Annotated in this window: 55 protein-coding genes, 3 tRNA genes and 2 pseudogenes; 35 read left to right on the forward strand and 25 right to left on the reverse strand. The window is 45.4% G+C overall.

Annotated features, from left to right (window positions below; translation table 11 throughout):
* The 3 genes and pseudogenes from B7L70_RS13180 to B7L70_RS13690 form a co-directional block, all read left to right on the forward strand.
* Window positions 1–530, forward strand: a pseudogene (locus tag B7L70_RS13180) (hypothetical protein); the annotation flags it as partial.
* A gap of 381 nt (window positions 531–911) precedes the next feature.
* A tRNA-Met gene (locus B7L70_RS02310) sits at window positions 912–1,010 on the forward strand.
* Between the two features lie 44 nt (window positions 1,011–1,054).
* Window positions 1,055–1,525 (forward strand): hypothetical protein, encoded by a 471-nt coding sequence (locus tag B7L70_RS13690; protein ID WP_081226290.1) that lies wholly within the window; start codon window positions 1,055–1,057, stop codon window positions 1,523–1,525.
* 319 nt (window positions 1,526–1,844) lie between these two features.
* Here B7L70_RS13690 and B7L70_RS02320 read toward each other — a convergent pair whose 3' ends face one another.
* Complete coding sequence (locus B7L70_RS02320) at window positions 1,845–2,600, reverse strand: hypothetical protein (RefSeq protein ID WP_143701503.1); 756 nt, start codon at window positions 2,598–2,600, stop codon at window positions 1,845–1,847.
* A 200-nt stretch (window positions 2,601–2,800) separates the two neighbouring features.
* Here B7L70_RS02320 and B7L70_RS02325 point away from each other — a divergent pair, with 200 nt between their 5' ends.
* Entirely contained in the window at window positions 2,801–3,283 is a 483-nt protein-coding gene (locus B7L70_RS02325; RefSeq protein WP_081226292.1) for a hypothetical protein, read from the forward strand.
* 65 nt (window positions 3,284–3,348) lie between these two features.
* Here B7L70_RS02325 and B7L70_RS02330 read toward each other — a convergent pair whose 3' ends face one another.
* A complete protein-coding gene (locus B7L70_RS02330) occupies window positions 3,349–4,431 on the reverse strand; it encodes a phosphatidylserine/phosphatidylglycerophosphate/cardiolipin synthase family protein (RefSeq protein ID WP_081226338.1) in 1,083 nt (360 codons plus the stop codon).
* A 104-nt stretch (window positions 4,432–4,535) separates the two neighbouring features.
* On the opposite strand from B7L70_RS02330, the gene B7L70_RS02335 reads away from it, so the two are divergent.
* Window positions 4,536–4,612: transfer RNA gene (locus B7L70_RS02335), tRNA-Lys, on the forward strand.
* Between the two features lie 172 nt (window positions 4,613–4,784).
* Here B7L70_RS02335 and B7L70_RS02340 read toward each other — a convergent pair.
* Entirely contained in the window at window positions 4,785–5,378 is a 594-nt protein-coding gene (locus B7L70_RS02340) for a hypothetical protein (protein ID WP_081226293.1), read from the reverse strand.
* Between the two features lie 576 nt (window positions 5,379–5,954).
* Here B7L70_RS02340 and B7L70_RS02345 point away from each other — a divergent pair.
* Window positions 5,955–6,638 carry a dolichol kinase gene (locus tag B7L70_RS02345; protein ID WP_081226294.1) on the forward strand — a complete coding sequence of 228 codons (684 nt, stop codon included), beginning with the start codon at window positions 5,955–5,957 and terminating at the stop codon, window positions 6,636–6,638.
* Between the two features lie 129 nt (window positions 6,639–6,767).
* Here the strand turns inward: B7L70_RS02345 and B7L70_RS02350 are convergent, their stop codons facing one another.
* From B7L70_RS02350 to B7L70_RS02365, 4 genes are all read right to left on the reverse strand, one after another.
* Window positions 6,768–8,936, reverse strand: coding sequence for a thermopsin family protease (locus B7L70_RS02350; protein ID WP_143701504.1), 2,169 nt, complete (start codon window positions 8,934–8,936; stop codon window positions 6,768–6,770).
* Between the two features lie 367 nt (window positions 8,937–9,303).
* Window positions 9,304–9,465, reverse strand: a complete 162-nt coding sequence (locus B7L70_RS02355) for a recombinase family protein (RefSeq protein ID WP_081226296.1) — start codon at window positions 9,463–9,465, stop codon at window positions 9,304–9,306.
* Window positions 9,466–9,978: 513 nt separating this feature from the next.
* A complete protein-coding gene (locus B7L70_RS02360; RefSeq protein WP_162009075.1) occupies window positions 9,979–10,458 on the reverse strand; it encodes a PH domain-containing protein in 480 nt (159 codons plus the stop codon).
* Between the two features lie 53 nt (window positions 10,459–10,511).
* Entirely contained in the window at window positions 10,512–11,189 is a 678-nt protein-coding gene (locus B7L70_RS02365) for a hypothetical protein (protein WP_081226298.1), read from the reverse strand.
* A 277-nt stretch (window positions 11,190–11,466) separates the two neighbouring features.
* On the opposite strand from B7L70_RS02365, the gene B7L70_RS02370 reads away from it, so the two are divergent.
* The 4 genes from B7L70_RS02370 (at window position 11,467) to B7L70_RS02385 (ending at window position 16,434) form a co-directional block, all read left to right on the forward strand.
* Window positions 11,467–11,979, forward strand: coding sequence for a PaREP1 family protein (locus B7L70_RS02370; RefSeq protein WP_238376050.1), 513 nt, complete (start codon window positions 11,467–11,469; stop codon window positions 11,977–11,979).
* Window positions 11,980–12,087: 108 nt separating this feature from the next.
* On the forward strand, window positions 12,088–13,920 hold the full coding sequence (locus B7L70_RS02375; RefSeq protein WP_081226299.1) for an aldehyde ferredoxin oxidoreductase family protein: 1,833 nt from the start codon (window positions 12,088–12,090) through the stop codon (window positions 13,918–13,920).
* Between the two features lie 24 nt (window positions 13,921–13,944).
* Window positions 13,945–14,538: a LysE family translocator gene (locus B7L70_RS02380; RefSeq protein WP_081226300.1), complete on the forward strand. Its 594-nt coding sequence runs from the start codon at window positions 13,945–13,947 to the stop codon at window positions 14,536–14,538.
* 36 nt (window positions 14,539–14,574) lie between these two features.
* Window positions 14,575–16,434 (forward strand): type II secretion system F family protein, encoded by a 1,860-nt coding sequence (locus tag B7L70_RS02385; RefSeq protein WP_081226301.1) that lies wholly within the window; start codon window positions 14,575–14,577, stop codon window positions 16,432–16,434.
* On the opposite strand, the gene B7L70_RS02390 is transcribed toward B7L70_RS02385, so the two are convergent.
* From B7L70_RS02390 to B7L70_RS02405, 5 genes are all read right to left on the reverse strand, one after another.
* On the reverse strand, window positions 16,431–17,231 hold the full coding sequence (locus B7L70_RS02390) for an AAA family ATPase (RefSeq protein ID WP_081226302.1): 801 nt from the start codon (window positions 17,229–17,231) through the stop codon (window positions 16,431–16,433). The genes B7L70_RS02385 and B7L70_RS02390 overlap by 4 nt on opposite strands.
* A 67-nt stretch (window positions 17,232–17,298) precedes the next feature.
* Window positions 17,299–17,550: a hypothetical protein gene (locus B7L70_RS02395; RefSeq protein WP_081226303.1), complete on the reverse strand. Its 252-nt coding sequence runs from the start codon at window positions 17,548–17,550 to the stop codon at window positions 17,299–17,301.
* A 103-nt stretch (window positions 17,551–17,653) separates the two neighbouring features.
* A complete protein-coding gene (gene rnhB, locus B7L70_RS02400; protein WP_081226304.1) occupies window positions 17,654–18,304 on the reverse strand; it encodes a ribonuclease HII in 651 nt (216 codons plus the stop codon).
* Window positions 18,276–18,467 (reverse strand): hypothetical protein, encoded by a 192-nt coding sequence (locus B7L70_RS12955; protein WP_081226305.1) that lies wholly within the window; start codon window positions 18,465–18,467, stop codon window positions 18,276–18,278. Before B7L70_RS12955 ends, rnhB begins: the two co-directional genes overlap by 29 nt.
* Before the next feature lie 38 nt (window positions 18,468–18,505).
* Window positions 18,506–19,312 (reverse strand): hypothetical protein, encoded by an 807-nt coding sequence (locus B7L70_RS02405; RefSeq protein ID WP_081226306.1) that lies wholly within the window; start codon window positions 19,310–19,312, stop codon window positions 18,506–18,508.
* A gap of 15 nt (window positions 19,313–19,327) precedes the next feature.
* Here B7L70_RS02405 and B7L70_RS02410 point away from each other — a divergent pair, with 15 nt between their 5' ends.
* Genes B7L70_RS02410 through B7L70_RS02435 form a run of 6 tightly spaced genes read left to right on the forward strand, consistent with a single transcriptional unit; the run spans window position 19,328 to window position 25,678 of the window.
* Window positions 19,328–20,581 (forward strand): transglutaminase domain-containing protein, encoded by a 1,254-nt coding sequence (locus tag B7L70_RS02410; RefSeq protein ID WP_081226307.1) that lies wholly within the window; start codon window positions 19,328–19,330, stop codon window positions 20,579–20,581.
* 42 nt (window positions 20,582–20,623) lie between these two features.
* A complete protein-coding gene (locus B7L70_RS02415) occupies window positions 20,624–21,568 on the forward strand; it encodes a MoxR family ATPase (protein WP_081226308.1) in 945 nt (314 codons plus the stop codon).
* Window positions 21,565–22,791: a DUF58 domain-containing protein gene (locus B7L70_RS02420; protein ID WP_238376051.1), complete on the forward strand. Its 1,227-nt coding sequence runs from the start codon at window positions 21,565–21,567 to the stop codon at window positions 22,789–22,791. Before B7L70_RS02415 ends, B7L70_RS02420 begins: the two co-directional genes overlap by 4 nt.
* Window positions 22,778–23,299, forward strand: coding sequence for a hypothetical protein (locus B7L70_RS02425; protein ID WP_143701505.1), 522 nt, complete (start codon window positions 22,778–22,780; stop codon window positions 23,297–23,299). Before B7L70_RS02420 ends, B7L70_RS02425 begins: the two co-directional genes overlap by 14 nt.
* 58 nt (window positions 23,300–23,357) lie before the next feature.
* Window positions 23,358–24,521, forward strand: coding sequence for an acyl-CoA dehydrogenase family protein (locus B7L70_RS02430; protein WP_081226311.1), 1,164 nt, complete (start codon window positions 23,358–23,360; stop codon window positions 24,519–24,521).
* Window positions 24,518–25,678 (forward strand): acyl-CoA dehydrogenase family protein, encoded by a 1,161-nt coding sequence (locus B7L70_RS02435; protein WP_081226312.1) that lies wholly within the window; start codon window positions 24,518–24,520, stop codon window positions 25,676–25,678. Before B7L70_RS02430 ends, B7L70_RS02435 begins: the two co-directional genes overlap by 4 nt.
* Here B7L70_RS02435 and B7L70_RS02440 read toward each other — a convergent pair.
* Window positions 25,675–26,331, reverse strand: a complete 657-nt coding sequence (locus B7L70_RS02440; protein ID WP_081226340.1) for a uracil-DNA glycosylase — start codon at window positions 26,329–26,331, stop codon at window positions 25,675–25,677. The two genes, B7L70_RS02435 and B7L70_RS02440, sit on opposite strands and share 4 nt — an antisense overlap.
* A gap of 63 nt (window positions 26,332–26,394) precedes the next feature.
* On the opposite strand from B7L70_RS02440, the gene B7L70_RS02445 reads away from it, so the two are divergent.
* From B7L70_RS02445 to B7L70_RS02455, 3 genes are read left to right on the forward strand one after another with little or no spacing between them, the layout of a single operon-like run.
* Entirely contained in the window at window positions 26,395–26,841 is a 447-nt protein-coding gene (locus B7L70_RS02445) for a PUA domain-containing protein (protein WP_081226313.1), read from the forward strand.
* Window positions 26,842–26,884: 43 nt separating this feature from the next.
* Entirely contained in the window at window positions 26,885–28,009 is a 1,125-nt protein-coding gene (locus B7L70_RS02450) for a tryptophan--tRNA ligase (RefSeq protein ID WP_081226314.1), read from the forward strand.
* Window positions 28,010–28,041: 32 nt separating this feature from the next.
* Window positions 28,042–29,061: a dipeptidase gene (locus B7L70_RS02455; RefSeq protein ID WP_081226315.1), complete on the forward strand. Its 1,020-nt coding sequence runs from the start codon at window positions 28,042–28,044 to the stop codon at window positions 29,059–29,061.
* Window positions 29,062–29,086: 25 nt separating this feature from the next.
* Here the strand turns inward: B7L70_RS02455 and fbp are convergent, their stop codons facing one another.
* Genes fbp through B7L70_RS02470 form a run of 3 tightly spaced genes read right to left on the reverse strand, consistent with a single transcriptional unit; the run spans window position 29,087 to window position 31,619 of the window.
* Window positions 29,087–30,298 carry a fructose-1,6-bisphosphate aldolase/phosphatase gene (fbp, locus tag B7L70_RS02460; protein WP_081226316.1) on the reverse strand — a complete coding sequence of 404 codons (1,212 nt, stop codon included), beginning with the start codon at window positions 30,296–30,298 and terminating at the stop codon, window positions 29,087–29,089.
* A gap of 53 nt (window positions 30,299–30,351) precedes the next feature.
* Complete coding sequence (locus B7L70_RS02465; RefSeq protein WP_081226317.1) at window positions 30,352–31,314, reverse strand: DNA cytosine methyltransferase; 963 nt, start codon at window positions 31,312–31,314, stop codon at window positions 30,352–30,354.
* 26 nt (window positions 31,315–31,340) lie between these two features.
* The gene (locus B7L70_RS02470) at window positions 31,341–31,619 is read right to left on the reverse strand and encodes a DNA-directed RNA polymerase subunit M (RefSeq protein ID WP_081226318.1); all 279 of its coding nucleotides are present in this window, start codon (window positions 31,617–31,619) and stop codon (window positions 31,341–31,343) included.
* A gap of 121 nt (window positions 31,620–31,740) precedes the next feature.
* Here B7L70_RS02470 and B7L70_RS02475 point away from each other — a divergent pair, with 121 nt between their 5' ends.
* The 3 genes from B7L70_RS02475 to B7L70_RS02485 all read left to right on the forward strand — a co-directional run bounded on the left by B7L70_RS02475 (window position 31,741) and on the right by B7L70_RS02485 (window position 33,728).
* Window positions 31,741–32,325 carry an alpha/beta fold hydrolase gene (locus B7L70_RS02475; RefSeq protein ID WP_238376052.1) on the forward strand — a complete coding sequence of 195 codons (585 nt, stop codon included), beginning with the start codon at window positions 31,741–31,743 and terminating at the stop codon, window positions 32,323–32,325.
* Between the two features lie 82 nt (window positions 32,326–32,407).
* Entirely contained in the window at window positions 32,408–32,926 is a 519-nt protein-coding gene (locus B7L70_RS02480; RefSeq protein ID WP_081226319.1) for a hypothetical protein, read from the forward strand.
* On the forward strand, window positions 32,904–33,728 hold the full coding sequence (locus B7L70_RS02485; protein WP_081226320.1) for an AAA family ATPase: 825 nt from the start codon (window positions 32,904–32,906) through the stop codon (window positions 33,726–33,728). The genes B7L70_RS02480 and B7L70_RS02485 overlap by 23 nt, the downstream gene beginning before the upstream one ends.
* A gap of 279 nt (window positions 33,729–34,007) precedes the next feature.
* Here B7L70_RS02485 and B7L70_RS02490 read toward each other — a convergent pair.
* From B7L70_RS02490 to B7L70_RS02500, 3 genes are all read right to left on the reverse strand, one after another.
* Window positions 34,008–34,106, reverse strand: a tRNA-Thr gene (locus B7L70_RS02490).
* A 385-nt stretch (window positions 34,107–34,491) separates the two neighbouring features.
* Window positions 34,492–35,016 carry a hypothetical protein gene (locus B7L70_RS02495; RefSeq protein ID WP_081226321.1) on the reverse strand — a complete coding sequence of 175 codons (525 nt, stop codon included), beginning with the start codon at window positions 35,014–35,016 and terminating at the stop codon, window positions 34,492–34,494.
* A 238-nt stretch (window positions 35,017–35,254) separates the two neighbouring features.
* The gene (locus B7L70_RS02500) at window positions 35,255–36,685 is read right to left on the reverse strand and encodes an MFS transporter (RefSeq protein ID WP_081226322.1); all 1,431 of its coding nucleotides are present in this window, start codon (window positions 36,683–36,685) and stop codon (window positions 35,255–35,257) included.
* An 87-nt stretch (window positions 36,686–36,772) separates the two neighbouring features.
* On the opposite strand from B7L70_RS02500, the gene B7L70_RS02505 reads away from it, so the two are divergent.
* The 5 genes from B7L70_RS02505 (at window position 36,773) to B7L70_RS02525 (ending at window position 40,926) form a co-directional block, all read left to right on the forward strand.
* Window positions 36,773–37,975, forward strand: a complete 1,203-nt coding sequence (locus B7L70_RS02505; RefSeq protein WP_081226323.1) for a mandelate racemase/muconate lactonizing enzyme family protein — start codon at window positions 36,773–36,775, stop codon at window positions 37,973–37,975.
* A 42-nt stretch (window positions 37,976–38,017) separates the two neighbouring features.
* Window positions 38,018–38,839 carry a hypothetical protein gene (locus B7L70_RS02510; RefSeq protein ID WP_081226324.1) on the forward strand — a complete coding sequence of 274 codons (822 nt, stop codon included), beginning with the start codon at window positions 38,018–38,020 and terminating at the stop codon, window positions 38,837–38,839.
* A 65-nt stretch (window positions 38,840–38,904) separates the two neighbouring features.
* Window positions 38,905–39,477, forward strand: a complete 573-nt coding sequence (locus B7L70_RS02515; RefSeq protein ID WP_081226325.1) for a hypothetical protein — start codon at window positions 38,905–38,907, stop codon at window positions 39,475–39,477.
* A complete protein-coding gene (locus B7L70_RS02520) occupies window positions 39,468–40,436 on the forward strand; it encodes a hypothetical protein (RefSeq protein ID WP_081226326.1) in 969 nt (322 codons plus the stop codon). The genes B7L70_RS02515 and B7L70_RS02520 overlap by 10 nt, the downstream gene beginning before the upstream one ends.
* A gap of 61 nt (window positions 40,437–40,497) precedes the next feature.
* The gene (locus B7L70_RS02525) at window positions 40,498–40,926 is read left to right on the forward strand and encodes a hypothetical protein (protein ID WP_081226342.1); all 429 of its coding nucleotides are present in this window, start codon (window positions 40,498–40,500) and stop codon (window positions 40,924–40,926) included.
* On the opposite strand, the gene B7L70_RS02530 is transcribed toward B7L70_RS02525, so the two are convergent.
* A complete protein-coding gene (locus B7L70_RS02530) occupies window positions 40,883–41,704 on the reverse strand; it encodes an ABC transporter substrate-binding protein (RefSeq protein ID WP_081226327.1) in 822 nt (273 codons plus the stop codon). The genes B7L70_RS02525 and B7L70_RS02530 overlap by 44 nt on opposite strands.
* Before the next feature lie 225 nt (window positions 41,705–41,929).
* On the opposite strand from B7L70_RS02530, the gene B7L70_RS02535 reads away from it, so the two are divergent.
* The 6 genes from B7L70_RS02535 to B7L70_RS02560 all read left to right on the forward strand — a co-directional run bounded on the left by B7L70_RS02535 (window position 41,930) and on the right by B7L70_RS02560 (window position 47,306).
* Window positions 41,930–42,856, forward strand: a complete 927-nt coding sequence (locus B7L70_RS02535) for a hypothetical protein (RefSeq protein ID WP_081226328.1) — start codon at window positions 41,930–41,932, stop codon at window positions 42,854–42,856.
* Window positions 42,857–42,896: 40 nt separating this feature from the next.
* Entirely contained in the window at window positions 42,897–43,235 is a 339-nt protein-coding gene (locus B7L70_RS02540; RefSeq protein ID WP_081226329.1) for a hypothetical protein, read from the forward strand.
* 126 nt (window positions 43,236–43,361) lie between these two features.
* Window positions 43,362–44,903, forward strand: a complete 1,542-nt coding sequence (locus B7L70_RS02545) for an aldehyde dehydrogenase (RefSeq protein WP_081226330.1) — start codon at window positions 43,362–43,364, stop codon at window positions 44,901–44,903.
* Window positions 44,904–45,035: 132 nt separating this feature from the next.
* Window positions 45,036–45,419 (forward strand): DUF779 domain-containing protein, encoded by a 384-nt coding sequence (locus B7L70_RS02550; protein WP_081226331.1) that lies wholly within the window; start codon window positions 45,036–45,038, stop codon window positions 45,417–45,419.
* Window positions 45,420–45,459: 40 nt separating this feature from the next.
* Window positions 45,460–46,107 (forward strand): protein-L-isoaspartate(D-aspartate) O-methyltransferase, encoded by a 648-nt coding sequence (locus B7L70_RS02555; protein ID WP_081226332.1) that lies wholly within the window; start codon window positions 45,460–45,462, stop codon window positions 46,105–46,107.
* Between the two features lie 35 nt (window positions 46,108–46,142).
* A complete protein-coding gene (locus B7L70_RS02560) occupies window positions 46,143–47,306 on the forward strand; it encodes an MFS transporter (protein ID WP_081226343.1) in 1,164 nt (387 codons plus the stop codon).
* Window positions 47,307–47,369: 63 nt separating this feature from the next.
* On the opposite strand, the gene B7L70_RS02570 is transcribed toward B7L70_RS02560, so the two are convergent.
* The 3 genes from B7L70_RS02570 to B7L70_RS13190 are packed head-to-tail and all read right to left on the reverse strand — an operon-like array spanning window position 47,370 to window position 48,943.
* A complete protein-coding gene (locus tag B7L70_RS02570; protein ID WP_081226333.1) occupies window positions 47,370–48,317 on the reverse strand; it encodes a hypothetical protein in 948 nt (315 codons plus the stop codon).
* A 16-nt stretch (window positions 48,318–48,333) separates the two neighbouring features.
* On the reverse strand, window positions 48,334–48,801 hold the full coding sequence (locus tag B7L70_RS02575) for a hypothetical protein (protein ID WP_143701506.1): 468 nt from the start codon (window positions 48,799–48,801) through the stop codon (window positions 48,334–48,336).
* On the reverse strand, window positions 48,788–48,943 hold the full coding sequence (locus tag B7L70_RS13190) for a hypothetical protein (RefSeq protein WP_162009076.1): 156 nt from the start codon (window positions 48,941–48,943) through the stop codon (window positions 48,788–48,790). The genes B7L70_RS02575 and B7L70_RS13190 overlap by 14 nt, the downstream gene beginning before the upstream one ends.
* A 604-nt stretch (window positions 48,944–49,547) precedes the next feature.
* Here B7L70_RS13190 and B7L70_RS02580 point away from each other — a divergent pair.
* Window positions 49,548–49,787, forward strand: coding sequence for a hypothetical protein (locus B7L70_RS02580; RefSeq protein ID WP_238376053.1), 240 nt, complete (start codon window positions 49,548–49,550; stop codon window positions 49,785–49,787).
* Between the two features lie 51 nt (window positions 49,788–49,838).
* On the opposite strand, the gene B7L70_RS02585 is transcribed toward B7L70_RS02580, so the two are convergent.
* Together B7L70_RS02585 and udp are read right to left on the reverse strand one after the other, a co-directional pair.
* Complete coding sequence (locus tag B7L70_RS02585) at window positions 49,839–51,278, reverse strand: cytosine permease (protein WP_081226336.1); 1,440 nt, start codon at window positions 51,276–51,278, stop codon at window positions 49,839–49,841.
* Between the two features lie 48 nt (window positions 51,279–51,326).
* Window positions 51,327–52,160, reverse strand: a complete 834-nt coding sequence (gene udp, locus B7L70_RS02590) for a uridine phosphorylase (protein WP_081226337.1) — start codon at window positions 52,158–52,160, stop codon at window positions 51,327–51,329.
* Between the two features lie 66 nt (window positions 52,161–52,226).
* Between udp and B7L70_RS02595 the strand changes: the two are divergent.
* Window positions 52,227–52,716, forward strand: a pseudogene (locus B7L70_RS02595) (phosphoglucomutase/phosphomannomutase family protein); the annotation flags it as partial.

Here is a 52,716-nt window from a genome sequence, read left to right on the forward strand (position 1 = left end):
TGGAGGCAGGCAAGGAACCGCGCATAGAATTCCTCAACCCAGATGGTAGTAAGGCAGCTGCGGTAAGGCTGGATGAGAAACTCGTGAACGAACTCAATAGGCTAATAAACACAGCCTTCTCCCTATTTATAATCGACTGGTTCATCGAGGACAACATCAAAAGCATCTCCAACATAATAAATGTACTCATTCCAGAGGACTACACGGAACTAAGGAACATAAGCGACTTCGTAGAGACAATCCACACAAAACTCAACGAACTAGGCATAATGAAGGAACTCGAGGACGGAGTCAGGAAGATAGAGCTAGAATGCCACGCGAACAAGCACGAAGGCAGGGACATAGTGGAAGTCATACCAGTGGGCAGATACTACCTATGCCCAGAATGCCTAAGGAGAGCCGAGAAATACGTCGACGAAACACTAAACAAATGGAACAACGTGAAAACAAAGGTACCAAACGAAACATGGCAAGCACTACAAAAAAGCATAGACTACATAAGAGAAATGATAAGCAACACACAAACATAAAGATCATAAAAGACACCACCATACCCACAGAGGTAACCCAGCCAGGTAAAGCAGTGTGCACCAGGGCTTATTCATACTCAAAACCGATGGCTAGGGTTCCATGTGGGACTTATGTGCGGTCAATATGGCAGGATTAATTGATCCACCAGCGCGTAGTGGCGATGATACGCCCTACGAAAGTTCAGCCACACACCCAAATCCCATAGCGCATAACATTACAATACAATAATTATAAAAGCCCAATATACTCTTTAGTTGACCCCGTGGAACCGGTTGGTAAGCATAAGTGGTGATTTCAAAAGAATATTGAAGGAGATCCATGATGTAGGCAAACCACACCCACAAAGAAAAACTTATAACCAATCACCAAACAAAACAAACGCCGCCGTAGCTCAGCCCAGGTAGAGCGCCCTGGGGCAAAAGCCCCGCGTAAGGCTCATAACCGGGAGGTCCCGGGTTCGAATCCCGGCGGCGGCACCAGGGTTTTGTTTTTGTTGTATCGATGCGTTTGTTTGTGGTATTCCATGAGCATGGTTATTGTGAGTGCGAGACCTACCATGTGCGGTATTGTTGGTGGTAGGATTCTTACTGCTAGGAATGTTACTAGGGCTAGTAATATCAGCAATGCCATTACTAGAGCTAGGTATAGGTACGTCAGCAATGCCGTGTATGTGGGTGCCATTGTGGTTCTCATGCGTGAATTCCCTGTTTTCTTTAATCTCTTTATTGATGCGTGTGTTGTGAGTATTGTTGCATATGCTGTTGATGCCAATGTATACTCTGTATATATTGATATGGCGATGCTTGGTTTTCCGTATATAAGCCATATGATCAGCGATGTTGTGTATGATGCGACGAAGGCTAAGGCGGAGGAGTGTAGCAAGAATGCGTCGCTTACGACCTTCCCATGGGTCACGCCCTCGTCCTCTGTGAATTTCACAATCACCGTGATTGCTGTCAACAGTACTGTTGGTGCGAGGACGCCGGTCATGTAGAGTTGTAGGGGGTTTGTACGTATGATTTTTGCTTCGTATGCGTTGAATGGTGAGGTTAGGTAGGTAATGAGCATTGGTGTGTTGATTATGGGTTTAAGCATGGTGGGTTTCGCGTTTGCCCAATAGGCAATAAATGGGCTTGTGACTATGGGTGATGCCAGGTATAGGGCTAGGTAGGTTAGGAGTACGGCAAATGGGGTTGCGATGATACCTTTTGAGTGCATTATTTATCATGGTGTCACAATTAATATAAAGTCTTTTGGTTAAGGCATGTAGTATTGGCAATCCCATGTTTGCTTAGGTTGGGTGGTGTTGGTGTTTACGTGTTGTGATTTTTGGGGGTTTGCGTTTTTAGGTGGTTAATTATTGTGGTTGTGAGCGTTACATAAATTGCGGTGTCTATTGTGATTGCCATGATTAGTGTCAGTAAGACGGTGGTAATAAAGGCAGGTGGTTCCATAATCGTCAATAGGGATAGCACGAGTATTGCCGTGAACCACGTTAGTACGAATGTTCTTGCCTCATTTACGATGTGGGTAGTGTTGGGGTCTGGTTGTGTGATTATTGCGATTATTAGTAATGCTGTGGTGATTATCACGTTGAGGATGATTAGTGCTGTGGTGAGTGCTGTGGTGTCCCCTGGTGTGTATATGCCTGAACTTCTGATTAGGGCGGAGATCAGGTCGAAGGTGATGAGTAACGCGAAGACCATTAAAACAAGGAACCAGAGCAGGTATGAGAAAACCTTGCCAAGCACTTTGCCAGCATCGCCGCCGAAGTGCCTTTCCACGCACTGTGGTGGCTTTGTACCTTGCGTAATTGCCCGTACTTTTGTCTCGCTTATGATCATCGGTAACCACCTCACCAGTTCGCTTAAGCCGAGGATCGGAAGGAGTAATAAAGCGAATACGCAAATAAATACGGCGATCCATACGACGATCCATGGGAGTACTGCAAATAATGGTGGGATTAATGATTCTCTAATGAAGAACGCACCTACCAATAAAACAATAAATAAAGCTATCGATAATGCAACGATCGCTAAAAACATCACCCTATACCGACCAATCCTCACCCACCCAGCACGCGCCAGGGAACCCCATAGGCACCTTAGAGCGCCGACCTGTTTTGTATCTTCTGATGGCATAAATTGTGCATTAATAATAGCAGTATATTTTAAATGTTGTTGACCCTCGGTATGGAGGTATTGATTAACCATGTTTCGTGCCTATCCTTTATAGTTGGGTTAAAATTTACGCATCCCAGTTTTGTTGTGTGGGGTCCTCATTAGTTAGGGATAAGTTGGCTAGTGTTGATGCTAGGGTTTATGCGATTGTTAATTGCATTGATTGTGATATTATTGATGAGTTGGGCAGGCTGGTGCGTAATAATGTTGATGTTAGGTTAGTCATCAGTAGGTCATGTAATTGTGTGAGAGGAGGTGTTGGTTGGCGTTCGGTTATTTATGTATTAGTTCCTGTGCTCATTATTGCATTGGTCCTTACCTTTTATTCGCCGTATGTAGGTGTCTTGACCGGACTTTTTGGGGTCTTAATGATATTCAGCGTTATTGGTAGGCGGACCATTAGGTCGATTAGTGGTTGGGTTAGGATTGTACCTGAGGATTCAGGTTTTTTGAAGGAGGAATTACTAATTGTAGATGATGAGGCATTTGTGGTATCAAGTACTGGTTCTGTGACCCAGGTGCCTGTTGATGATGCCATTAGATACTTCAACGACATCTGGAAAATTCTTTAATTCGAAATATCGCGTCCCTACTTAAGTTGAAATAACGATGAAATCATAACTGATCATTAAAAACATTAACTTAATACACGCCTCCTCCTTCGTCTCCTTGGTCTCATCAGCCGTCTTGCCGTGTAAAATAGTATCAATAGAGTGATAAGTAGTAGGAGGGTTGTTGTCGGTAATTGTAGGCCTCGGCTTACTTGCTCTCCCTGTTGCGTTGTCCCGCTTGCATACTCGCTATACCACTGCAGTATCACATCACGTACTTCCTCCGCAACAACCGGGTTCTCAATGATTATGCCCAACTCCCTATTGTTGTGTAAAGATTCGTAGTCCAGGTTGACGCTACCCACGTACACGTAATTCCCAACCAAAATAGCCTTAGCCGTCAAGTCAGGCACCATGACCGCGCCTAATTCACTGACGGCGTAATCATTCTCCGAGTGCTCACCAACTAGGACGACCCTGTCCGTGTGTCCCTCGATGTAGCTGTACATGTTTGAGGATGGGTATAACTCCTCAATAGCCATGTACAGGGGGTCTGGTTGGTTCAGGAGGTCGCCTAAGTACTCGGCGGAGTTTATTGGTGAGACCACGATACCTGGGTAACCTATTTGCGGTGGCGTCTCGTTGTAGTAGTCGCTGAGTATTATCTCGGCGAAGACCTTTGCTATTGTTGCGTTGTTGATGACTAGGTCGATGCCTAGGTCATGTTCGAAGCCGTAGTAGGTGGGGTTTATTGAGCCTAGTATGACTGTTTCGTTGTCGATGACAAAGACCTTGCTGTGCACGAAGTCGTACATGTAATTAAACGAAACATGAGCCCCCGCACTAACTAGCTCACCCACTGCGGAGTACTCATCCTCGGGTATGCCGCCGTACACATTGCCAGATAGGACTATGTAGACGCTGACGCCGCGTTCAGCCAAGCTGGCTAACTCATTGACTAGGGGTTGGTAGGTTAGCTCATACGCTTCGACATACACGCAGTGCTTTGCCGTACCCACCACATTGAGTATGTAGGTGGAGTTAACGGAACCAATAACCACACCAACCTGACTCGAGTTCAAAACCACAAACCAAGCCTGTGCAGTAACCGGCACCGCAAACACTGCCGAAATCACGACCAAAAACACGAGAAAGTTCGCAAACCTCATCAACAAGAAACCACGGGAGTGCACTTAACCCTAACGCATAAACAACCAATAATACCAACAACCACGAGGGAAAGCTTTTAAATTCAACAAAAACCCAAGAAAACGGGCCCGTAGCTCAGCCAGGTAGAGCGGCGGGCTCTTAACCCGTAGGTCGTGGGTTCGAATCCCACCGGGCCCGCCAACTTTGCGTTCAGTTACTCCTTATCATGCATACCTTCATGTGCACCCATGCATACCAAACCTGCTAATCAGGTTGTTCATAAATCCTATGTAGCAATATGTTTGGTCTCTTATGAATTATGAGTTTAATGCTTTCTACAATGAGTTTCCTACAATAATTAATTACTCCCAACTTACATGGGGTTGTGTGGTGGGTCGTTAACAATGGTTGAGTCACGATACTGCAACGCCCTTTTCCTACCTGCCCTGTATGCTGCGTAGGTTATGACGAGCCCGATTGTAAGGGCAATCGCTAGTAGTGCTATGAGCATCACTATTAAGTTATCCTCATCCCTAGTTAGGTTGCTAACCATGTTCGCTATTGCATCTCCCACATTCGATAGGTAGTCCCAGGTGTCGTAAAACAATGCACCAATGTTATATGCACTAACGAGACCAGCCCTCCAGTCCCTCGCGCCCACCGCCACGATGATCGACGTGGATGATGCAATAACACCCCACACGATGATTGCCGCGCCAAAAACCACGAAGTCGAAGTTTAGCAGTAAATCAACGGCCGTGTAAGAAACAACTTTAAACATTACCAACAGGGTAGACAGTACGATTGACGTCACATATGTCATAGGTACAAGCCCGCCTAAAACATAAAATAGTATACCGAGTCTCCTGCTAGCCTTGGAGGTGATGCCAGCCGCGTAACTGTTCCAGATGGATATTACCGTATCGATTATTAGTATCGCTATTGTTATTACCCATGTCCAAGGCATTCAAGAAATTTCTTAGGATTGGCTTAAAAACCCTTGGTATGGGGTGTGTCTTCTTTTTCGTGTTTTGAGCCAATTACACGGCATCGGCTGGTTATTATCGTATCGAGGCGTTAAACTCCAATAAATGCATTGCTTAGTAATGGAGTGTGTACAGAACATCTATAGCCTACCGTTAAGGAATGGGCAACTCACCTACTATTCTCCTCGCCCTTTATTACTGGAATGAGGCTGGTTGGGTGCCCGCCCCGGTGAAATACTTCCGCCGGCGTTTATCTTTATAGCTGAGTCCGTGAACCATGCATACATCTACACGAACGGTTTGTGTAGCGGTGCTGCCTCTTGTCTAAGTTCCGTTAGAAATACTCAGTGCCTGGGTTTAAACTATGATGTGGAGTATACTTAAGCCTTGGTAGTGCATCAACTGGTGCCTTAACTAATTCACCAATCACGACATATAGAGCGACCACACTTCATGGATAGGGGTCGTTAATACTCGTTGATTTATGAGGATTGATTATTGGCCATTATCATTAAGGAGTAATACTTAAAATTGAGGTATTTGATTACGTATAATTTATGAGGTTGGTGCCGGCGTTGATACATGACGCACCCTTTGCAGTGCTACTACTGGCTTGGGTTTCCTTCGTCACCTTTTACCTAGCTAAGAAGGTTTATGAGGCTGCGATTAGGGCTGGTTACCCTGAGGCCTCCGGCACATACTTTGGGCGTAAGGTTATTCACATACTTGGTGGTGGGGTTGTGGCCCTCCTACTTCCATTCATATTTAGGGAGCCAATATTACCATTGGCCATGGCTCTTTTACTAACTGTGGCCGTCTACATACCCCACCGCACAGGTAAACTGTATGTGTGGTTTCAAACCCCGGACAACATGTATGAGGTCCACTTCACCCTAGCCTGGGGGTTAATCGCCTTCATCCTATGGTTCCTGGATCCCACGTACTGGTTGGCAGCGGTGCCACTACTTTATATGTCCTTCGGTGATGGGGTTACCGGCATTGTTAGGAACATCAGGTACAGGAGGAGGGTTAAGGGGTGGGAAGGCACATTAGGCATGCTAGCCGTATGCATACCAATAGGTGCAGTACTAGGCTACGTGGGCGTATTATCGGCCGTATTAGCCACGTTAGCGGAGAAGCAACCCTTCATAGACGACAACGTGGCAGTCCCCCTAGTGGCCTCGGCAGTGTTAATTTTAGGGCACTTTTTCACCCCAGCATTAATGACTAGCCTTTATTAACCATAGCAAGCCCTATTAGGAGTTGGGTTACAGCCTAGTTAATGTGGTAAGGGATTCAGGCCGACTATCGATTAGCATCAACCAAGCAGACAATTTACTAACTAACTAAGAAATTCTTAAGGTGATGCGTTAATGCTGGGTTGTTTGTGGGGTTTTGTGTCTTCTTATTAGTAATGATGCCGCGGCTATGATGGTGATTGCGGTTATGGTTAGTATAATCACTCTCGTGTAGTTTGGTGTGTATGTTATTGTTAGTTTTGTGGGTTTGTTTATGGTTAGGGTTGCTGAGGTGATGTTCGGCTGGTACAGTACTAAACCGCCGTAGGCACTGTAGGTCGGTGCCCGTATGGTCAGTGTGATGCCTGGGCTTAGCCACGCCGTGTAATTACTGACCAACCGCCCATTTACGTAAATGGGTCTTGTGGATGTTATGGTTACCAAGTACCTCGGGCTCCAGGTTATTGCCAACGTGGTTGGGGCATTGACGGTCAATGTCTCGTTACCCACACCTGGTATGAACATTGTCCCGTTTGGGAACACGTAAACGTGGGTTGTCAATGCTATGGGGAAGCCTGGGCTTAGCCAGGCGGTGTAGTTTGTGGTTAATTCACCATTAACACCTATCGGTAGGGCGGAACTAATGGTTACCAAGTACTCTGGGTACCAATTAACGACTAGGCTTACTGGGTTGGTGACAATAATCGTCTCATTACCTACGGATGGCACAAACATTGTGCCGTTATTAAACACATAGTCATGATCAGTCAAGTCCAGTATAGACCCAGTATTAACCCAGCCTGTATAGTTTGAGGTCTCTTCATTGTTTATGTAAACCGGCAGTGGCGACGATATGGACACCAGGTACTGCTGTTGGTACACTGGCTCTACCTCGTACTCCGCAAACCACGCCTCGCTCGGTGTTATGGTTATTGAGGAGTTAGTGCTGAGTTTATTATTGACGTAGTACCCCTGGAACACGTACCTCTCGTTACTGCTCACATACACAGTACTTGGGAAGTTAATGGTCATTGGCTGGGTAATATAGCCACTAAAGGACTGGTCAGTAACTGGGTTGTAATAGCTCACGTAGGTCATGGGAAGGGCAGGAGTCGTCGGTTCACTAATCACCAAGCCAGGGGTGAATGAGCCGAGGGCTACGTTAGCGAGACCATTACTGCTCATAGAAACGGAGATGCTCGGTACCGCTCCCTCGGCGGTGTCTATCCCGAAGTTAAACAACCTGGGTAAGGGAACCCAATCACTGCCGCCCCAGTAAAGTATAGCTAGGTTGGCGCTTAGTTGGTTGAACATGGTCCACTCGCTATTGCCATAGCCCGCAAAGACCAACTCAGCATCCATTGGTAAATAGGAAGGAGCTAACTCCGTACTCACCTCGAAGTAGGCATTAACCGCTGGCGCGGACGGTATAATGCTCACATTATCGAACCACACAACACTGGGTGGCTCATAGTTGCCGTTCTGGACGATCACGTAGCCGAAGTCCACATAAGCCTCGCCGTTACTAACGTACGTCTTCATGATGAGGTAACCAGCAAGTGATAGGGAGTAACTGCTGAGTGATGTAACGTAGACATAGGCACACTCGCCACTTGATGAATGAACCGCACCATTACCCATTATTGTTTGGTTGGAGAGGATGCTCGAAGAAGCGGTATCGTTCCACACATTATCAGTCACATAGAGCTCGCTCTCATTTGTTACGAATTGTAAGACATCCTGTGCCCAGTAGTACTGCACCTGCCCATTCGCCAACTCAACAATAAGGACGACATTAAATTGGAGGGACGACCCGCTGTTCGGCACGTCGTATTGTGATCCACCGTTTGGGTTGTAGGCGCCTATTGCCGTTATGTTGAAGAAGCCCATCAACCCGCTGGTGGTTATTGGGGCTAGTGGGTAAGAGACGGCACCAATGGGCAGGTGTTTCCTCCCAAATATTGCAATGCTTGGGCATGTGGGTGAGTTGACGGGGTAATAAACAACAACGTAATCCCCGGCACTGACTGGTACCGCAAGGACCGTTCCGTATGAGACCGAGCCGTAGTAAATCGCCGAGGCAGATTGACCACTACTCCAGGTCTTGTACCCCTGCTGTGTAAACACCGCCAGGTTATACGTGCCTTGGGAAGCATCGATAACCACCACATAGCCCGTACCATTCAAGGTCGCATTCACATAACAATAGCCTGAGCTCGTTGGCGGCACCACGGCCTGTGCATGCACCACTAAGGCTAGAGACATTATTACACCCAAGCCTATTACTAACGCCCACCTCATGTTTACCACCGTTTCAATTACTTACCTCTAAATTAAAAATTACGTTTTCAATCAGTGTTGTATGCCACTACCCTGCCTAAGGTATAATTTCATAAAGCTAATATGAACAGATCTGTTAAGCCTAGCGGCGGTTACTATAGCTCAAAAGTGCAAAACGTATTACGACCCTACGTAACCACACAAGAGACTACTGGTGAGTACGTCAACGTGCAGAAGCTAATAGCTCAATAAGTAATGCAAAAAGCCACTCCCTTGCTACTCAACTCATGACCTCTGCATAATTTTAAGTACCGAGCCTATTAGCGCAAGAATAAATATGCCAATCACCACAGAGATTAACTTGCTTGTTGCTTGCTCATTTTCGGCGTTAATTCCCCAGCTTCAATTTGAATCTTTCGGCATCATTGAACATGTCCACCAGGATTAGGTTGTTGATCTTGGCGTAGTCCTCAATCGCATGCACCTGGTTCTCAACGTCCTCATCCTCCCTACTCACCCTGGCGTAACCAACGGCTAACTGCGGTTGCATAGCGAATCAAATCCAGGTGGGCCCCGTAAATAAAACAAACCCAAGGCAGCGAGTTAATGGAACTGGGTTCCTGATACAACCGAGGCACGGCTTGGGAAACGCCCCGTTCCACGTACCGTGGTTTAGAGTCTTCAGAGATTTAGGGCTTTAGAAATCAATAGTTAAAAGGGCATGTGAAAGCGGCAACCAGCATTACTGCGAATAATATGGTAAACACTATGGCTAGGATTTTCCAAGGGCTAGTGCCTCGAATTACTGCTGGCCGTAGGTGCTTCACTAGATCGAGTGTCTCGAATTACCAAAGCTTACTAAGAAGCTTACTAATGTGTATATGTTACCAACAAAGGAAGTTGGTGTTTTTGTGGTTGTTTTTGAGGTTTGTGTTATTGTCTAGTCCCATATTTTTTCTAGTTCTTCTTGGTATTTGTTCTTTAGTTCTGTGTATCGTGATTGGTCTATCCTACCGAACTCGAACTCCTCCTCAAGCCTCCTCAACTTATTCCTAACGTCCTCCTACCTCCTATACTTCTGGAGGACATTCTTAAGCAGGTCCTTTAGGGTTATTGGATTGCTCACACATTTCATCTCCACATAACCCTTATAATGACCGGGGGTACCGATTACTAAATCGCCACGATTCAACAACCTATCCATAAAGCCCTGCCTAATTGTGTAGTTGCTAATCCACTCATGCCTAACCTCATAAATCTCCCTCCTAATTATGCCATACCTAACAAAGACCCTGTAATTCGATATGAAGTACTCGGTTGATGAGACCCTAACCAAGGCCCTTATCAGGATTATGAGGTCTATGATTATGAGGAATAGGGCTATGGCAGGTCCTATGGTCAGTATAACACCGAGCAATACTGCTAGTAGGAGTATTATGAAGAAGGCAAACAAAGAACCAAGCACACACTTAGCACTCAACCTACCATACCAAATCGGCCTCTCACCCTGGACAGGCTCAAGAAAGCGCGGAAACCTAACCACAAACAATAACACATAGGGTTTAATAAGAAATTGCCAATCTAGCCACTGCCGTATCAACTGGTTGGTGTGAGCGTTGTGGTTATGTTTACGTAAACGTTTGCGCCGAATTCATTGGTAGGACCACACATTGCCACAATGATATATGACCCAGGCGATAATGTGATTAATTTACTAATAGTATAGCCCGTATAGTACGTTACACCTGGTGCTAGCGCCCATGATGTTATTAACCCCTCCTCATACTCATTGAATACATCAAGTGGGGCTACAGCAACAACAAGGCTGTCACTACTTGATACGTCAATGCTTACGGTTGCATTGTAACCCTTAGGAACAACAATCTCAAACATAGTGACATTCCCTGGATTTAGGTAATAAACCCCTGAGTATGACTCCGCACTAGCAAATGCGGTGATTAAGTTATTATAGTTTGCTTCCAGCGCTTGGTATTGGCCCTGTAGGGTTGTGTAGTTGGTTTGGAGGCTTGAGTACTGGCTTTGTAATGAGTTGTATTGCGTTTGTAGTGCTTGGTATTGGCTCTGTAGGTTGTTGTAGTTTGTCTTCAGGGTTGTGTAGTTAGACTCAAGCGTGTTGTACTGGCTCTGTAGGTTCGCATACTTAGTTTCAAGGCTTGTGTAGTTTGTGTAAGCCATAAACCAGAGTATCGCGAACACCACAGCCACAACAACCAAAACAACCAAACCAACCAGGTACGCCTTAACCGACGCCATGCAAAATAGCACTGTTTATGAGACTTTTAAGTATTACTACCCACGTTGTAGGTTCTACGCATTTTGCTGAGAGCTAATTGTTGCGCTTATGGTTAGTATTATCCTCAGTTCCATGTGCTGTGGCTCTCTAGGTGCGTAATCAACAGTAGACCCTTGGTGCGCTGCCCCAGTGAGCAGTAGTGCTCGACCAGTACTCTGAACTCGCTGGGTCGTTGTATCGAGGCATGGTGTCTAGGGACTATTAATTAGGTTTATAAGGTAGGTCATTCTTTATCCTGTGTCTAGTTCTGTGGTGACTATTGTTCTGCCTAGGAGGCTTGTTGAGGTAGTTGAGTCGATGGGTTTGGATTTGGTTGATGTCATTGTGAATGCGCTTAGTGGTAGTGTCGATCCATTGCTCACTTCGGAGGCTAGGGTTGTGCTTGCTGAGAGGTACCTTGAGGAGGCTAGGGAATACATAGCCAAGGGAGATGCTATTCAGGCGTCAGAGAAGATGTATAAGGTTGTTGAGGAGTGCATAAAGGCACTCGCCGAAACCCTAAACACACCCGAAACCCAGGAGGCAAGGAAAAACGGTAGGTGGTTCACGTGGTTGCTCGGTGAGGCTGCTAAGTCGGTTGCTGATAGGCTTGGTGAGCCTGTGGTATTGGAGGCTTGGGCTGTGGCTTATGATATTCATGTATGGGGGTTTCATGAGGCGAAGTACGGTATTGGGAGGGTTATGGTGGGTTTGAAGTACGTGGAACAGTTGCTGAACCTCACGAGGCGGGTTCTTGGTCGTGTGAAGTAATTTAACCTGCTTGCCGGGTAAATGCGCGATGTGGTGATTTGTTGTTGGTATTATTTTCTACGATTCCTAGCATAGCGTTTATAAGTGGGTTTGTCATTGTGGTTCGCGATGTTCGGTTACGTTGGGCGTATTGCCAGGGTGGATTTAACGAATGGATTTGTTAGGGTTGAGGAGGTGCCTGGTTGGTTAATTGAGTTGTTCATTGGTGGTAAGGGCTTTGTCTATGGATTATTGAGTAGGGAATTAACCCCGGGCGTTGACGCCTTTTCGCCCGGTAATAAGATTGTTATTGCCGCTGGTGCCCTGGCTGGTTTGGCTCCTGCGGCTGCTAAGACTATTGTTGGTGCTGTTAGTCCGTTGAGTGGTTTGATTCATGATACTAGTGTTGGTGAGTGGTTTTCCTACTTTCTCCGTGGTGCTGGTTTTGATGCGTTAATCATTGAGGGTGCTTCGAGGGATCCCGTTTATCTTTGGGTTCATGATGGTGTTGTTGAAGTTAGGGATGCAACCAAGGTGTGGGGTAGGTCGACGAGAGACGCTGTCAAGTTAATTAGGGAGGAGACTAATAGGGCGGCTTCGGTAATGGTCATTGGGCCCGCCGGTGAGAATAGGGTTGGTGTTGCCAACATCATGGTTGACGGTGAGAGGTCTGGTGGTAGGGGTGGTCTTGGCGCTGTCTTTGGTGCCAAGGGTCTTAAGGCTGTTGCGGTCTATGGCATACCTAGGGTTGAGGTTGCTGACAGGGATAGGTTGAGGAGCTTGTTCCTGGAGGTTTACGAGAGGTTTAGGACTGGTTATGAGGCTGCTGAGCATAGGGAGTACGGCACGAACAATGGGCTCCTGATCAGCGGTGCCATGGGTGTTTCGCCGGCGTACAATTACGGCAGACCCAAGCTTGGTGAGGATGAGGCCCAGAAACTTAGTGGCATCGCGATTAAGGATATTGAGGTTGGTTTTCCAGGTAAGCCCATAAAGATTGTTGGGTCCCTATGCCCCGTCAAGTGCTCAAGATGGGTTGGGATACCCGGTGAGGATGATTTTGTTAAGCCTGAGTATGAGAAGTGGGGCTTGTTGGGCGCTGCCGTCGGTGTCTTTGACAAGGCCCTTGTCCTTAAGGCCATGAGACTTGCTGATGATCTGGGTCTCGATGCGATTGGGGCTGGTAATGCCATTGCCTGGGCTATGGATCTCTATGAACATGGTTTGTTGAGCAGGGGTGAGGTTGGTTTTGAGCTTAGGTTTGGCAATGGTGATGCCGTGCTCAGGCTCCTTGAGGATATGGCCCATAGGCGTGGTTTTGGTGCAGTCCTCGCTGACGGTGTTGCTAATGCCGTGAAGAGGTTGGGTAAGGGTTCCGAGTTTGCTGTCCATATCAAGAATATAGCCTTACCTGCCTGGTATCCCAATGGACCTCTCAGGGGTTTAGTCATCTCCTACTTAACGGCTGATGTTGGCGCCTCTCACCTACGTGGTTGGCCTGAGATGCATTCTGAGGATACGCCGTTGAGGGATACTGTATCGTCGATGATTAACGATAGGGATCATAAGGCTGTCATGGACTCAATGGGACTCTGCGTGTTCAATCCATACAAGTGGGAGGACTTGGTTAACTTCTACGAGGCAGCCACGGGTAGGCACGTTAGTAGGGATGACTTGGCTAGGGTTAGTGTTAGGATTGACACAATAGCCAGGGTTTGGCATGTGCTCACTGGTTATGTTGATCCCTGGAGTGAGTTGCCGTACAAGATGATTCACGACCCAAATGGACCGAGGCTTGGGAGGGAGGAGGTTGTGGAGGCGCTCAGGGAATTCTATAGGTTGAGGGGTTGGGATCTGGAGACTGGGCTTCCGTCTGTTGAGTATCTGAGGGGTTTGGGGCTTGATTGGTTGGTGCCGTTGAGGAATAAGGCCGCTGAGTATCTCGGGCAGGGTAAGGCTTAATTTTGTGTTTTGTACCCTGGGCATATGCTAAGTCCTCTCTATGATTTATTGCTTGGGATGGCCTTTGGTTTCCTCCTTGCCGTTCCCCCTGGTCCCATGAATGCCCTCATTGCTGCCGAGTCTACGCGTTCTCCGTTACATGGTACTAGTACGGGTCTTGGTGCAATGTCTGCCGATGCCATCTTCATGGTTCTTACGTACTATTTCTCGAGGATTCTCGGTTACTATGCTCATTACCTTTACATAGTGGGTTTCTTCGTGATGGCTTATCTTGCGGTGTCAATATTGAGATCCACGTTTTCGCCCAGGAGAGTTGTTGGTGATAGGTCTCCCTTGCTTAGTTATTTTATGGGTATTTCCATGGGCTTATCTAATCCGTACCAGGTGTTTTGGTGGTTGACGGCTGGTTTGTCGTTTATGAATATATTTGGTATACTTAGTGTTGTTGGTTTGTTTCTGGCGATCCTAATATGGGTTGTGGTGTTTCCGCTTGCTGTGCACTTTGGTAAGGTTTATGGTGGTTCCAGGGTTGATTTCGTCATTAAGCTCATCTCCGCTCTCGGTATTCTTGCCTTTGCTGTGTATATACTGACTAGGGCCTTGACGTTTTTCATGTAGAGGTAAGTTTATAAAGTTGAATTTGTGAAATAGAATGTGGATCTAGACGAGATTGCACTATCGGTGATGGGACCATTAATACTTAGGCTGAGGGGAACCAAGATTTACGAGAAGCTCATGAAGAATCTCCAGGCTTCGTTGTCGTTCACAAGCCCTGAACGTTATTTGGCCAGGACCCTATTCATATCAGTTATAATGTTAGCTGTGGCGGCGCCGCTGGGTGTTGTGTTAATTATGCTTAATCTAAACAATACCCTGATTCTATTAAAAATGAGGCTTCTATTCACGACCCAGTATGGGATTAGGGATCTGGTGCTTATGGGTATTGGTGCTATTCTCATTTTCCTGCCGTTCATTGTCTATGAAATGATGATCAGTCTACCGAGGATAACGTCAAGCGACTTGGCGTTTAAGGTTGATACGGAGTTGCCGTTCTTCGTGGCCTACGTATCAGCCATAACAAACTCTGGTTTATCCGTCTTTAGGGCTGTGGAGAGGATTGCTGAGGCCAAGATCCTGGAGGTTATGGGTAGGGTTGCTAGGTGGGCTTATATTAGGTTTAGGGTTTTTGGTGAGGATCCGTTGACGGCTTTATCCAATGTTTCGTCAGCCCTCGAGAGCAGGATGCTTAGGGAGTTCATTAGTGGCTACATAACCACGGTTAGGACGGGTGGTGATGTGGTTCATTACATAAATACTAGGCTTCATGACATTGTTAGTAACGCCATCGAGCGTATGAATAGGGCTGCTGAGTTCCTGGGAATGCTCATGGAGAGTTACATAGGTTCCGCCGCAATATTATTGATTGGGCTTGACGTGCTTTACCTAGCCCAGGCAGTGACTCCCTTTGGTAATAGGTATGCGGCGTTTATGCAGGCTATCAATTCGAACTACCTATTTGGTTTATTTATCGTCCCAGCAATATCCATCGCCTTCATATACCTCGGTGAGGTTTCAACCTTTAGGTCGCCATACACTGATTATAGGCCGTATAAATGGGCTGGTGTGTCCCTTGGTGCTACTGCCGTTCTTGGTTTTCTTGAGTATGACCTGTTGTTTCATAGGGATTTGAGTAATAGGATCTATATTCACGGTATACCGATACCCCTCGATTACACCATCGTCTTTGGGTTAACCCTAGCCCTCTCCTTCGTACCCACGGCTATCTACTCCATGAAGATTGTTAGGGAGAGGTGGGAGATTGATAGGGAGTATGCCGAGTTCCTGAGGGACGTGACTGAGTTGAGGAAGAGTGGGTTCACGCCTGAGAAGACTTTCGAGACACTTAGGTATACGAGGAGGTATGGTGCCTTTGATCAATTGCTTGATAGGATGGTTAAGCAGATTAGGTATGGTGTACCAATTAGGGAGGTGCTCTCTTCAATAATGCCGAAACTACACAGCTATTACTCCAGGGTCTTCACGTTCCTACTCACAGAAACAATAGACCTGGGCGGCGCCTCACCACAGGTTTTGGATATGCTCGCCAACTTCGCGTCATCGATTGTTAGTGTTCAGGAGAATATGAGGTCTAGGCTTAGACCGTTGAGGTATGTGCCCTACATAGGTGCCGTTATATTGATCGTGACTCTCGTCGTCTTGATATTCTCGGTGGTCGCCATAGTGACTAGGATCGGTCCTGGCGGTATTGCCTCAGGTCCATCATCAAGTCCATTGGTTAATTTGCTTGCTACGTCCTTCTCGTTCACGATAACAATCGACTCCTTCATTATGGGGTTGATAGCTGGTAAGTTGGGTGAGGGTGAGCTGTCCCTTGGGTTTAGGCATGCTGTTGTTCTCACACTGATGGTTGTGATTGTTTATGCAATGTCTCCATTCCTCGCCAACGCCTTGTTTGGCTCCATGTCTGGGCTATCCACGAATGTGCCGTATTAGGGTGGTGCTGTCTCCATTAAATAGTCTATGTACTTAAAAATCGCGTCTAGTGCCGGTGATTCATAAAATGATAGCTTCAGGCTCTCTATCTCGAGGGCTTGCCTAACTATTGGGAATAACTCGTCGTATGGTATGACGTGGGGTTCGACACCAACCATATCCTTCACTAACCTAGTCCATGGAAGATTACTCAGTGCATCCATTGGGTATTTGATGTTTAGCATGTTTAGTATCGGCCTCAATAATTTATTGCTGACCTTCATTTCCTGCATTAGGTTGGCGACGTTGCCAACAGCCCTTAGGCTACTGTGGTCTGGTATTGAGACTAGAATAACGTTATCGCTGGCTTCCAGCAATGTAGTTAATGTATCATAGGATAGACCGAGGGCAGGTGAGTCCATAATTACATACAGTGGGGATACGGCACTTACGGCATTTATTAATCCCCTGAGTAAATATCTATCAATTCTTACCTGACTTGGGTATTGGCCTAAGGATGCTGTGAATACTAACTTAAATGTTTCGTCACCAACCTGCCATGTCTTAACGTAGAGTGTCGATAGTGGATCCGGTATCCTACCCATGAGATAATCAGTCAGTGTGTACGGTAGTCTCGTCTCAACATCGCCAAGTAGCAGCATTGTTGCTGTGCCGCTATCTATGCCGAGGTCTAGGAGTACCACTGGGTATTGTGTCTTGTTCCTTAGTTCATAGGCGAGTACCACGGCTATGTTTATTGCTATTGTTGTTTTGCCCGTGCCACCCTTCGTCCCACTCGTTATTAATATAGTCCTCACGAAACCACCAACCCTACCTATTACGTACTTAAATCATTTAAATAAGAATTACTGTGAATAATGACGGTCAACCTCTCCTTGGTTTCCTAAGGGGTCTTTTCTTTATATCCTCGGGACCTGGTTTATTGCTCTCCATCTCGAGTTTGATTATTAAGTTCTCAATGTCCCTATTGATCATTAGAATCCCTAGGATGTTCAGGAGAAAGCCTATTATGAAGAGTGATGATGATAACAACACGTTATCGATGATTGCCAATACAATAAACCCAATTACCATAAATACGAGACCAATTATGGCTATTAATATGCTCGTCCTCATACAAATTAGCTAACCAACCTGGGTATTTATACTTAGTGATGACGAACAATCAATTCCGCACCAGGCATGATTTACCATCAAGATCCTCGTTACAAAACATAACCTAAAGGAATGCGTCCAATCCACCACCGGTTAACCGCCTAATTGTTGACCAACTACGGCGAACTATTGGTGGTAAGTCACCATGCTCCCTAACCCAATTCCTTAGGAAGCCTATTGTCCTGGGATCACTGGGATAACCACTGCCGAAGTCACCATACTCCCTATGTAACTCCTCAATTATTGAGTCCCTGGTCACCTTGGCAATTATGCTTGCCGCTGAAACTATTGGAATCAACTTATCCGCCTTATTCATTGAGATAACCTCAACACTGCCAACAGACCTCCTGATCAAATCTCCATACCTTTTCGCATTCGGGTCTGGTGAGTCAATGTAGACCCTGACTAGGTTTACAATCCTTAACGCCCTACCTATTAGTTTGACCGCAACCTCGGCCTCAAGCTTATTTAGTGCGTTTAAATAAACATACCTATCGATTGTTTCGGGCTCTATGACCTCATAATCCATGTACGTTAGGATTGACCTAAGCACATTCAATAACCTAGACCTACCCTGTGGGCTTAACTCCTTAGAATCCCTAACACCGACATTCTTTAGTTTGTCCATGTCGTCTATCACGGCTATTGCCATGACCATGGGTCCAATCACGGGTCCACGACCAGCCTCATCGATGCCTCCTACGAATACCCTCATCGATTACCTGCTTAATAAGCGCCTTAAATTCCTCACACTCAATGTGGACCCCACCATATATGGCAATTTCGTAGTAATTAATTAACTTGTTAACAAGCCGTCTCTCCGGAGATGGCGGTTGATCCGCCGTCTCCTTCTCGACGGTCTCCCCGAGCCCCCTCACCGCAGTGGCTCCCCAACGGTCGCCCGCGGTTCACAGCCCTACGGTTCTCGGAAACCCAGGGGTACAGTTAAGGTGCTGGGATTGGGATTATAAGCCTGACGTCTCATCACCAATAGTAATAAACCCCACGAATAATCATGAAAACCGAAATAGCCCAGCTTATGAGTGAGTCTTATGAATGAATCATTGATGCACACCCTGCCCTCACTACGTCCAGTACCAATGAGGGGTAGGATTATGGATAAGGTTATTAATGAAAACGACGTTATTAACGAAATCATAACAACCAGGTACCTTAGTGATACATTGTTAACCACAACCTTACTTTTTGCGGTCAATGAATTAACCGAGCCACCCATACCTGTTGCCGTCGTATTAGCAGTGGTCTGAGATGAGGATGCTCGTAACGGCATTATCGGTACTCGACCTTCGCGGTACGTATGGCCACCCACAATGATGTTCTCGAATCCGCCATACTCGGTATTGTTGTATGTGACTGCTGTGGTTACGTTGCCTTTACTTATGGTTGTGTTTAATAATGTTAATGAGTATATGCTTATTGTACCATTTGCATAGAGTACGCCATCAATTAGGAAATAACCATTACCCAGTACGCCAATTCCTGCGAATATGTAGTATTGTTGATTAACGGGCTTGTTTGGTGAAATTATGATTATCACACCATGGCTTGTGGATGTACCATTAATGATGGATATGCTGATAATGGGCCAATTAATTACTTCATAAAAGCCCATGTAGTTCGTGGCCGCAGTAGCATCTGCAATCATTGTTAGGACTAGGATAAGTAGGGTTAGTATCAGTGTAAATGGTTTATTAACTCCCATTTCCATAACTACTTAATGAACTTACTAATAATGCTTTTGCTATTGAATATTTTAATTGGCGAACCACAAACGAGCCCATCAACAATAGTAATGAATGCGTCACTAACCTATGTCGGTAGTGCCTATTCTCTGGTCGTTTATGGGGTGTCTTATGCCAATTCATCGGGTTATATTATCGTTCCCCAGGGGGTTTATGAGGGTAGGTTCGCGGGGCTCCTTAGATTGGGTAATTTCGTCTATGTTGGGGTTTACCAGGGCTTAATTACGAAGTCAAACTTCATAGGCTCCTTCACGCCAATCATTAGTTATGAAGCCGTCGGCGTACCTACGGAGCTTCTGTTGGGCAATTACACGAATTTTATGGCTGTTGTTCAATCAAGGATACCTGTGGTGTTTAGATACCTAGTATTTAATGAGTATGGTAATGGTACCATGATAAATACGCTGCCATTAATTACAGTCAATGAATCAACGAGTTTGACAATACCCCTTAGTGGTGGTTATGATTGCAGTAGCTATGTTGTGAATGCCACGTTTTTCACACCGACTCAGATAGTGCCAATACCTGTGGTGATCAATCAAGAACCACCAATAACATACTTCACGAGTAACGTGACCATAGTAAAAACATCACCAACCACTGAATTAATGCTGCTTGAACCTGGCGATATAGTCATTGCAGAGACACCCATAACATCGGCAAGCTACATCATGTATGTGTGCCGTAAACTAGACGAGGCGTTTGAGGGTTATAACCTCATATATGCAATGGTATATTTGGGGCCCATCAATATTAATATAACAGAAAGCTCTATTGCGCATTTACCTGGTGCCATTAATAACAATGAATTACGCGCAATTAATGAAGTCTTTCAGAAATTAGTGGGTGGTGGGTATAGGCTTGTTAATTATTCTGCAGGGCCTGAAAATCTATTACGAAGTGGTAAAGGTTCGATCATGGATTTTGTCACGGTCGCAATGTATGTATTGAGGGTTTATGGCATACCTGCCAGGGCTGCTTTTGGTTTTTACGGTGTGTACTACAATGGTCAATACATCTTCAGCTCATCAACTGGTTTACTATGGGATGAAGCCTATACTAATGGTGGGTGGGTTATGTTCCTGCCAACACCATCTTATGGTAGTTCCATGCTGGGCTTCGGATACGGCAATGTGTTATATTCAGTAATTGTTGGCTTAATCCTCGTTCTACCCTGGGTTATTGGTTATTTAATATTTGTGATCATTAGCCATGTAAGGATGAGATGAGTTTAAAAACGCCTAGGTCTTGGCATTACTAGGGAAGTATTAATGGATTTAGATTATGTAAAAAATGCTGTTGATTCTGTCGTTAGGGAGGTTTCCAAGGCAGTAATTGGGTATGACCTCGAGGTTAGGTTGTTGTTTGGTTGTTTGTTGGTTGGTGGTCATGTTCTTGTTGAGGGTTTTCCCGGCCTTGCTAAGACTAGCCTTGCCAAGGCCTTTGCTAGGACTCTTGGCCTATCCTTCTCTAGGGTTCAGTTTACGCCTGATTTGTTGCCGAGTGATATTACTGGTTCGTTAATCTTTAATCCTAGGGTTGGTGATTTTGAGGTTAGGCTTGGCCCAATCTTTGCGAATATCGTACTTGCCGATGAGATTAATAGGGCTCCTCCAAAGGTTCAGTCAGCACTCCTAGAGGCGATGCAGGAGGGCCAGGTGACAATAGCCGGCAAACCACACGAACTACCAAAACCATTCATGGTAATAGCAACACAAAACCCAATAGAACTAGAGGGAACATACCCACTACCAGAAGCACAACTAGACAGATTCACAGTGAGGATTAGACTTAGTTACCCAAGTGAAGATGTTGAGTTTCGCATAGCTAGTGATATAGAACTTGGTAATGTGAATTTAGTGAACACGGTGTTGAGTAGGGATGATATTGTGAAAATGCAATCGTTAGTGAAATCCGTCAGGGTGGATGATTCCATAACCAGATACATTGTTAGACTTGTGAGGGGTACTAGGAGCATGCGCGATGTTAAGATTGGCGCTAGCCCAAGGGCTGCCCAAACATTGGGTAAGCTCGTTAGAGCCTGGGCATTGATCAATGGTAGGAACTACGTAATTCCCGACGACGTAAAGCAGCTAGCCCCATACGTACTAAATCACAGGATCATAACCGTTGGTACAGACCCTAACATTGTGATTAGGCAGTTGATACAGCAAACACCCACACCATTAATGGAGAACGTAATTCGTAGAACATGACGAGACATAACTCCGTGCAAACTCTGGGCCATGATTTGCCTAAATTAGGCGATTCTTATCAAGATTATGACGCAGCATCTAGACCCATTAGTAAACGGAGAAATACTATATACATAATACCAAGCAATAAGTTATTAGCCCTATACATGTTGTTATCCGGCATCACATACATAGGGCTTATTACAAACAACGTATTCGGTACATATCTCGGATTAATATTGTTTATAGTATTTACATCGTATGTATTAACATGGTACTTACTGACAAGTCTTACGCTTCTTTTCTCGGAGATAGTCTTCGAGAGCAGTCGAATTGAGGTTACGATTGATACATCGACATCATTAAATGTTAGGGTTGTATCTAGGATCCCGATAAAGCTAGGTATTTCATTATCATTAATACACTCGCCGCATATAACATCTAGCGAGGAGAGGGTGACTATAAATGGTGATTACCATACTATGAATCTGCTTGGTAGGTGGATTGGTGATGTAGGTATAATTGGCGGTATCGTAAGTATTGAAGATAGAATGGGGCTTATGCGCATTCAAGGTTTAATAATTAGTGATGAAACCCACGTCATTGTAAGACCTGCTAGGGTTTATAGAGAATACGGTAGATTCGGCTTGGTGGGTTATGGTGAAGTCGGTACATCATTGGAGGGTAGGTTGGGTGATCTAAAGTCCCTGGTTGAGTATGATTATGAAAGACCGGCATCAACAATTCATTGGCTAACGAGTGCTAGGGTTAACGATTTGATCATGATTAGTAGAAGTGAGTATGGATCATGCCCTGCGGTGATCATGGATTCATCATCCAAGGTGCTAATACCTAAAGATGGAAAGAGACCTATTGATGATTTTCTCCAAATAATCAGTGACATAGCCCAACACTGTCCTGAGGTTAAGGTAGTACTCATTAGTAGGGATCATGTGGAGCAGAGGTTCGTTGCTTGGGATTCAATTCCCAATCTTGAGCATTATGTGAGGGTTAGAGTCGTTAGTAATAACATGGATAATGCCATGATCAACGTGCCGAAACACCTCCAGAGGTATTTAGGCATTAATGAATTGCTCGAGATAGCGTATGTAGGGAGGGAATTAAATGATGAGGCAACGGATATTGAAATTGAAAGAGCGCACTCAATCATAGGAGGCACTAAACAAATCGTGCTATTACGCATATCCCCTAACAGGGGTGATGTACCACATGAGAGTGAGTAATTATGTAGCATACATCTCAGTAAGTCTCATATGGCTAATTACCGAGCTATCTCTTGCACAATATATACAGTACTCCGGCATAATCATTCTCGGTACCCTCATTAACATAATATCCATAATCCTCGTGTCCTATAGACCCACGTATCATAAGTACTTATTCATCGTAAACACCGCTCTACTGACATACGTGGGGTTTACTATACCGAATTACCTAGCCACAATATACTCCATAATAATGTCCGTGAGCATTGTGATATACCTAGTATTAATAGATTTGATCGAATTATCATTTTTACTAATTTCCTTACCAATAATTTACGTTTCATATGTTGCCGAGAGGCTTCTAGAGAGGTCGTTGATTGTTAATAAATTGATGACCCTAATAGGTCCTATTGGAGTGAACGCCCGTTTATTTGCACTTATTCTTTCATGGTACCTGTCATTATTCATAATTTCAATAATCGCAATACTACTTGCATTATTATTAACCAGGAGATTTAGTAAGTAGTATATAGAAAATTAGAAGTTATGATAATATTTATTAAACTGTATGCCAGTAAGAGTTTATGCCAGATCCATTCCTAACGGATGAGCATCAGCTCATTAGAAATAGCGTAAAGGAGTTCGCGGAGAGGTACATAGTTCCCATAGCCAGGAAGATGGACCTCGAGGATTACTACCCAAGGGACATAATAAGCGAGCTTGGTAAGCAGGGATTCCTAACACCATCTGCGCCGCCCGAGTATGGCGGGCCTGGGATAGACCTTAGGGGTAGTCTTGTGGTTGTTGAGGAGCTTAGCAGGTATAGTCCCACCCTGGGCTTCATTACGGAGATAGTGAATGACAACATTGTCTATGCCCTACTCAAGTACGGCAGTAATAGGCAGAGGGAGGAGGTTTTGCCCAAGATAGCCAGTGGGGAGTGGGTTGCCTCATACGCATTGACTGAGCCGTGTTGTGGATCTGATGCTGCAGCCATCGAGACTAGGGCCGAGAGGAGAGGCGGTGAGTGGGTTATTAATGGTAGGAAGATTTGGATTACACAGGGCGCCTATGCAGACGTCTACCTATTATTCGCAAGGACTGGTCCCAAGGAGGCTAGGCACAGGGCAATAACGGCATTCCTCGTGAAGAGAAGCAATTGCGTTGAGATTAGTAAGTTGGAGATGATGGGCATGAGGGGTGCCGGTGAGGCTGAGGTTAAGTTCAACGATTGTGTGGTTGGCGATGATGATATTGTTGGTAAGGTTAACGAGGGATTCAAAATAGCCATGGTAACGCTAGACCTAGCGAGGATAGGAATCTCGGGCGTGGCTCTCGGTTTATCGCAGGGAGTTCTCGATGAAGCACTCGAGTGGGCTAAGACTAGGACGGCCTTCGGTAAGCCACTTATTGATTGGGAGTGGATCCAATTCCAGCTTGCGGACATGAAGGCAAAGCTGGAAATTGGGAGAACCGTCACCTACAAGGCTGCCTGGCTCTATGACAATAAGGACCCATCATTCGTACTCTACTCATCAATAGCCAAGCTATACACTGCACAGATGGCTGTGGAAATAGCCAGAGACGGAGTGCAAATACTGGGTGGTTTTGGTTACTCAAAGGAGAGCTTCTCGGAGAGGGCTTATAGGGATGCTAAGGTTCTCGAGATAGCCGAGGGAACGAATGAGGTTCAGAAGATGGTTATCCACAAGATATTACTGAAGGGCTTACCTGAGGTGGAGCTATGATACTTATACGGCATCCCCTCGTCACTAGGGAGCACGAGAAGTTCGTAGAGTTGGTTGATGAGGTTAGTAAGGAGTATGTGGAACCAATCGCTGACAAAATAGATAGGGAGAATTACTACCCTAGGGAGGCAATTAGGAAGTTTGGCGAGTATGGAATACTCTCGCCAGTATTGCCTAAGGAGTATGGTGGATCTAACATGGATATACTTGGTACGGCACTCTCCATAGAGGTTATATCCAGGTACAGTGGATCAATGGGTATACTAACGGAGGTTCAGGGATTCTTGGTGGCACATGCCTTCTATACCTACGGAACGAGCACAATGAGGGAGGAGTTGGCGCCAAAGCTGGCTAGGGGCGAGTTGATAGGATCCTTTGCATTAAGCGAACCCTGTTGCGGCAGTGATGCTGCAGCAATAGAAACAAGGGCAGAAAGAAAGGGCGGCGAGTGGGTCATCAACGGCAAGAAGATGTGGATAACCCAGGGATTATACGCCGATGTATACCTCGTATTCACTAGAACAGGACCTAAGGAGGCTAGGCACAGGGCAATAACGGCGTTCTTGGTAAGGAGGAATAATTGCATTGAAGCAAGCCCAATACACGTGATGGGGATTAGGGGCACGGGAACCTCGGAACTAACGTTCACAGATTGTGTGGTTGGTGATGATGATGTTGTTGGTAAGGTTAACGAGGGATTCAAAATAGCCATGGAGGCCCTAAACCTGGGCAGAATAGCCGTAGCCTCGGTAACCCTGGGTCTCGCTGAGGCAGCGATCATGGAGGCAATGGAGTGGGTTAGGAAGAGAAACGCCTTTGATCAAACATTGACAAGCTTCGAGTGGATTCAATTCCAACTTGCAGATATGCTATCTTACATAGAAACCATGAGGTCTATAGTCTATGACTCAGCGGTGCGTTTCGATCGTAAGTACGATGATTACTACGCCTTTGCATCAATAGCTAAGTTAGTCGCAGTGCTCCTTGGCATTGATGTTATTAGGAGGGCTGTGCAGTTAACGGGCGCGTACGGTGTCTGGAGTAATAGTAAGTTGAATAGGATTTATAGGGATGCGAAGCTCATGGAGATTGGCGAGGGTACTAACGAGGTGCAGAGGATGGTTATTTACAAATGGTTAAGCAAGTACCTGGGCTAACTACAACCGACATATTCGGAAGCCATCTTCAAAATCCTCACTAAATCCTCAATCTTTAACCTACCCGTATTCGTATTCCTAGGGCTTGGGTGATAGCTCATGAAAATCCTAACTCCATTAACATCGACATAACCACCATGCCTAAACTCCGCATTAATGCCTAGAACTAACCTAACACCCTGAAACGCTATGTGGCCCAGGGTCACAATTGCCTTAGGTTTAATTCTTTGAATCTCATACCTAAACCAGTTATTTACGCATGTCCTTATCTCATCGGTAGTTGGTCTATTGTTTGGTGGAGCACACTTAACAACGGACGTTATGTAGATGCACCTAACGGCAACATCATCATTGCGCGAAATACTGTACGGCCTATTCGAAAGACCGGCCATGTGCAGTGCCCTGAATAGGAACTGGGCACTACTGTCGCCTGTGAACATCCTACCAGTCCTGTTACCACCATGGACCGCAGGCGCGAGACCTACTATCATGATTCTTGCATTGGCTAAATCACCCCATGGTGGTACGGGTCTTCTCCAGTATTTATCATCGCTAAACCTGGGTAGTGGCTTAACCTCCTCTCTGTACTTAGCTAATCGTGGACATGCCCTACACGTTATTAATTTATTTACAAAATCCGCGTACCAATTCATTATGGTCTCATTACCGTGCACCCACTGGTAAGGATTTAATAGTTTTTTACTTACCCCATGCTGATGGATCAAGTAATGGATAGCATGATCAGGGGCGTCTTATCGTACATGTACGGCCGCAATATATTGGATAAACTTAGTGGTGATTTAAGGGTTGATATTAGTAGGACCGGTGGATTGAGGAGGATATACCTCGGTGGTAGGTTGGTCTTTGTGGTTAGGGCTAACGATGGTCGTGCCCTACCAACGCTTGATGGTGCTTCATTAATTGATAAGGTGGTTGTTGTTCGTAGGGATGCGGCGCCATTTATTAAGCAGGGTAGGAGTGTTATGGCTAAGTTCGTGATTGATGTTAGGAATGCCATACCCGGTGATGAGGTGGCTATTTACTCTGAAGATGGTGAGTTACTGGGTGTTGGTAGGTTATTGCTGTCCAGGGAAGAGGCCCTCAGTGTTGGTAGGGGTGTTGTCGTTAAGGTCAGGCATCACGTAATCAGCAATAACCAATAATGCTTATAACTCTCAGTTTCCCTACGTACACGGTGATTACTATCTGGCGAATGAGTTTGTTGTAACGCCCTGGGAGGTCAAGGGTAGGGTTGATTACCTAAGGCTTGCGCGTGAATTCGGTGTTCAATTAATAACCGACGAGGATATTAAGGCATTACAGGAATTAGCTGGTGATGTGCATTACCTAATAAGGAGGGGCTTCTTCTATGCACACAGGGATCTACGGACAATACTAGATAGACAGAGGGCTGGCTTGAAATGGGCTCTTTACTCAGGCAGGGGACCGAGTGCCGACCTACACATTGGTCATTTAGTCCCGTGGATGCTTGGTCGGTGGTTTGTGGATAGGTTTGGCGTTGAGTATTTCTTCGAGATGACAGATGATGAGAAGTTCTTGGTCAAGGAGGGCTACACCCTGGAGCAAACGAATAGGTACGCGTACGAGAACGCCCTCGACCTAATAGCCCTAGGATTCCCGCCGGATAAGCTGCACATAATAATCGATACCGAGGACATAAAGTACCTCTACAAAATAGCCGTTAGGGTTGGTAAGAAACTCACGTTGTCAACGATAAAGCACACTTTCGGATTTACGGACTCAACGAACGTTGGTGCCGCGTTCTTCCCAACACTTGAGATCTCAGTGGCGTTCCTACCAACGGAGCTTTATGGGGAGACAGTCCCCGTACTCATACCAACGGCGATAGACCAGGACCCATACTTCAGACTAGCTAGGGATATAGCTGAGGACTTGGGTTATCCAAAGCCATCGACAATATACGGCAAGTTCATACCTGGACTCACAGGGGAGGATAAGATGAGCGCCTCAAACCCCGACTCAGCGATATACATAACGGACGAGGAGAGGGACGTGAAGAGGAAGATAATGAATGCACTAACTGGTGGTCAACCCACGGCAGAGCTTCAACGTAAGTATGGCGGAGACCCAGACAACTGTGTCGTGTATAAGTACCACCTATTATTCCAAGAGAGTGATGAGAAGGTTAAGAGGATATATGAGGATTGTAAGGTAGGTAAGCTCCTTTGCGGTGAGTGCAAGGCGATGCTCTTTGAGAGGATTAGGGAATTTATGAAGGAGCATAATGAGAGGAGGGAGAGGGCTAAGGATGTAGTTCAGCAGTACAGGCTATCTACCAAATTCAAGTGATGCTTATTAATTAAGTACTGCATTAATTCTCCATGCCCAATTACCCAGTTATAGACCTACATGAAGATATAGCCTATTATTTAATGAATTATGAGAAGCTCGAGGAGCCATTCCAAGACTTCGATAAAGACGCCCCAGGTAGACAATCAGACATACCAAAGCTCATGAGAGGCAATGTGAGGATTGTATTTGGTGCCGTATTCCCAATACACGACACATACAACCCATTGGTCGGCGAAAGAATAGCGTCAGGATATGGATCACAATCAATTAAGGCCTACACACCTGCAGCATCGAAGTTGATCGCCCTCGAAATGATTAAGATATACATGGTACTACTAAGGAGGTTCCCCAACCAATTAATACCCATCGAAAACAGCTCAGACGCTGAACGCGCCCTCAACAGCAATGCCATAGGCATGCTATTATCAATGGAAGGTGCTGACGCGCTCGATGACCCATACGACTTACTGCTTATTCAAAGGCTTGGTGTTAGAGCCCTGGGGATTACCTGGAATTTCGATAATAGGTATGGAGCGTCGTGCATTACTAGGAAGGATTATGGATTAACAACGGACGGTGAGGAACTTGTTAGGCTTGCCAATGAACTCGGTGTCATAATAGACCTGGCACACGCAAGTAAAAATACAATGATTGATACACTCAAGATTTCGAGGAAACCCGTAATAATAAGCCATGCAAACATACGCAGTGTTCACGATCATGTTAGGAATGTCGATGATGAAATCCTCGAGTTACTTCACAGTAACCACGGTGTTATTGGAATAACAATGATAACATCAACAATCGGCCCAAGGCCCAACATAGATTCACTTGTTAGGCATGTATTATATGTGTACGAGAGGTTTGGGCCTGACATTATTGCGATTGGTACGGATTTCCTGGGTATTGAGAGGACGCCTGAGGATCTAACGAACATTGGTGAGATCAATAAGTTATTGAATAAGTTGATTGAGTATGGGTTAAGTGATAACGATGTTAGGAAGATCGCCTATGAGAATGCCCTCAGGGTAATTATGAGCAATATTTAATATTTAATTTTAAATGGGTTAAGACCTAGTCTTGGCCAGAACCACCACTTGCCTGCCCTGTCTGTGTCCCTGATGTTAGAAACTGAACGTATTGTAACCTATTCTTCTCATACTCATCAACGGGAACGGGCTTTAACTTAGAAAGTATCTGTGGTAATGTGGTATACTCCATCTCCTCAGGCGGTAATCTATGAGGCATGACAGGGCCCATCCTCCTGATATAATCAGTTATCTGAGCAGCCAACTGCCTACTATAATCAAAGGCTGGATCGTCAAATAGGTCAACAGGACCCTCCAGGTAACCATCATGCACCTGGAAACCTATAGCTATCACCTTGGGAGGCCCGTCAAACCTCGTCATCTTAGGTCCAAAGGCTATTTTCTTATCGGCATCTATGCTAACCATCCTCGCAGGCATTAATGGACCCACGTGACTACCCCTCATCCAACCCTCAACAAGGTGCGGATAGGCGAAGGCCTCTAGGATCTCGCCAACCGCTGGTAAACCATGCTGCGCCCTAACCATGGCTACTGGGTCATCCTTACCAACATAGCGACCAGCGATTAGGTTTAGTCTCTCGACACTCGTTACCGATGCTTGTATTAGGTCGGATTTCCTGTATATCCTCCTTATTATGTACCTACCCGGAGTACCTATTAGCCCTAGTATGTCGTAACTATTCTCGGGCGCGTCGAGTAGGTAGACCTTACCCTCATACACATCCAGTATCTCAAACCTAAATCCCTGGTGCATTGCTGGGTCTATCACAAGCCCCGCCGTATTGAATGGGTCAGCAAATATCCTATAGAAGGGCAGGTTAAAGGCGCCAGGTTCCGTCTTATCTGCGGCAAAGACCACGAGAGGCTCGCTCGGTCTCTCCTCAAACTCCATCTCCGCAACCTGAGGACCCATACCCCTAATGTTCCCACTAAACGTGTCCTTAAGCAGGTCCTGACCAGCCCCGTAAAGCTTCACCTTCTTTGCTATGTTGTCCGTAGCCTCCTTAAATATTGACCACGCCAAACCGTGTATGTCGGGATTATTCTCACCCTTTGTGTGGGTCATGAGTAGTGACATGTCGTCACCAACGTTGTACACGAAGTAATCGATTATCGAACCCCTCTTCTGCTCCTCCCTGAGTCTATCACTTGCGAACTCCAGAATCTTTGGGTGAACCCAAGCATGGCCTGGTAAGCCTCCGATGTCTGCCTTTATTATTGATACCGTTACCTTCATTAATAATCAATACTAAATCGCATTATTAATACTTTATCTCCACCAACACTTAATTAAACAACACCACTATCCAAATACCTAACAACGACCTCGGCAATTGCGCGGGCCAAGGGTGGCGGAACAGCCTCACCAATTTGATTAAACTGCGAATCCTTTGGACCAAAGAAAACATGGTTATCAGGAAACCCCATCAACCTAGCTTGTTCCCTAACCGTCAAGATCCTATCCTCAAATGGATGAACAAAACGAACACTACCCATAACCGTCGGCGCCGGCTTCCACGGATTGAGCCTCACGAAATTCCTAAACGAACCGGTTGCACCCCTAAACCTGTACAGAGCCTCGTCCCAACCAAGCCTCGAAATACCCCTAACCTTCCTCTCGCTAATTGTTACATACTCGTGATTAGGTATTGATGGGTCACCAGGGCTCGGCAAGTCACCAATGGCATCCCACACGGTAAATACCCTATTAACCTTCTCGGGCTTTATCGGTATGTTACTGATGAACACCCTACGCCTAATACTTGGTGTTCCATAGTCCTCTGCATGAAGAACATTAAAGAATATTTTTTCATAGCCCGTCCTGGCGAACTCCGTAACCAATGCTTCCTTCAATGGACCATCAATTATGTGGATCACGTTCTCGAGAACAAAAACCCTCGGTCTCAACTCACCAACTAACCTAATGAACTCCAACGTTAACCTACCAAGCTCATCGACATAAAGCCTATCCAGCGGATCCCTAGCCCTCCTTGGGTTTGTCTCCGTGAAAGCCTCACAGGGACTACCACCAATGACTACGTCTGGCTTACCGCCTATGTACTTGATAATATCAGTACCGTTAATATCCCTAATATCGTCTAGGAGCATTACGGCGTTGGGGAAGTTGTAGCTATATGTCCTAGCCGCATTACTGTCAATCTCGACGCCAAGGGCTACGTCGAAACCGGCATCAAGGAAACCCCTACTGAATCCACCTGCACCTGCGAATAGATCAACAACTACGTAATTCATCACGAGGTATGGGGACTGCGTCTTTATTAATCCTCCTCCTGCTCACTCTCGGTCTCGTATAGGTTATCGAGGAGTTGTTTCACGTAGTCCTCCTTAAGCTCCTTCTCCTCCTCGCTTGGTTCCTCCTCCTTGTAGCTCTCAACGATGACCGCACTCTTCTTCTCAACACTCTTCTTATCAACGTATGACTTAGTATCACTACTTTTTAGCTCCTCCTCATAACCGCACCTCTGGCATCTAAGGTAAACCTTCCCCTCCTTCTTAACCGGTACCATCAATCCTCCACATCTTGGACAGAACTTCATGCAAATCACTGGAGACAATGGACTTACTTATAAACCCTATGGTTTATGTAACCCAAAATATTGCACTGGCAAAATGGGCGCGGTGGATTAGGTATATAAGTTGGTTGTGGAGATGGTTTGCGTGAGCGAGAATTGGGTTAAGGTCAATAATAGGGCTGTGAGGTATGTTGTTAAGGGTGATGGAAAGCCCATGGTCATGGTACATGGGTATAACTTCAGTGCGGACGACTGGATCAACTGCTGTGGTGATGGGTTGCGGGGTTTCAGGATATACGCTGTGGATATGCCCTACGGACTAAAATCAAGGAGCGAACATTTCAGGCCAAGGGAGCCCGATGATTACGCCAACCACCTCTATGGCATAATAAAGGCGTTAAATGTGACTGAGCCCATAGTCGTTGGTGCAAGCTTGGGGGGCGAAACCGTGCTAAGGTACTTGGCGCTGGGTTACCCGGCTAAGGCGGTTGTTGTTGTTGGCCCAGTCGGGGTGGATAGCATCGATTTAAGCAGGATTAGGGTTCCCGTGTTGGGTATTTGGGGCAGTAATGATAGGGTTTCCGGTAGGGAGAATATGGATGCCATGAGGAGGAGTGGTTTTAGGGTTGAGATTATTGATGGTGCTGGCCACCCAGCTTACCTAGATAGGCCTGATGTCTTCGTTAGGTTGGTTCTCGACTTTCTACGTTCAATTGGTATTATAAATTGAGATATCCATCTACATATTACATGCATAATTACCTCTTATTATAAGGTATACCATAATTTAAACCAAGCAACCCATTAACTGCGTGGATAGGGTGGATGTGGCTTACATAATTGGTGCAGTGCTTGGGAAGGAGGATGTTGGTGGGGTTAGGGTGGCTTACAGCACGTACACGACCACATTGGGCAAATGGGTTAGGGATCCGGATAGTGTTGTTCAGTACCTCGTGAGTATTGGCAAGGCTGAGATATTGAAGAGTGGTTCCGGCAGGAGTGTCTTGCTTACGGATAAGGAGTTAATAAATAGGGTGAGTAGGTTATTAACACCTAAGGAGGATGCTGACCCATTAACCATAGTCCTTGATGGGATTAGAAAGCTCGCAAACCCACTATCCGGTTATGCCGATGTTGGTGAAGTCATTAAATACATAGAGGATAGACTCGAAATACCAACAAAGGAAGCCGAGGAATTCCTCATAAAGGTGATAAAGTTCCACAGGGCCAGGTTTGTCTTCGCACACGGTGGTTCGCGTAGGTTAAAGATTGGTTCTACGTACTACGGGTTGATAAAGGTGGTGGGCGATGCAGAGGGCACTGGTTCCTAAGAGGGGTGTTGGGATTAGGTTACTTGGTCCTTCGTGGAGAGCCGCTAGGGATAAGTTGCTCGACATGGTTAGGGAAGACTACCAATTAATAACGATAATAGGTAGGGCAGGCACGGGAAAAACAACACTCCTACTAAGCCTTGAGGGAGCAGTCAATGGTTTATTCATGTATGCCGACATGACGGAGGTTAGGGATAGGGACCTATCTGCCATAGTATCAACAGCATTCGCAGACAACATAGATGTAATTAAGGACATACAGGAGAAACTGAAGAAGAGCGTCATAAAGGGATTACTAAAGGCATTCGCGAAGGCAGGGCTTGATGAGGTTGTTGAGAGCGCCAGGCTAAAGCCCATGGAGACCCTAGCACTACTAAACAATGCAGTGGAGTACCTAGGCATTGGACCGTTAATAATAGGCATTGATGAAGGCTTACTGAGCCAGGATGATCCGAGGGCCGTGGACTTCATAAACGCAATCCACGCATTCAGGAACAATATGCAGGTCCTGAGCCCCACGAAAATAATAATCACACTACTACCGGACGTGGTGAACCTAATATCCAAAATAGACACACCACTATTTGACGTACTAAAACTCGGAGCACTAACACTACCAGACTACGTAACCAAGGAAGACCTAAAGGAAGTGGTACAGGAATACGGACTAAGACCAAGCGAGGCAGGCAAAATAGAGGCGCTGGGACCACTAACCATGAGACAACTCATATGTCTAATGAACACGAAGATGGACGCCATAAAATGCGGAATAGACACAGCAGGGGAAATAACAATCGAATAAGACAAACAAACCCACCTACACCTTATTAACCCTCGCACCATAACACGTAGCAAGTACACCAACCAATAAAGACGTAGGTCCAATTAGAGTGGGTATAGTCATAACTCGCGATTATGATAGGGTGCGGGGAATGAGTAGAACCGTCTTATTAAGAATACTACTGCATGATGTCTAAAAACCATAAAGCACCCTAAACATTGATTCACAACCAACCCATCCAAAACACCCCACCCACAACAAACAAAACAACCACCCAACAATCAACCCAATACAAAACCCTGGAGCCCCGGCCGGGATTCGAACCCGGGACCTCCCGCTTACAAGGCTTGCACGGGGCTTTCGCCCCAGGGCGCTCCGACCGGGCTGAGCTACCGGGGCGTGGTTCTATGATGTTTGTGGTTTTTTAGTTTTTTGTCCGTGGGCATTGGTTTGTGGGGTGCTTGAGTAAGGGCTTCAATGACGTGGCTTCTCTCTAGATCGTTCAAGGTTTACTTAACACCTCCTCCAGCGCTATAGGGAAGGGCTTAGAACTCGGATAAAATAAGAATAGTCAGTCCTAGTTGAGTAGCACCGAGCACGTTGAACAGCGACACTTCAAGGATGGGGATTTCCTGATAGAGATGAAGGGTGATTGGGGTCGTTGGGATGCGAGGAACGGGGCAAATAGTTAATGCGCCACGCTAGGTTTAATGGTAGCTTACCGAAACTCATCGTCAGGCATAAAATGAGCTGGTAAGGCCAATTAAAACCACCGCTGAATGCCCTATTGTCTTTGTGTTGTTTCTTGTTTGATTAGTGCTTGGTATATTTTTCCTAGTAGGTCGTATAGTGTGTCGATCCTCTTGTTTATGCTCTCCCTCATCTCGTTCATGCCCCCGCTCAGCTCATCAATCCTCTTGTTTGTTTCCTCTATTCTCCTGCTTAGTGTGTCGTTTATTGCATTAATTCTGTTGGTTAATGTCTCATAATTCTTGCCCATTAGATCATAGAGGGCATCGATCCTCTTGCTTAATGAGTCGTTTATCGCATCAATCCTCTTATTAGTCTCCTCAATTCTCTTATTTAATGCCTCGTAATTCTTACCCATTAAATCATAGATCCTGCCCATTAAATCATAGAGTGCGTCAATCCTCTTATTCGTCTCGGTCACATCCTTCCTAATCTCCCGAAACAAACCAAGCATCAACACGACCAAATCCTCAGTAGATAACTTCTTGCCCTCACCAACCTTCCTCAAGACAGCTTCTAGAGCTTTATCAATGACGGACGCGGCGATTGACTCAACCATCAAAACAAAACCCGCTTGAGCATTAATAAGGCTTTAGGCCAGCCTCATAAACACAAGACCACATAATCAAATGCAAAACTGCACAATATCTAGCACCTTCATACAATTAAGCTTCGTTTGTTAGCTTTGGTAGTGGCTCCTCAATAAATACCGAATATGAAATTATAAATAACCAACGAGCTACCGGAGCGTGCCTTCCGTGGCGTTTGGTTCTTCAAGTTTTTCTTCATGGGTGTGTTTACTGTGCCTTTGTGACTTTTTGTGTCATTGGTACTCTTGTTCTGCTCCATGATGTTGCTACCGCAATTACTATCAGGATTAGTGAGACTCTAAATGCCATGTGTAGGCTGTTTATAAATGGTGCCATTAGGCTTGGCGTTAGTGTTGACGTTCCCACAAATATCTGAAAGGCGATACTCCTTGGTATTGCTGCTGAGGAGACCACAATGGCTATTATGAAGCTTAGTAGCATGCCTATATTGCCTATGGTCCTGTTCGTGCCTGAGGCTATGCCATACATGTTGCCTGGTACTTCAAACATCACCATCTTACCATTGGCCGCAAAGAACATAGCCGCCCCAACACCGCTTATTGTTGCTATTATGGTTACTAGGTAAAGTGGTGTTGTCAGCGATAATAACGTGTCATAGAGTACGTAGGCAATGGCCTGGAGCATGAGCCCTACTGAGGCTATGACCCTGGCATCGAACCTATCCGCCAACCTCCCACCGAGTGTTGCTGATAATGAACCGAGTAGGTAACCGGGCACTAGCCATAGTGATGCATCAAATGGATTTAATCCCCTGACTCCCTGTAGGTACATGATTATTAGGAATAGTATTGCGTAGTTCGCCATATATTGAAAGAAGTAGGAGAAGCTCGATAGGGTGAACATCCTAATCCTAAATAGGCTGAGCCCAATGAGTGGGTACTTAGCCCTGGACTCTATGTATATGAAGGCGGCGAGTAATATTGTGCCCAGTATTAGCATTAGTCCAATTACCGTGTTGTAACCAACACCTGCGTAGGTTATGCCAGCCATTGAGTATAGGCCCAGGGCTAGCCCTAGTGTTACTGCGCCGGGTATATCAAAACCCTGCCCAACCCTAACGCCCCTATCCCTTAGGTATATTAGTCCGATTACGAAGCTGAGTATGGCTATGGGCACGTTTATGTAGAATATCCACCTCCAACCAATGAATGTGGTTATTACACCACCAGCCAGTATTCCAGCCACGGCGCCCAGGTTCCAACCCATCGATGTTGTTCCAAATACGAAACCCCTCTCGTGAGGTTGAAAATAATCACTGGCTATTGCCATGGTATTGCTAGTCATCAATGAGCCGCCGAAGGCCTGCACAGCCCTAAACCCGATTAGCTCGAGGGCATTGCTTGAGAGACCACATAATGCGCTACCTATTCCAAAAAGTATCATACCTAGGTTGAACATTTTAGCCCTGCCCCTAATATCGCCTAACTTGCCCAGCTGTGTTGAGAATATTGTGACAGCTAGTATGTATATTAAGATGATCCAGATTAGTGTTGATAGGTCTGTGCGAAGTGCTGTGAGCATTACGGGTAGTGCTAATACGACTATTGTGCTGTCCAGAGCGACCATGAATGAGGATAGGGTTAATAGAGTCAGCACGATTACCTGCAACCTCTCCATTAACACGATATCAACGCCCCACCTTTTAAAGCTAATTTCACATTTCAAAATCTAAACTTATAAGCAGGTTACATTACTTAACTGTCAATGGTTACAATAAAGGACATAGAAATCTACCCAGTAAGCGATTTGGCAACGGCTAAAGCCTCACCATGGGCTTCCGTGTCAATAATTGTTAGGGTTGTTACGAGTGACGGGCAGGTTGGTTATGGGGAGGCTGTGCCTACATTGAGGGTTAACCCTGTGGTTAAGGCTATTGAGGAGGTTAGGAGGTTTATGGTTGGTAAGGACCCATTCAGGATAACGTATCTATTCAGGGAGTGGTATAAGCATGAGTTTTACATTAGTAGGTCCTTCGAGTCGGCCACGGCATACAGTGCGGTGGATATTGCATTGCATGACTTGTTGGGTAAGTACCTGGGCGTGCCCGTGTACCAGCTTATTGGTGGTCTCGTTAATGATAAGATTAAGGCTTACGCAAATGGTTGGTATAGTGATTGCGTGACGCCTGATGACTTCGCAAGGAGGGCTAAGGATGTTGTCTCCATGGGTTTCAAGGCACTTAAGTTCGACCCCTTTGGACCATACTTTGATCAAATGGGTGAGGAGGGTCTTGAGGAGGCTGTGGAGAGGGTTAGGGCTGTTAGGGAGGCTGTGGGTAAGTACGTGGACATACTCATAGAGACGCACGGTAGGTTTGATGTAAACACGGCGGTTAGGATGGTTAAGGCCATGGAGGAGTTCAACCCATTATTCATTGAGGAGCCGGTACACCCGGACCTCAACTTTGAGGGTTTGGCGAAGATTAAGGCAGCCGCACCCAGTGTTAGGATTGCGGTTGGCGAGAGGATAATCAGCGTTGAGGAGCCGCTCCAACTGCTCGAGAGGGGCTTAGTCGATGTGCTACAGCCAGATATCACGAATGCCCTCGGGTTCACTGGTATGGTTAGGATAAGGGCTCTCACGGAGGCCTTCGGTGTTGAGTTGGCGCCGCACAATGCCTTTGGACCTGTTCAACATGCGGCAACGATACAGTTCGATGCCAGCACATACAATTTATTGATTCAGGAGAGCTTCTACGACTTCTGGCCCCAGTGGAAGAAGGACATAGTCAATAATGCATTCAGGATAGAGGATGGGTACTACAAGGTGCCCAACAGACCCGGCCTTGGTGTTGATGTTAATGAGAAGTTACTCAATGAAATGAGGTTTGAGGGTATGGAACCATTCCACGAGGAAGAGCCTGTGTGGGTCATAAAGGGTACCTGGAGAAGCTATAAGTCAATGTAAGGAAGACTTAAAATAATTTATAAATGAATAATATGCCGTAAAATGTCAAGCCGTAGCATTGGCCAAGGTACATGCCCAAAATGCGGTAGGCGAGGTACGTTGGTTATTAAGACCTTGAGTGGTGGTTACTATGCCTATTATCGACACGGTAGATCATGGTGTTACCTAGGACCCCTTAACAAGGTATACGACGAGGTTAGGAAGAGTCTTGACCCGAACTACGTAGAGGAGTTCGATGGGTTCGTTGGCAGGGTTAGGTTGGGCTTGAATGAATCGGTGACCAGCGTGTTTAGTCGGGTTGGGGTGATTCGCATGGGGATAATGTATTTATTGATCCTTGGTATTACCTTCTATATACTATTGCTCATGGCATTAATAGTGATGTCCCAAGACAAACCATTACTCTTACTAACGGGTAGGATTCTCGATCTAATCAATAACGCCATCAGTTTGGTCATAACCTACATGTACATATACAATGGATTCCTTGAACTAAGTAAAATCGATAAAACCTATGGATTGGGCTTTGGCGGTTCCCTGATTAGGTTGATCGCCTTACTATCCCTCATAGTTTTTGACAGTATCGTCCTAGCAATCAACGTACCAGCTATTACTGGCTATGTGATTAAGGACGTGATTGGTGCCGTAATTGTGATTGCGTGGGCCCTCATATTCACGCCAATATATAGGCTATCCAACGCATTCAATGTAAAATCAACAAATGTGGGGATTATCATAGCCATGATAGGTTATGCACTCGACTTGGTGCCCGGTATTGTGTTGATTGGTGCGCCAATACAATTCATTGGAGAGGGCATCATAGTACATGGGTTAGGGAAATTACCAGTATCCAGGTCACAATAGTATTGAAATGCACGAACGTGTGGTAATGCTTTACCAATAAAAGGTGGTTCGGTAACAGCATTTCGATGCGTAACCCAGGTTATAGTAAGTTAAAGATGCAATACATCATCGCGGCGCTAATTGCAGTAATAACAATATTAATTATTATGTTAATAGTGCAGGCAATCCACGGTCAAAACTATAAACCTAGTTACTTAGTGAACGGGGACATAGACATTAACTACGGCGTCGCGCTGACATACTTCGAGGGAACCAATGGTCTAATAATAGTCCTAGGACCCAACAAGCTCTATAGCAATGTCCTAATGAGGGCTGAGGAGCTAGGCATAGGGGTCCAGAGGATAGTTTATGCAGGCCCTAACCTAACCCTAGCCCTAAACCTAGTGAGTAGTCATCCAGGTTCAATCCTCATACTAGACATACCGTACGTAAAAATTAAACCAAACACCCTAGGTCCATTATTGGCACCATATCTGAAGTACGGCATCATAGCCTTTTATAACTCCACAGAGCAGGAATTACAGGAGTATGCGTTAAATGCCCTATACTACGCCGAAATAATGGGCAATAAAGCCGGCGGTCATTACTTGGCTTTTTACCGTACCTATCAGGGGGACCGCCATTCACCGTGGAAGTAGTCACGGATTACCACGGTAAATTCGACGTATCAATTGGCTATAGCCTAAGCATTAGGGGCTTATTATTCGTGCTTTATGAGCAAAGTCATTATCAATCCTATGACCCATGTGCCGTAACGTCGGGGTCTCGGCTTATTTTACCGGGTGGTTATTATTATGTAAGCCCCTTGTTTAATGATTATGTCTCACCATACTCCGATAATTATGTATCGCGATGGATTTGGGACTTCTGTATATATTACTCAAATGGTTGGGAATACACAGCCACAGTACCCGATTATATAGGCCTACTCCCATACGACTTCATGGCCATAACGCCGCAGTCGAGTTACAGTATTTCATATACCGAGTGGACACCATCCTTCACAACAGTAACGACGTACGGCATTGGCCTTGCTAATGATTACGCCTCATCGTGGAATTACTATAAGGAGGGCGGAGGTTTTAGTAATGGATTGGCACCAATACCTGGACCTGAGGCTTACGAATCACCGACAACTCAATCATCGGTAACACAATATGAGTTGCAAATATATTTTAACCTGGGATTGACCAATCTTTTGCAAATAATTATTGATAATGTTTCTGACCCAGCCAACATAGTCAATGGTCAGCCAATTGCAGGTGTTTATGCTAATGATACCTGGTCGCTCACCCTTTCCAACCCAGCCTTTGGTGATAAAGTACAGATGGGTGCTGGCGATATGGGCTTTATGGACCTTCCGCAGTCGCAAACCCAGCCTAGCTACGCTGGTTACTTGCCCATTCATGGCAATTTCACGATCGAGTCCCAAATAGGGCCTACTGGCTGTATGAGTTATTATTACTACGCCATTGAACTCAACTGGTACATTATTTACGGCACCTCACCAACATCTTTAAGTTTTAATGATCAGAGTTATGAATTATGGACGCCAGCAGCAGAGGGTGTGGTGTGTGAGCCAATCGTACCACCCTGATTTATTATTTGTTTGGACGATCATAATTAATTTAAAAGTGGCTTAGGTTTGTTAGGAGATGATGAGTAGTGATGAGTCTTCAATTATTAAGCAATTGAACGAACTTGAAATGAAGATCCTAGCCCACATTTACCACTATGGTCCAGACACACCTTGGCTACTGGCTAGGAGACTCCTTGGTGCTGCTGGTTGGAGACCCATTGTTCCTGAGGATGAGGTTGAGCAAGCCGTGCAACATCTGGTTCAGTTGGGTTTGCTCCAGGAGTTCAGGGGATCACTCAAGGGTCGGGTCACCAGTTCCGTGAAGCCCTGGCTTAAGGTTAAGCAGAGAAATCCGGAGAGGAGGGGTAGGGGTATTTACTACGATTTAACGAAGATCGGCAGAAAGGTGGCTAGCGAGGTTTGGAAGAATTACGTAAGACCTAACCTAAGGAATGGAGTGAACCCTAAAGGTAAACCCTATACCAAGGGTCAGAGAGGCTTGGCCTAAGTATGCTCGATGTATTCTTGACGAAGGATTCCTTCCTCATTAATGCGTTGGTTAATAATTGAATATCCAGTGGTAGGCTTGGTCCGTAGTGGGCTAGTGTGTCATTTGGTGTGTATAGTACGGGTTTGTTAACCCAGTTGAACTCCTGTGGTCTATATTCCTTTGTCTTGCCCTCATAAATAATAAGACCTGGATTTACCCTATCAACAACACCCAACATGCCATCCCTATTGGTTATTAACTCAACGCATTTAAGACCCCTAGCATACCTAAGACCAACCCTGTTAAGTGCTGAGGCTATATACGATGATTCGCACGGTATGACAAAATCGCCAAGCGACAAAACAACAAGCACATTATCAACGCTTACAGCGGATTCCTTCAGGGCATCCATGTAGGTGTTAATGACCCGTGCCGCCTCATTATCCATATCAAGCAGGTTACCCACCATCTCGAAGGCACTTGCTATGGCGTTTAGGTTTGTGGGCATTGGGATTGCCAAAACAGGCGCTATCATTGATAGCGAATCAACCAAATGCTTCTGTACGGGATACGCCAATATTATCAGGTCAGGTCCTAACCTCCTTATCGATTCAATATCAGCCGCTGTGAACGAGCCTATCTTCATAGTCTTCATAGCCTCCCTCGGCCTATAACTCCACACATCACTGGCCACAACCCTGTCACCGGCACCCAGCACGAATAGGTACTCCGTTATTGATGGGTTAAGACTAACAATTTTCCTTGGAACGCCATCCAGGGCTTTGGTTAGCAGCACGCTTTAACCTGGAGAAACCAATTAATTTCTGTTACCTAACCATAGCATAATGATGAGCCAGGACTTTAGCGAGCGATGAGCGAATCTTCTCGCCCCTGACTTTAGGTAGAGATGATCATCAGTTGGCTCATAATTAATCATCCATAGATCATAAACTTAGCCCTCATCACCAGGGGATACTTAAGGGAAAGGTTTATTAGCCATTTGGGTTTCCATGGCTTGATTATGTCGTTTGACAAAGTAGGTAAATTGATAAAGGAGGATTATGAGTTAAGTAGCCATTATCATGAAAACAACGATTTACTAAAGGTCATTGGAGGAATATCCAAGCTTAACGAGGCCAATAAGGCTGTGTTTTGCCGGTGGGTTAAGTATGGCTTTATTGAGGGTTCCAAGGCCTTTGTTTCCCCTGTGGGTACCATCACATTGACCGATTGGTCCTCTGATGTTGATCCATTAATCCACGATCTAATAAACAATGGTATAGCCACCTTGAATGATAGGGGTTATGTGGAGATACCGTACATGATGCGGTGGAGCGAGATCATAGATTTAAGCCCCGTGTGTGTCGATGATCCACTAGGTATTGATCCCAGTGAGACCATATACCCAAGCCCGATGATAATGAAAGTACCACCCTCAAAGGAGTTGATTGAGGACTCCTATGATGACTTATCGAGATCTCTAGCAAATACGATTAAGGGCTTTGACTTCTACATAGATGGTGAGGTTGTTCATGTGGGGCTTAATGTGAGATCAATAGGTTTTGTAAACCCAGTACTGTTTAGGAGCCCGATTGATGTTTTGGTGGTCACGGATAATAGGTCAATCATAGCCCATAAGGTGATTGACCCAAGTCGTACAGTCCATAGGGGTTTGTCATCCATGGGGCATTACCTGTTGGATGGCGTAGATTACGCAGTGTTGGTTCATAAGTACACTTATTATGAGGATCATGTGGAAACCTTCAATAAGATCATTAGTAGGCAGTACATTAGGGATTCTGGGTTTGTGATTGTTCCATACGAGTTGGATTACATGATCTTCCTCAAGTGGCCCCGTTATAATTCCATAGTAACCAAGTCCCAGAGTGCTGCGAGTAAGCGGGCGTTAATTGGCGGTGCAATTAGTTTTATGCTTAATGCCCGTTAAGTATTAAATTTAGGCTCAATTGAGGTTTTGCGGTGTTCGGATGTCATTGGTTTGGATCTATGTTCCACCAGGTACTGAATACAAGAGAGAGCAGGAGCTAGATCCTAACCAGGTACTAATGATAATTAACAACGGTTGTGAAAGTATCAAGTCCCTTTTGGATTACATAGTTAATAATGTTCTGCATCAAACACGGTATGTGAGGGCTAGTGCACGGGCTTATAAGGGTGGTGACGATGCCTTAGTACATTTTGTAATAAATGTTGATGGTGGTAATAGGGAGGTTATGGTTATTGTTTCAAGGAATCCGGCGGATACCTTATTCAATTATTACACGAGTTCTTCAACGGAGAATATCATTGAATGTGATTTTGGATAGTTTAGAAAATATAATTAGTTATTTCGGTATTTTAAAGAAAAACATTATATATACTTTACGCAGTCACTAGAATATTAAAATTGATAGGGTAAATTTAATTAAGGGAAGAGTATTAATACATGAGCGATGCCAAGTGTATCCTATGGCAAGTACACCCTGGAAATCCCCGTTAGGGTTAAGTTGTTCATAGACGGTGAGGAGGTCTCCTCAAGCAAGGGCAAGACATTCACAAGGGAGAACCCGGCTCATTTTGATCAAACCATAGCCGTTATTGAGGAGGCTTCGACTGACGATCTCAATAAAGCCGTGGACCTGGCAAGGGAGGTTTTTGATAAGGATAAGTACGGTTGGGTTACGAACTACAGGCAGAGGCTCAGGATCATATATAAGACGGCTGAGATACTCAGGGAGGAGGCTGAAAGGATTGCGGTCACAGTGGCCCTCGAGAATGGCATGCCCATTAGGCAGGCCAAGGCTCATGTGCTTGCCGCCGCAGAGATCTTCGAGTTTTATGCTGGTCTTGCTGATAAGGTTTATGGAGACTCGATAGTGCTTAGTAATGGTAATGTATCGTTAATATTCAAGGAGCCTGTCGGTGTCGTTGCTGCGGTATCTCCCTGGAACTTCCCAATGACCCAAGCCGCGAGGAAAATAGCCCCGGCATTGGCCGCTGGATGTACGGTGGTTTGGAAGCCCGCTAGTTACACACCGATGAGTGCCATGGAGATTTACAGGGCTTTGGCGAGGGCTGGGTTGCCGAAGGGTGTTGTCAATGTTATTTATGGACCTGGAGCTACCGTGGGTAATGAACTCGTTAGGCATCCAAGGATTGATTACGTAAGCTTCACAGGAGAGACAACAACGGGTAAGCTAATCATGCAGCAGGCAGCCGCTGGCATTAAGAGGGTTGGGCTTGAGCTTGGTGGTAAGAACCCAGGTATCGTCTTTGACGATGCCAATATTGAGGAGGCTGTTAGGGCGATAGTGTTTGGTGGACTTAGGAATACTGGGCAGGCCTGTGGTGCTATTAGCCGTGTCCTAGTTCATGAGAGCGTCCATGAGAAACTTGTTAATAGGTTAGCCGAGGTTTCAAAGTCTTTGGTGATCGGTGAGCCGCTCAACGATAACACGGACATGGGTCCACTGGTGTCTAAGGCCCAGGAGGAGAAGGTGCTTGGATACATAGATTTTGGTAAGAAGGCGGGCTTCAAGGTTGCCCTAGATGGAGGTAAACTATCTGGCGGTATTTATGATAGTGGGTATTTCGTGAGCCCCGTAATATTCGACGATGTGGATCCAAAGAGTAGGTTGGCACAGGAGGAGATATTTGGGCCCGTCATTGCAGTGATACCGTTTAAGACGGAACAGGAGGCAATTGAGATTGCAAACAACGTGATCTACGGATTAACAGCCTCAATATTCACAAAGGATCCGGCCAAAGCCCTTAGGGTAGCTAGAAAACTACAGGCTGGAACCGTTTGGATTAACGACGCCTATACACAACCCACCGAAGGTATTTGGGGCGGCTATAAACAGAGCGGTATTGGGCGTGAACTTGGGCTTTATGGGCTTGAGGAGTTCCTGGAGATTAAGCAGGTATATGTCGACACCACGGGTAGTCTCGATAGACCTCACTGGAGAACTGTCATGAAGATAGATAAGTTATGACATTAATAAATCGTGATTGAGCTTAAAATAAAAATTATTCAATAATATTACAATTCATGATGAAACATTATAGTATGCATTCTCATCTAATTGATGAGTAATCTTTTTAAATGATTGCAAACCAACTTGAGTGTGTTAGATGTAAGTGTTGAGTATGACGATGGTGTTAGGGAGTTAATTAAAAGTATGAAGGAGAAGTACGGCGACATCATAATAATACTTGGTCATGGGTGCTGCTCACCAACTGAACCTCAGATCTATAGGGCTTCTGACTTCATTGTTGGTAGCGATTATGTCGAGGTTGGTCGTGTTGATGATGTGCCCTTCTACATAGAGCGTAGTCTCGCGGAGTCCTATAACGGTTGGGTCTTGACTTTAAGGGTTGAACCGCTTAATGGGGCTGTTGATGACTCATTCTCGCTTGACGTGCTTGAGGGCGTTAGGCTAAGGCTTGGTTTTAAGAAGTTTAAGATATCCATACCGAAGGAGCTGAGAATAAGTGAGCCCCCTCAGTAGGTTTAGGTAAACTTATATATTTTACATCCATTGATATAGTGTGATAGATTTCGAATCAGCAAGGAGAAGGTTAGTAATATCGCTTAAGGAGGAGGGTATAATAAAGAGCGAGAGAGTTGAGCGGGCCATGTTAAGGGTTCCCCGCGAAGAGTTCCTGCCCAACTACCTAAGGTTATATGCGTATGAGGATACACCGCTGGAAATAATGTATGGCCAAACAATATCCGCACCCCACATGGTTGCTATGATGTGCGAACTTCTAGACCTGAAGCCCGGCATCCGATTGCTTGAGGTTGGAACAGGTACAGGCTACCACGCTGCTGTCTGCGCCGAGGCCATGGAGAGGAGGGGAGAAATTTACACGTTGGAGTACTATCCAGGGCTTGCGCTATATGCGGTGCAAAACCTGGCTAGGTTAGGTTATTTGGACGTGATTCATGTAATAATTGGTGACGGGTCACGAGGCTTACCGAAGTATGCACCGTTTGATAGGATACTCGTTACCGCAGCTGCGCCCAAGGTACCGCCAAAACTAATTGAGCAATTGGGACAGGGTGGTATAATGGTTATACCGATTGATGAGGGCTTTACACAGATTCTCTACGTGGTCATTAAGGAGGATGGTGGCATTAGGATGAAATCTATTACCTACGTGTCCTTCGTAAGGATGAAATATAGTGAGAAATAGGATTTATAAGAGCGATATCGAATACAGAAGTTGTGGTGGGTGTTGTAGATCGCGGTAGGAGGAGACTTATATTATTCACAACATCCTTGGCAGCGTTTCAGACTCCATATAATTCAACTGTTCTATCCTTCATAACTCCAGTACTTGGTAGGTATTTTCATGTACCACTTTACATACTTGTTTATGTACCGATTGTTTACCTAATACCACTGCCAACATTAATGATCGCGCTGGGTAGGTTATCTGATATATACGGTAGAGCCAGGGTTTTCAAAGTTGGGTTCGCACTCTTTGTTATAGGTTCCATCATTGGCGCACTGGCGCCCAATGTTTACATTTTAATATTATCATCATTACTCATGGGTATTGCTTCATCAATACTATCGCCGGGTTCGGCGGCAATAGTCAGCCAGGTCTTTCCTGAGGGTGAAAGGGGGTTTGCACTTGGTATTAACGCAATGTCTGTGTATCTAGGACTAACGTCTGCACCGTTCCTTGGAGGCATTATTACGCAGTTCCTTGGTTGGCGATCTGTACTGTTAATAACGACTATCTTTTCAATACTTGGTTTAGTGATTTCGTTCATATCCATGAGGGGTATTGATATTCTAAGACGCAGTATACCAATTGATGTTTACGGTTCAACCACCTACGCATTGGCATTACTTAGTATTGTAATGTACCTGCTCTTATCTGCAATGAGCAATTGGTTTAACTATATTTATTTACTAATTATTGGTGTTGCGTTATTGATATTATTCGTGTTAATTGAAAATAAGATAAGAAATCCCATGCTTGAATTGTCATTATTCACTAGGAATATATCCTTCATGGCAGGTAATTTAACAGCGTTACTTAATTATATAAGTACGTATTCGATACCGTTCTTACTATCACTTTATCTACAGGCTGTGTTGGGCTATAATCCATTCATGGCAGGATTAATACTTGCTTCTGAACCGATATTCATGGCTGCATTGTCGCCAATTAGTGGTAGGTTGTCTGATAGGTATGGTTCCAGGGAAATAGCGGCTCTTGGAATGGGCATTATTGGGGTGGCATTCGTAATGTTGCTAGTGTTAAATATACGCAATTTAATTAACATAGCAATATCGCTGGCTGTTCTCGGAATAGGCTTCGGCTTCTTCTCCGCACCAAACACAAACTCCGTGATGGGTTCTGTAACGTCTGATCATTAATGGAGCTAGCCATTAATGGGGCCTGTCGAGCCCGCGACCTGGGTTCAAATCCCGGCCGATCCATCAATGATTATGTTTTATGTTCTTCGTTTTTTGTTTTGCCCCGTGGGTGTGGGTTTGTGGGGCCGCTCGGGTGAGGATCTCTAAGGCATGGTTACGCTTGATGTCCGGTCCTCCGTACTCGTATTCTGTTATTTCGTAAAGTTTCTCGAATGCTTCACGGCTTATCCTCCCGTCATAAAGCGCTAAGATCAGCTCAATTCTTAATCGGCGGAGTGGATGATGAACATATTTTGCTATGTGCCTAAGCAACTTAACGGCATTTCTGCCATAAAACATTAAGACATCGGCCGTTTCAAGCGATCTATCGCTTCCAACGATACCGAACCTCTCGGCAATTACCCTCTTCAGCATATCGAGGATGAAACTCTTCGGGCAGTCCTTACAGACTGAAATCATTACATTAACGGATCCATTGTACCATATCGATCCATCACCATCAAGCGCCCCAGCTATGAACATGGCTAATTCCTTATCATTAAAGTTCTTAATCATCTTCTCGAGCTCGTCAGCGTTTAACTTGATTGGCCAAGGCCGGTTGCCAATGTCTAGGTCCACATAGAATGATAAAGCAATTGATCTAGATACGTATTTCGCGGTCGGTGCCTTATTTTTCCACTCAACGACCAGGCTCGGCGTTCTGATCGTGCCTAGTATCTTTAGGAAAAATACGGCATCAATAGCATTCGTAGTATTTAATATCAACCTAACTTTCTTATTGTATTTCTTAACTGATAAGTCGCTGGCCCTTAGCCCGAGCCAGTATGGGTTCCTTAGGTTGCTCAACTCATTAATGCCCTCAAGCCAAATGCACGGCTCTATTCCGTGTCTCCTGAACTCATTTACGTCGACGCCGACGAATCGCCACAACTCCTCACACATCCCAACCTCGCTCCAACCAAGCCTCTCCCTCAGCAAATCCTCGATTTCCTTAACAACATCGTTCCTCATTGCCCTACTTTTCCAGCTAATCCCACACCTCCTTAACCATCTGTTTAGATCCCCGCAAGTCTGATATACGGGTCGCGCTCCTAACCCAACCTTTTGACGCACCAAGACTCCTAAGCAGCATCAATAACCTACACCTATGCTCATCATCGCCACTGTAGCTTAACCATAGCTTATGAACAATACCTCTAGTGCCATCAGCAACCTCCTTGCCAACTGCGTTGCCGTTGTGGCAGTTCGCCCTTACCAACTCTTCTATGAGCTTCATGACGCAATCCTCGTCGTTGTTTTCTAGGCACCTCATTGCTTGTCTTATTAACTCCATGCATGTTTCTATCCTCCCCGCCTGGGTGGGTTGGGGCAGGGAGGCTTCGTTGCTTGACTTTTTGTCCTCCTCGCTCTCCATCGGGCCTTTGCCGATCCTCGGCGGCCCGTTGATTTTAAACCCACCCATAGCCGAGGCGGCAAAACGCTTACTTAGGTGCATCATTGAAACACCTGTGCTTACTCAACTTACTCATGAGCATCTTAGCCGCCTCGCTGCATAGCTTTGATTCCACGCACTTATTATGGACGTAATTCCACAGTTGGCAATCAACTCCTTGATATGTCAACAACCACCCAAGCAACCAAACCACCCCACACCCAATACTTATTTTATCAACTAGGTTTATAAGGTACCACGAACGTGGTTAATGACAAGTTGAACCGTAAACGAGACTTCACAGGAACGAGAAGGCGCCGATGGCTCACGCTGTGTTGGCTAGAAGCAACTACAGCGCGGATGCGGCGCTAATAAGGGGGCACGTAAGGACGGAAATAATGGAGAAACTGCCGAGGGTTGTACTGACGTAGTTGTAAAAACCATTGTTTTTAAACTAACTAGGCCCGTGCATGCCTTAGTTCAGTGAGATAGGTAATTTACTAGGCATTTAATGAATTTTGACCTACACCTGCGGCAATCGTCCGTGTACCACGGCTTCAGGCATTGGGCCATGGCCTCCGAAAAACCCTCTCCGCGTAATCAGCCCCACTGTTGGGCATTGATTACATGAATAAGGGCTGTTATAGGGTTATTGAACAAAACGGTTTTGATTTTTAACGAGGGGTTTGCTAAAGGGGCTCATGAGCTTGCTATTACCGTGAATGGGTAGGTCTGCCGCTAACAACCCCTTGAGCCGCCCGCCAGAGGGGAATATTATAACTTGATTGGTTATGATAGGTACTCCTGGTGTGGCATCTGGTGTTTTGGGTACCATGAGGTTTACGGGGCAGTTGCTGAGCATTACTGTGGCTAGTGCAATATTAATTAATTACTTAGGTAGGTATGCCGCGTTGTACCTATTCACTGGCATAGCACTTATTAACACGGTGATCTACCAATCATTCCTACTTGGACTAAGGGTTATGCTCATTATCTCGGCTGTACTTAGTTTTATTGGCGTTTATACATCATTGTTACGTGAGAAATAATTAATTATCATTTTTATATGGAAACCAATCCATGAGAGTCATGATGCTGCATCATGGTAAGAGCCACGATAATTTCTTCACCTTAAGTCCAAGCATTAGTAGTACCAAGTACACCAAACCACCGATTAGTGCGCCCGTGAACCCAGGCGGTGCGTACTTAAATGTTGATGGTAATAGTGTTGGTAGGTAATTCATGAGTAGGCTTCCAATTACGAAACTCAGGATTGCGGCTATACCAATATGCTTCAAGGGCTCTTTTGGTATTGAGTAGAAGTAATCACGCACATCAGCAAGAGTCCTAACTCTACTCCTAAGCCTTAGATACCAATCGAAGATTAGTATGAAGGTTAATGGAAATATTGTTAAACCCACCAGATTCAGGAAATTAACTATATATGTTAATATCCATATTGAGACTATTATTGATGCAATGCCAAGTATCAATATGGCAATAGGTTGCGTAAGTCTAGCCCTGAACTCACTCTTGAATTTCCTAATGGCAGGGTCTATGGCAACTAATAAGTCTATAGCTGATGGATATAGGTTCATTGCATTCGTATGTATTATAGCCAAGGAAGCCCCCAACGCAGCCACCAACACCCACCATGGTGTTCCAGGTGGGAACTGTAATGCGGCCACATTCCAATTATTCGCATAGTATTGACCGGCAAAGCCGAGAATCCCCATCAAATATATTGGTATTATAATGCCAACAGGAGTTGCCAATGCATATAGAACATTAATTCCGCTGTATGGTTTAGCAAAACGTGATGTTGTTGATGTCTTATAAGCCCAGGATAATGCACCAAATGCGAGCATTAGGTCTATTGCTGCGCCCCATGACTCATTACCACTTGGCTTTGTTGCCCAAAGCACTGCCCAGTTGACGTGGTATGCCGTTATTAGGTAGTACGTAAGCACCGCGTAGCTTATTAGGAGTATTATTGATGTATACCTGTAGAAGTACTCGAGCCATTTGAAGCCAAGTATTACTAGGAATATTTGTATGGCACCCATTATAACGTACCAGTACATTATCGGTGTATGAGTTACTGCCGAAAGAATCTCCGACCCAACCGCATTGTTTAGTGCGAACCACCCTATGTTGATCACGGTATACAGCAACGACAGTGCCTGGGCTGTTCCATAACCAAAGGTTTTCCTGGCGATTACAAGTGCTGTTAGTGGTATTTGGCGGCCCATCTCGGAGAATAATGCCGTGGGAATTACGCCTAGTATAAAGGCTATTGTAATGGCTATTAACATCCCCCTCAAACCTAAACCAAAGAGTAGGTAACCGGCCAGTGGGGTTGCTGCTGATGCCGAAGCCATTGCCCAGAATATGAATAGGTTATACCAGTGATACCTCCTCAATCTATTTGGTATTGGCAATACGCCTATTGTTTCGAGCTCCTTGCCAAAACGTCCAAATTCAGGTAACCCCCTTGCTAGCTCTTCAAGTTTCTCCTCATCAAACTCTTCGAGAACCATATTTAAAAGGGGAATATGCTTATAGTTTAAAGCATTACTGTAGCTAAGTCACTGTTTAATCCAGCGTTTTATTACATCCATTGTCAGGTACCTGAGCTTAAGTTCGCTCTTTATCGTATCCCATTCGTGGAGTATCCTCACAGCCTCATTTGCAACCCTAATGGCATCCTCAACTCCCGCATCTGGTATGAATTCGTTGGTTTTCCTATTGGCTATGGCCGCCATTATACCGCCAGCCCTTGCACCGTGTACATTGGCTATTGTGTATATGGTTGCCGCCTCCATCTCGAAGTTCAGCACGTTCATTGAGGATAACGTATTAACAAGATCCCTTGACCATGGAGGTAAATAATCGTTGAAGCTTGGTCTTCCTTGCCCAACGTAGAAGTCGGCGGTTGATGCCGTTAAACCCACGTGGTACCTAACACCCAATTGCTCAGCTGCGGTTATTAAAGCCAGGACTACGTCGTAGCTAGCCACGGCTGGGTACTCAGGCATTGCGTAGGCGTTGCTTGCCCCGTCTAGCCTGACTGCGCCTGTGTTTATTATCACGTCACCGACCTTTATCCATTCCTGGAGTGCGCCTGTTGTGCCAACTCTGATGAACGTGTTTGCGCCCAGTGTTAGTAATTCCTCGATTGCTATTGCCGCAGCTGGTCCTCCAATCCCTGTGGATACTGCCGATATTGGCGCACCCTTGTAAGTGCCCGTGTATGTCACGTACTCCCTATGAACGGCAACCTGCCTAGCGTTGTCCCAGTACTTGGCTATCCTTGGTACCCTGTCTGGGTCGCCTGGGGTTAGTACGTATGGCGCTATATCACCAGAGCCAGCCATTAGGTGGTACACCTTAGCACCAACCATGGGCTTGGACGCGGACATTTGCGATCACGAACACCATAGATTATTAGGTAAATTTTAAACATAATCTCTCTTAAAAAATACTTCGTGGGCGAGAAATTAAAGTTTCGTTTCGGCACCGATGGTGTTCGCGGTATCATAGATAAAGATTTTAATGAAAGGCTCGTCGCCGTACTTGCCGAATCAACGATCAGGTACTGGTCACGTAGGTACGGATTGAAGCACCTATTGGTTGGTTATGATGTCAGGACTAGATCAAGGACTTATGCAACAATAGTCGCAAACGTAGCATTAAACCACGGTATTGATACAGTGATAACGGGAAAGCCAACCCCGACTCCTGTTGTTGCTTGGTTTGGTTTTCGTTTTGGTTTTGATTTGATTATTCAGATCACGGCTAGTCATAATCCGCCCATTTACAATGGCTTCAAGGTAATAAGCCGAATAGGGGCACCAGCCCAGGAAGAAGACACAAACCAAATAGAAAAAACATACCAAGAAGAGGCGGAGGACATCAATAAATCAGTGAGCAAGATTGAAATTAAGGACGTGCCAACAATAGATCCAAGCGGTGATT

This window comes from Vulcanisaeta sp. EB80, assembly GCF_002078205.2.

Bases quoted from the DNA above. Each gene is read 5' to 3' on its own strand.
- B7L70_RS13690 (WP_081226290.1), top strand. From the start codon at position 1,055: ATGAGCATGGTTATTGTGAGTGCGAGACCTACCATGTGCGGTATTGTT.
- B7L70_RS02330 (WP_081226338.1), bottom strand. From the start codon at position 4,431: ATGAGGTTTGCGAACTTTCTCGTGTTTTTGGTCGTGATTTCGGCAGTG.
- B7L70_RS02340 (WP_081226293.1), bottom strand. From the start codon at position 5,378: ATGCCTTGGACATGGGTAATAACAATAGCGATACTAATAATCGATACG.
- B7L70_RS02345 (WP_081226294.1), top strand. From the start codon at position 5,955: ATGAGGTTGGTGCCGGCGTTGATACATGACGCACCCTTTGCAGTGCTA.
- B7L70_RS02350 (WP_143701504.1), bottom strand. From the start codon at position 8,936: ATGAGGTGGGCGTTAGTAATAGGCTTGGGTGTAATAATGTCTCTAGCC.
- B7L70_RS02355 (WP_081226296.1), bottom strand. From the start codon at position 9,465: ATGCAACCGCAGTTAGCCGTTGGTTACGCCAGGGTGAGTAGGGAGGAT.
- B7L70_RS02365 (WP_081226298.1), bottom strand. From the start codon at position 11,189: ATGGCGTCGGTTAAGGCGTACCTGGTTGGTTTGGTTGTTTTGGTTGTT.
- B7L70_RS02375 (WP_081226299.1), top strand. From the start codon at position 12,088: ATGTTCGGTTACGTTGGGCGTATTGCCAGGGTGGATTTAACGAATGGA.
- B7L70_RS02380 (WP_081226300.1), top strand. From the start codon at position 13,945: ATGCTAAGTCCTCTCTATGATTTATTGCTTGGGATGGCCTTTGGTTTC.
- B7L70_RS02395 (WP_081226303.1), bottom strand. From the start codon at position 17,550: ATGAGGACGAGCATATTAATAGCCATAATTGGTCTCGTATTTATGGTA.
- rnhB (WP_081226304.1), bottom strand. From the start codon at position 18,304: ATGAGGGTATTCGTAGGAGGCATCGATGAGGCTGGTCGTGGACCCGTG.
- B7L70_RS02405 (WP_081226306.1), bottom strand. From the start codon at position 19,312: ATGGGAGTTAATAAACCATTTACACTGATACTAACCCTACTTATCCTA.
- B7L70_RS02410 (WP_081226307.1), top strand. From the start codon at position 19,328: ATGAACTTACTAATAATGCTTTTGCTATTGAATATTTTAATTGGCGAA.
- B7L70_RS02415 (WP_081226308.1), top strand. From the start codon at position 20,624: ATGGATTTAGATTATGTAAAAAATGCTGTTGATTCTGTCGTTAGGGAG.
- B7L70_RS02420 (WP_238376051.1), top strand. From the start codon at position 21,565: ATGACGAGACATAACTCCGTGCAAACTCTGGGCCATGATTTGCCTAAA.
- B7L70_RS02425 (WP_143701505.1), top strand. From the start codon at position 22,778: ATGAGAGTGAGTAATTATGTAGCATACATCTCAGTAAGTCTCATATGG.
- B7L70_RS02430 (WP_081226311.1), top strand. From the start codon at position 23,358: ATGCCAGATCCATTCCTAACGGATGAGCATCAGCTCATTAGAAATAGC.
- B7L70_RS02435 (WP_081226312.1), top strand. From the start codon at position 24,518: ATGATACTTATACGGCATCCCCTCGTCACTAGGGAGCACGAGAAGTTC.
- B7L70_RS02440 (WP_081226340.1), bottom strand. From the start codon at position 26,331: ATGAATTGGTACGCGGATTTTGTAAATAAATTAATAACGTGTAGGGCA.
- B7L70_RS02445 (WP_081226313.1), top strand. From the start codon at position 26,395: ATGGATCAAGTAATGGATAGCATGATCAGGGGCGTCTTATCGTACATG.
- B7L70_RS02455 (WP_081226315.1), top strand. From the start codon at position 28,042: ATGCCCAATTACCCAGTTATAGACCTACATGAAGATATAGCCTATTAT.
- fbp (WP_081226316.1), bottom strand. From the start codon at position 30,298: ATGAAGGTAACGGTATCAATAATAAAGGCAGACATCGGAGGCTTACCA.
- B7L70_RS02465 (WP_081226317.1), bottom strand. From the start codon at position 31,314: ATGAATTACGTAGTTGTTGATCTATTCGCAGGTGCAGGTGGATTCAGT.
- B7L70_RS02470 (WP_081226318.1), bottom strand. From the start codon at position 31,619: ATGAAGTTCTGTCCAAGATGTGGAGGATTGATGGTACCGGTTAAGAAG.
- B7L70_RS02485 (WP_081226320.1), top strand. From the start codon at position 32,904: ATGCAGAGGGCACTGGTTCCTAAGAGGGGTGTTGGGATTAGGTTACTT.
- B7L70_RS02495 (WP_081226321.1), bottom strand. From the start codon at position 35,016: ATGGTTGAGTCAATCGCCGCGTCCGTCATTGATAAAGCTCTAGAAGCT.
- B7L70_RS02500 (WP_081226322.1), bottom strand. From the start codon at position 36,685: ATGGAGAGGTTGCAGGTAATCGTGCTGACTCTATTAACCCTATCCTCA.
- B7L70_RS02505 (WP_081226323.1), top strand. From the start codon at position 36,773: ATGGTTACAATAAAGGACATAGAAATCTACCCAGTAAGCGATTTGGCA.
- B7L70_RS02510 (WP_081226324.1), top strand. From the start codon at position 38,018: ATGTCAAGCCGTAGCATTGGCCAAGGTACATGCCCAAAATGCGGTAGG.
- B7L70_RS02515 (WP_081226325.1), top strand. From the start codon at position 38,905: ATGCGTAACCCAGGTTATAGTAAGTTAAAGATGCAATACATCATCGCG.
- B7L70_RS02525 (WP_081226342.1), top strand. From the start codon at position 40,498: ATGAGTAGTGATGAGTCTTCAATTATTAAGCAATTGAACGAACTTGAA.
- B7L70_RS02535 (WP_081226328.1), top strand. From the start codon at position 41,930: ATGTCGTTTGACAAAGTAGGTAAATTGATAAAGGAGGATTATGAGTTA.
- B7L70_RS02540 (WP_081226329.1), top strand. From the start codon at position 42,897: ATGTCATTGGTTTGGATCTATGTTCCACCAGGTACTGAATACAAGAGA.
- B7L70_RS02545 (WP_081226330.1), top strand. From the start codon at position 43,362: ATGCCAAGTGTATCCTATGGCAAGTACACCCTGGAAATCCCCGTTAGG.
- B7L70_RS02570 (WP_081226333.1), bottom strand. From the start codon at position 48,317: ATGAGGAACGATGTTGTTAAGGAAATCGAGGATTTGCTGAGGGAGAGG.
- B7L70_RS02575 (WP_143701506.1), bottom strand. From the start codon at position 48,801: ATGCACCTAAGTAAGCGTTTTGCCGCCTCGGCTATGGGTGGGTTTAAA.
- B7L70_RS02585 (WP_081226336.1), bottom strand. From the start codon at position 51,278: ATGGTTCTCGAAGAGTTTGATGAGGAGAAACTTGAAGAGCTAGCAAGG.
- udp (WP_081226337.1), bottom strand. From the start codon at position 52,160: ATGTCCGCGTCCAAGCCCATGGTTGGTGCTAAGGTGTACCACCTAATG.